This window comes from uncultured Winogradskyella sp. (assembly GCF_947498345.1).
Lineage (GTDB): Bacteria > Bacteroidota > Bacteroidia > Flavobacteriales > Flavobacteriaceae > Winogradskyella.
Genome location: NZ_CANMJY010000013.1, coordinates 1 through 57,671, shown reverse-complemented (window position 1 = coordinate 57,671; position 57,671 = coordinate 1). Strand labels below are relative to the sequence as shown.

The following is a 57,671-nucleotide window of genomic DNA, read 5'->3' as shown; positions in this document are numbered from 1 at the left end:
ATACTGATTGTACTCAATTTGGTAATTGGACTATATTGACTTTTACTTTTTAAAACTGAGTGAGACTTTATACCTCCCTTAACTGCCAAGTAGGTCCTAAACCCTTTAGTGACTTGCCCAAAACTCAATATATCATTAGAATTAACCTTAATAACAGTATTTTGCTTTATAGACTCTTCATTTAATTTTGGGCTCATAAACCCTCCCGAAATTGCAATTAGAGTAGGCTTTAAAAATTGAAATATGCCACCAATCATAGTCATTTCAATAACAGTACTATCTCCTTCATTGCCAAGAAGTGTATTAGCAAATTGACTAGAATACAAGTCCATAGCACCAGAAGAAGGAACACCATATTCGCGATACCCAAAGCGTCCATGGTCTTGAATCGTTGAATAAAATCCTGATTTTAAAACCTTAAGCATCCGTTCTAACTGGTTTTAATTGAAATGAAGATTTTGTGATACGTTCATCGATATCAAAATATTCAGATTTATCAATAGGTCTAAACTTTATCTTATCACCAGGCTTAATAAAACATGGCGGATCAGTACGAATATTAAATAATTTAATAGGTGTTTTTCCAATGACATACCATCCACCAGGGGAATCTTGAGGATAAATTCCGGCCTGTTGTCCGCCTATAGCAACTGATCCTTTTTTTACATTAAAACTTGGCGTAGTTTTTCTATCAAAATATAACTTAGGATGTAATCCTCCCAAGTATAAAAACCCAGGCAAAAACCCAATAAAAAAAACGGTATATACTTGTTCAGAATGAAGTTGAATAAGTTCAGAAATTGTAAGCTTTTTTTCTTTAGAAAGTTGATGTAAATCTGTTCCAAAATCCATATCATAACAAACAGGTATTTCCCAAATAGAGGATTGTACATTTGACACAAACTTCTGTGCTCTATATAACGATCTTAGCTCTTTAAATCTATCATTGATATTGTCAATAGTTGATTTATAAATAATTAATATTGAGTTATATGAAGTAATTACTTCAACTTTTTGTTTAATACACTTTTTTTGAATGCAATTTTTAAAATTCAAAATAGATTTTAAGATATTTTCATCAATAATCGCTTGCCATTCTATTAAAATTGACCGCTCATTATATTGCGAATATTTAAGATTATACTTCATAAAAATTCATTGAATACTGATGCCATTTTGAGGTAATTTCTGATTCAAATATTTTAAAATTTGTAGTGCGTTTTTAGTATCCCCATGAACACAAAACGTAGACGCTTTTATACCTACCTCTACTCCATCTATAGACGTTACTTTTTCCTCCTTTATCATTCCTAATACATGCATCAAAACCTTGTCCTTGTCATTTAAAATTGCCTTACCATTTTTTCTTGAAACCAGTGATAAATCATTATTATAATTTCTATCAGCAAAAGCTTCATAAATAACATTAATGTGTTCTTTTAAAGCTAATTCAGCAACAACAGATTGATATGGAGCATAAAGAGTTATAGGCAAAGTTGTACTCTTTATAACTTCGATTATAACTTCTGCAGTCTTTTGGTTTTTAGCAGCTAAGTTATATAATGCACCATGTGGTTTTATATGATGTAATTGAACACGTTCTGCATAAAGCACATTTTGTAAAGCTCTAATTTGAGCTTTTAGGCTAGAATATAAATCCGCAGCGGTTATATCCATTACTATTCTTCCGAAATTTACCTTATCAGGAAATGATGGATGCGCACCAACTTTAATATTATATCTCTTCGCTAATCGTACGACATTTGTCATAGTGCTTATATTGCCAGCATGCCCACCACAAGCTATATTACAAGACGACAAAAATGGCATTAACTCCAATTCGTTATTGAGCCCCTCTCCAACATCTGCATTAATATCTATACAATAGTTTTTCATTAAATGAGATTAAAAACACTTAACACCCCTTTACCTCCAAGGAAGATAGTAATTAGTACAATTATTACTCCTATAATATTCTGAATCATAGAATTTTTATAGTCTCCTAATACCGATGATTTATTCATTACCCAAAGTAAAAAGTATGCAATAATTGGTAATAATAAACCATTAGCTACTTGAGCAAACTTTATAATTTCAATAGATTTTAAGCCAATTGTAGAGGATAAAACACCTAAACCAAGAATAAACATCCAAACCACTCTGAAGCGTGAAGATTTTAGATTAGAATCCCACCCTAAGCATCCACTTGCCACAAAAGCAGCTGCCAATGGTGCAGTTATTGCACTAGTGACACCTGCTGCAAATAAACCAATAGACAAAAAATACTTAGCGTTAACTCCAAACAAAGGTTCTAGTCCTTTTGCCAAATCTGAAGCGTTAGAAATATCTTGAAATGGAACTGCAGAGGCCGAAATAATAATACACATGGAAACTACACCACCTAAAATTACAGCAATAATAGTATCCTTTCTTGCAAAACCTAGATCTTCTTTACTTTTCCATTTAGTCTTAGCTAGTGACGCATGCAAAAAAAGATTATAAGGCACAACAGTAGTACCTATAAGACCAATGATAGTTAAAATACCCTTCTCTGGAAATTGAGGGATAAAGAGACCTTTAGCTATCCCTAAAAGGTTTGGTTTTGTGATAATTGCTGTTACTAAAAAAGCGAAACTCATTAAAATAACCAAGCTTACTAAAAAGCGCTCTAATACTTTGTAATTCCCTATATAAAGAAAAATAAAAGCCACAGTGCCAATAATTAAAGGCATCATTTTCAGGTTAAAGCCACCAATATTAAAAGATGAATTACCAAAAATGGTTTCCATTCCTATAGCTCCTCCGCTAATATTACCTGCTTCGTAAGCGGCATTACCAACAACAATAGCACTGATAATTAAAAACATAGCAAACCGTTTTAAGATAGGATTACCTATCTCTTCTCTTATGACCTCTGCCAATCCTTTTTGAGCAACAACCCCTAAACGCGCAGCCATTTCTTGTAAAACTATGGTCGCCACAACAGACAATAACATTGCCCAGAGCAAGGCATATCCAAAATTAACACCTGCTAATGTACAGACCGTTACAGTGCCTGGACCAATAAAGGCTGCTGCTACCAGAGGTCCTGGACCTATGTTTTTAAAAAAGCTTTTCATTATTTACCCATTGAATTTAAGGCATAAATTGCAAAACTACCTAGCCAATGGCCTCCTTCGTAACTATCTCCAACAATACTTGGTAAGGAATAATTAATATGCTGGTTAGCTATGTTTTTAAGATGATCATATTCTGGTAAACCTTTAGCGATATAGTTTAAACTCCAAGCCCTAGAAAAGTTTACACCATCAAGATGCACCAATTTTCCATCTGTTCTATCTGACACTCTTCCTGTTTCTATATTAAATGTTTTATTCTTTAGTTGGGGCAAAAATTTATCTACCCAAGCTCTAAATTCGGTTTTAGACAATACACGCTTCATCAAACTAGCCTCTTCTAAACAAGGAGATAAAAAATCAAAACCACTAGGCTCCCATCCTAGTGGGCAAGCTTCATCATTTATGTAAAAATCTCTAGCACGTTGCTCAATCAAAGATTGCAATTCTGTATGATTCAATGTCACGGCATAATCGTAAGCAAAACTTAACCCAAATGCCGTATTAGGGTGCTCTCCTACTCGTATTGGATAATTAAGTTTTGGTAAAAATTCTAAATAACGTTGAACTATTAAATTTGTTAATGGTTGTAAGTTGATTTCTACTTTTTTTCCTGTAGCATCATTCCATTTATGCAACTCTTCAGCAAGTTTCAATAACCAAGCCCAACCATAAGTACGTTCATAGGATTTATTATACTCTCCATTAAAATATTCAATCTCTTTTTCAATATTGACTTTAGAAATACTTTCTAACAGCCATTGATTAATTTCTACTCGTTTTTCTAAATCAGGAAACTGACGCATAAGACTCACTAAACTCCAATGCCCATGTACTGCAGAATGCCAATCGAAACAACCATAAAATGATGGATGAAGCACTTTTGGTGATTTTAAATCATCGTCACCTCCCAAAGTTTGTCCAAGTTTATTAGGATACTCAACACCTACACAATTTAATGGTAATTCTACTAAACGATTAGCTTGTTCTAAGTTTAATTTCGGAATTTTAGCTTGCTTAACATCTGTAGTATTAACTTGCTCATTGTTTTTTTCAGAATCCTGACAGCTAAACAATATAAGCAAGATTAAAAAAACATAGTAGTGTTTCATAAGAGTTAATTATTAGTCTAGTAAAAATACGTTAAAATGTAGTTTTATATAACTTTTAAACAGATACACTTGAAATACTCAGAATACTAATTATCTTTAAACTATAATTATCAATTATTTTTAGCTATTAAATTATTAAAATGCCAACTGAAACTAAAAAGAAATGGATTAAGACTTTAAAGTTTTTAGCTGCCTACCTAGTTGCTGCATGGACGTTTTTACAATTTGTGGACTGGGTTTTAAACCGTTACAACATTTCACCACATTGGGTAGATATTTTATTATGGTTCTTTATAGGTATAACACCATCGTTAATGGTTTACTTTTATCACCAAGAACGATTAACCAAACGCATCATAAAACTTAGAGAAAAGATATTTATACCACTTAATGTTATTCTTCTCATTATTGCATTATATTTTGGTTTTGGCAATACTGACCTCGGAGCAACCACTAAAGAGATTAAATATACTGATGAACAAGGGTTAGCACAAAGCGAAACAATTACTAAAGAAGAATTTAGAATTGGCATACCTATTTATGGTTTTAAAAATTTAAATGAAGACAAATCACTAAACTGGTTACGCTATGGTATCGGAAGGTTGTTAGAAGAAGATTTACTTCAAAATAAAAGCCTAAGTCCAGATTTTTCATTCTACACAAATACCTCTACTAAACTCAAAGAGTCCTCCCTTTTTAATGACTTTTACATAGATGGTAGTTATAAAACAGAAAACAATAACTACACTATTACTACTTATAAACGAAAAGCGACCAATGGAAAGGTACTCAAAGAAAAGACATTCTCAGGTGAAGATCTATTACCTCTAATCGACGAGATCACGATGTTTATTACTGAAAATTCCGGGTTTGTAGAAACAAAACAACTACGCTACTTAGATTACCCTATTAATGAATTTATGAGTAATTCACTGGACGCCATAAAAGAATATATTAATGGAAATTATAGTAGAGCTATTGCTATAGACGATAAGTTTGCTTTGGCTTATTTAAACTACGCAAAACAATCATTGCGCTACAGCAGAGGGAAATTAGAAGTGCAAGACTTAACAGACAAAGCATTTGAAAACAGAAACAAACTGCCTTTACAAAAGCAATTAGAAGTGCATATACAGCGTAATTTGGCCTATGAAAATTTTGAAGATGCTGCTGAGCAAGTTAAGCTACAACTTGAAGTTGATCCTCATAACGCTTTTTATAATCAGGTTTTATTTAGCATTTACGGTGAGACAAAACAAACAGACAAGTTTCTCAAATCTTCTGAGCGATTATTTGATATGGATCAAAACCCAGAAACAGGCACCAACTTAGCTATAGCCGCAATGGTTAATGGTAATGATGACATGCTGATTGATGAAATTAAAAAGTATGAAATTATAAGCCCAAACCTGAAGATATTTAGAATACAGCCCTTACTATTTAAAGGGAATATAAAAGAAGCTAAAACACTTTTAAAAGATATACAGACACTCTATCCTGAACATAAAAAAAGAGCGCAAATTTATGATTCTGCTGCTCAATATTTAAAAGATAACGGTTATGATATTTCAAAGTTCAAGAAATTTGAAGGCACTTATCGTTCGAGTTTTAATGAACAAGTCCATACCTATTGGATTGAAAATAACAGGCTCTTACAATACATAAAAAATCAAAGAATGCATGCCTTACTGCCTGGTGGACAGAATTGTGTTGTTTCTGGATTTATAAACAATGAAACCTATAGACACAATTTAGTACTGGATAATTCTAATAAGCCAATTGGAATTCACTTTCAGGAATTTAATTATAACAATAGTATTAATTCTTATTGGTATTGGAAAGAAGATGAAGCTATACTTAAGGCTCATGAAGCTTTTGACAATGGTGATTTTGAAGTGGCAAAAACGCTATATGAAACCGCCCTCGAAGACAACCCTAAACATGCCTATTTATCAAATACCTTAGCACATTTAACTTATTTAGAGCTTTCATCAAAAGAATCTATACAACAACAAAACAAAGGCTTTTCTGGTGATTATGGCCCACGAAAATTTTGGGTAGAAGATGGCAGATTTTTTTACAAACGTAAGGACAATAAAACGGAGTTAGCTAAGGTAGAGTTATTACCTATTTCTGAAAATCGTTATATGGATTTAACCCGTTTAGGTACTATCATGGCATTTGAAAAAGACCCATCTGGCAAAATGGCTTCAAAAAGCTACAGCTATATTGTGGGTAAAGAATTGGTTTTTGAATGGAGACACAACAATGGCAACGAAAACACAAAGAATTATTTCTTAAAGGACGACTAACTACCAACCAATGCTATTTAAAAACTATAACGTAATCCAAATAAGGCTCTAAATTGCGTGTTTGTAAAATTTTGATTGTTATTATCTATTGGTTTTTGAAAATAATTATAACTAGGTTCTAGAAAAAGATTAATAGCTTTAGTTAACTTATATGAAATATTGGAATTTATGGTTGCACCAAAAACCGTCTTGCTAACCTCTAAACTCTCCCCTATTTGTTGATCATTTAGATAAGCTATGTTATTAGTTAAAAAGTTAACATTCCCTCCCAGACCAAGAGATATATTATATTTTAACTCATTTAACAGGCTATATGAAACCTCTAATGGTAATTGAATATAATCGAGTTGTTGTTGTAATGCTCCCTTATTAATATCTAATTGAGAGGCTGAAGCATCATTAAAAAATTCTTGAGATCCCAAAAACAATATACTCTGATTATTTATAATGTTTTGACTATTTATAATACTCTGAGGAATATTATCCAATTCTGTTGTATTTAAATTTATGTACGAAACATCGTTTATTTTTTGACCCAATATATTCTTACCTATACCAGACTTTATAGTGAGTCTATCTGAAATCGCATAGCCGATTTTTAAAGTATACACAAAGTCATTCTGAGCTGTAGTATTGAAAGATGCGTCCTGGATAGACGATTCGGAAACTGTATTAGATAAACCACCCAAAACCTCAACAGACCATTTAGTATTATTAGTCTCCAGAAGTAAACTATCGCTAGAGTCTTCTTCTAAGGCTAAAAGTTCCTCGGTTAAGTCAAATATCGGAGTATTTTTAAACTGGTTTATTTCATTAATAATTGCTGTTGCTTTTTCGTTTTTAAAACTAATTATACCTTTATTTTTTAGCTGTAATACTTTTATATTTTCTTTATTGATTAGACTGCTATTTTCTTTATTAAAAGTTAGTTTATAACTATTATTTAGGTTTTTTTCTTCTTTTCTTTGGAGTGTATTTTGAGTTATAGAGTTATTTTTATCATTTTTCTTTAAAATTTCGTTTTCATCCGATAACTTATTTTTACTTACCACTTTTTGTAATGATCTTGTTGCATTATCATACAAATTACTTAAGGTATCTTCGACAATATTAACATCACTATCTGTATTGGTGATTTTCATCTCTGGCTTAACAATTGTGTCGTTATCTATACGACTTTCTTTATCGGAAATTTCATATTGGGGTTCATCATTTGACTCTAATGAACTGCCTATGATATAGCCAAAGAAAACTAATAAAACAGCTGCAACTGAGGTTAAAAAGAATAGGAACCCTCTTCGTTTTTTCTTTTTTGAGATAAGTTGTGACTCTATATTCTCCCACAATTCAGTAGGTGGCGCTTTCGCATAACCCTCTAACTCGCTATATATATCTTCAATTCTGTCCTTATTCATGACACTTTTTTGTTTAATTCTTCATTAATTCTTGATCTTAATACACCTTTAGCTCTACTTAATAAAGACTTTGACGTTCCAACAGCCACATTAAGTTTGCTCGCAATTGTTTTGTGGTCATAACCTTCAAAAACATATAGATTAAAAACCATCCGATAATTATCTGGTAATTGTTGTATATGCTTTAACAGTTTATCTTGCGGTATAACTAAACTATGCTCCTCGCTATTCTCCTCAATACTATCGATTATGTCAAACTCTTCAATTGCTATGTGCAGACGGCGCTGTTTGTTTCGTAAAACCACTAAAGCTTCGTTCACAAAAATGCGCTTTACCCATCCTTCAAAACTCCCCTTATATTTATATTGATTGATTTTTTGAAACAGTGTGATAAAAGCATCTTGAAATACATCATCAGCCTCGGTTTTATTTTTCATATACTTGAGACAAATACCATATAGTACAGGAGAAAGCAACGCATATAATTCACGTTGCCCTTCCCTATCCTTCTTTACACATTTTTGTATGAGTGCTCGTAGCTGTTTATCCAAACTTATACAGATCTGTATGTTTAAATTACTAAATAATCATATAACTAGGTTATGTTTGCCAAAATGAGATAAAGTGCATTATCCTAAAATTGAATTGTACTCATTAACTCTAATTCAAAATCATTAGCGTAATTATATTGGTAAATTACATTTTCTCCCACAGCAATTAAATGCGATGATAATGGGATAATATCTTTTGAGACCACATTATATGTGTTTTCTAATATGATGTCATTAGGATTTTCTGCATCAAACACATTAACACCTTCATCATTGCACACATATAGGACTTTATCTTTAATTCCCAAACCGTAAGGGCTGGATATAAAGTATGTAGAATGCTCCACAGGTAAACTAATGTCAGACACGTCTATTACATTAATTTGATCTTCTATCGCTCCACAAAAATTCCCGCCTCTTACAGTAATATATGCGGTATCATCTTCTACTACAACAGGATCACAACCTGTAGCATGAGAGAATGAAGATATGTATTGAGGAGTAAACCGATCTTCTAAATTAACAATATGCATACCATTTGTTGCACCAACAAATAAAACTTCCTTTAGAATAAATGTGGTCTCTAACACACCATTAAACCAACCTCCCATCCAAACTTCTGAAGTTAATGAAATGGAATTGTAATTTGTAATATTATAAGCATACAATTTGTAATTGTCTATTGTATATAAGGCGTTATCTAGAATTTGAAATTTAGCATAAGATCCACCTGTACCTACATTATTTACAGCAAAAGCCCCATCAAAGACTTCAAAAACATCAATAGAAGTCCAATTATAGATGTTAGGGTTATTGTCTGCTTCTGCTCTTTCCATCTGCACTGTTGTATACGTTGCGATAAATTCATCGTCATTGATTGGCATAATATCTGACTGAAAATACATAACATCTGAAGGAAAGGAAGCATAATACGACAACATATCTTCTTCAACATTTACAAGCTCAATATTTGCTATATTACTGATATTAAACACTACTAAATCCATAAAATTATCAGCATAAAGAATGTTATTCTTTACAGAAATATCATGTACACCTTCTAGTTGAATAAAGGCAATATTTTGAGGGTTATAAGGGTCTTGATTATCGAAAATGTGTATTCCAGAATTTTGAGCTATGTAAAAAAGAAGATTATCGTACACATATATCTTACCATCAGAATTGGTAGGTTTAGCACTTGTTACAGTAATTGAACTTCTAATTTCAGATTTAGACTTTATCACCGGAACTGTTACTGCTACAGCATCTTGTAATTCTAACGCATCGTCATCGCTATTACAATTTATAAGCTGTAGGCAGGTTAATATAACTAATACGAAGGGTAAAATTTTTGATTTCATCTATTCAAATTTTATGGTTTTATTAATAAGATGAAAAAAACAAAAAAGGTTGCAGTGATTTTTAAAAAAATGAGCTTATCCCAACCAGCCTTCTCTATCTAAACTTCGGTATTGAATAGCTTCGCTAATATGGTTTCCTAAAACCTGTTCAGAATTTTCTAAGTCAGCGATAGTTCTAGATACTTTTAAAATACGATCATAAGCTCTAGCTGATAGATTTAAACGCTCCATAGCCGACTTCAACAATTGCATAGATACATCATCTAGTTTACAATATTCACGAATCTGTTTTGTACTCATCTGTGCATTATAGTGTACATTCTCTAAAGCCCTAAAGCGCTTGGTTTGCTTTTGTCTGGCTTTGGTAACGCGCTTTCTTATTTCTACCGAAGATTCTCCCTTTCTATCGTCTGAGAGTTTTTCAAAAGGTACAGGTGTAACCTCGATATGAATATCAATTCTATCTAACAAAGGTCCTGATATCTTTCCCATATAACGTTGCATTTCTGCAGGTGATGATGTAATTGGTGCATCAGGATCGTTAAAGTAACCACCAGGACTTGGGTTCATACTTGCCACCAACATAAATGAGCTTGGATAAGTAACTGTAAATTTAGCTCTGGATATAGTAACTTCTCTGTCTTCTAATGGTTGCCGCATTACCTCTAATACTTCGCGCTTAAATTCGGGTAACTCATCTAAGAACAACACTCCGTTATGCGATAAAGAGATTTCACCTGGCTGAGGATAACTGCCTCCTCCTACCAGAGCTACATTACTTATGGTATGGTGCGGACTACGAAAAGGGCGTTGTGCCATAAGTCCGGCATGGGCTTTTACACGACCGACCACCGAATGTATTTTTGTGGTTTCTAAAGCCTCATGCAAAGTCATTGGAGGTAATATACTTGGTAAGCGCTTAGCCAGCATAGTTTTACCAGAACCTGGAGGGCCAATTAAAATAATATTATGCCCACCTGCTGCTGCAATTTCCATACAGCGTTTTATACTTTCCTGACCTTTAACATCTGCAAAATCAAATTCAGGAAAATCAAGATTTTTATAAAATTCTTCTCTGGTATTTATAATGGTTTGATCTAAAGTTTCTCCTTTATCAAAATGGTTAATAACCTGAGTAATATTATCTACACCATATACTTTTAGATCATCTACAATAGCAGCTTCTTTTGCATTCTGACTTGGTAGAATAAAACCTTTGAACCCTTCTTCTCTGGCTTTTACAGCAATTGGCAATGCACCTTTTATGGGTTGAAGTGAACCGTCTAACGAAAGCTCTCCCATGATTAAATAGTCTTCTATATTTTCTACTTTAATTTGTCCTGAAGCCGCGAGAATCCCTATAGCTAAAGTTAGGTCATAAGCTGAACCTTCCTTACGCAAATCAGCTGGCGCCATGTTAATTGTAATCTTCTTTCCTGGAATTCTATAAGCATTGTTTTGAAGTGCTGCTGCAATACGATAATTACTTTCTTTAATCGCATTATCAGGTAATCCTACTAAGTGGTATCCAATACCTTTATCTACATTAACCTCAACAGTTATAGTAGAAGCTTCTACACCAAAAACGGCACTAGCAAATACTTTTTTAAGCATATCATTATATTTGAAATAAATGTAGGAAAATACTTTATAATAAAAAACCTTTCAAAATATAATCTTGAAAGGTTTTCTTTTTTAAAAATAAAAGGTTGTACTATTTTTTAATAGTGAATCAATTTTTTATGAATTTTTTGGTGGACTTTAATTTACCAGACCGAATCTCTAAAAAGTAAATGCCTTTTGATAAATTAGAAACGTCTAAATTATAGTCAGTAACAGAAAGCTGTACTGAATTTAGTTGTCTACCATTAATATCAGTTATTGTTAATCTATCAATAATTCGATTAGAGGAAACCTCTAATTTATTTTTTGCTGGATTAGGGTATATTCTCACTTCTTCTTTATCAAACTCATTTACATCTAATGTTTCAATGATTTCAGTATTAACAGTATTGGTAATAATTGGTGGGTTAAAATCAAAATATATATCCGCTACACCACTAAAAATATCTCCTATAACCACATTACTTTTTGGTTTTATCTTGTAAGCAATATAACCATGAGAGTCTGGCTCGTTAGATGTACTATCGGGTAAATGTATATCATCAAATATAAAATTAATCATAGACCCATTGATTATTTCAGCACGTCCATTATGACTTAGACTTTGCAACCTCATCGTCTGCCAGTCTAGTTTATCGTCTAATTGATGCTCTACATTAATGTTTATAGCACTTGCTGTACCAGTATTTTGAAAACGAATTAGGTAATGCAAATATTCGTCAGCATCATCTATGAATATTTCTTCTCCTTCTAAAACCGTAATATCGTTAGGGTCATAAGAATTTACTAAAAACTGTTTAAACCCATGAGAATTATTTGAAGGTGTTGCATCATTTTCGCTAACACCAGCTATAAATGAAAATATAGTTAGTTCATCTCCACCAACTGCAATAGGAGGAGGTTCCACAATCATATTTATATCTATAAATCTAGTTTCAAAAGGATCTAAGTTAAAATATTGAAATTGAATTTCGCCAAAAGTAGTATTAAAAACTGGCTCTGAAGCACTAACAAAATTTAAAAGCGCATCTGTAAACTCAAATCTTATTATACCACTTTCTATTTGAGCTCCAGAATTTGTATATATAATCCTATAACTGGTTTCAAAACCTGGTCTGGCCTCTTCTGAGGTAGGAAAAACAGCTACTTCGAGATCATTAATGATTCCATTAGCTTCTACACAAAAGTCTTGTGTTATACTAGTGTTTAAATCATTTAAGTCTAAACTTACAGAAGTTGGGCCGACTGTTAATAAGTCTTGGAATTGGTGAGTTACAGTTGTATCAAAAATTCCTGGTTCTTCGATAAAAAGCTGATAAATACCATTAAACCCCGTAAAGGTTCCATATTGATTTACGCCATTATCAGCAATAACTAAATGATTAGAAAAAGGAGCATCACCTTCATTACAACCATCATTATCTAGATCTAAAAGTAAAGTTCCATTAATTTCATTACTGCTTAAACCAAGATTTTCTAGCCACATCAATTGAAAGTCTCCTGTTGCCATTATTAGGTCTAATGACCCATTGTCATCAATATCTAATGCATCAACATGTTTTAATACTCCTATATTACTAGCTATTTCTATTGCTGGTCCGAAATTAAGATTACCAAAATTTTCGAACCATACAACTTGATTGTCATTTGACCCAAAATATGTTGAAGATACAATATCTAAATCACGATCGTTGTCCATATCTATAGCATATAAACCTCTTATAAAATTAGCACTAGAGGAAACAGCCACTACTTTAGAACCAAATGTACCCTGATTATCTATAGCAAGCATATATGCGATCTCAGAATTATTATCTCTATATAATATATCTTTTAAACCATCATTATTAATATCTACAATGTATAGCAAATATGGGTTCGAAGCTTCACCTGAAATGACTTGCCCTAGCGTATAAGTGCCTTGTCCATCTGAATTAGTATAAATAGAAAAATCACCATTAGAATGGCTTATAAATATATCTTTATCCCCATCATTATCAATATCTTCAAGTTTCACATCTAAAGGATTAGATGCCATATTATTAACTATAACTTCAGTATCACCAAAAGTGCCATCTCCGTTATTTATTTTTCTGTACAAGTTATTATCGTCAATAATTCCTATTAAATCAGCATCGTAATCACCATCAATATCTTCAACAATTAAATGATCTAAGCGACCATCATCATCTAAAATTATTTGCTCACTAAAATTAGCATTACCGTCATTAAGGTATACCGTAATTCTACTTGGCTCATAAAAAATATGCAAATGACCAAGCGCAATAATATCCATGTCTCCATCTAAATCTATATCTTTACTAAATACTTCTCTAACCACATTAAGAGTGTTATTAATGATAATTTGCTTGTCTGTAAACTCTCCTAAACCATTAACATTTTTATACCATGCAATTTTACCGTCAAATTCTGAGCTAGAAATTAAATCGAAGTCACCATCATGATCTAAATCCGCTTTCACAAAATTATTTATACCATAAACAAAAGACGATACGCTATTCTGACCACCAAAATCACCTAAGCCAGCTAAATTTTTATGCCAGCTAATTTGAGATTCATCTGAGGATGAAGTAACAACATCAATATTATTATCATTATTTATATCAGCCGCATAAAGATATTTATCAGAATAGTATACAGATTCTACAATAACTTGCTCTGTACCAAAAATAGCAGATCCCAAATTCTTATACCAAGATACTTTTTTGTTTAGCGAATTATTAAATAATATATCTAATCTATCATCATCATCAATATCTGTGAGTATAATATCATTATAGGCATATGCATTTACAGCTTCAATGTCTTCGAGATTTATCAAGATTTCTTTAGAAGCAAAATTGCCTGAAGAATTTGTGTTTTCGAACCATTCAATTCTAATATCAGTATTGTTCAAATAAACGCTTAGGAGATCATTATCATTATCACCATCAATATCTCCAGAAATTATTTGTCTTCCGTAAGCAGTAGCATCTAAATTTTGCACTAAAGAGACACTCCCATCTATATTATGTTCGTAATAATCAATATTACTACTAGCATCAACGATTACATCTTTAAGATTATCCCCATTGAAATCTTTAATTCAATATCTCTAGGACCGTCACTATTATTATGATTTATACTAATAAGTAAATGATTTACAAAGGTGCCTTCCCCATCTGTATTTTCGTACCAACCAATACCATCTATATCTGAATAAACAATATCAATATCTCCATCACTTTCCATATCAACAAGTTTCACTTGAAGATTTAGATATGAATTAGTAGAAGATATAGATTTAATAACTTGTGGTAAACTAAAGGCACCCATACCATCCAAATTCTCTACCCAAACTAATGGTGTATTATCTACCCCATTAAAAAAAACGATATCAACATCATTATCCCCATCGATATCAGCAATATCCATATCGAACCAGGCTCCATTAAAACTAAAATCTACAATACTAATTGCATCCCCATAATTACCCAAACCATCAATGTTTTTATACCAAAGAATATTATTACCCAATGACACTACATCCTTATAATTATCCCCATCTATATCTGCTACCATAACTTTCCTGGGGTTCTGTTGAGCAAAAGTTTCGTCTATGATAATATTTTGAGTAAAATCGAATTGGGCATATATATTGCTTAAAAAGAGTATAAAGCAATAAAAAAGCATATAACTTTTTCGCATAACTGATGATATATAATTCTTAAATTATAATGGAATATCAAAACTATGTAATTATAAATTGGCAACAAACTCCAAAGCACGCCGTTCGTTATAATAAATATTTCGTTTATCGATAAAACCAACGTGTCCTCCGTACTTGGGCATTTCTAAATACAAATATGGATTTTGCTTGGCTTCTTTTACAGGATAGCAGCTAGCTGATAAAAAGGAATCATTAAGGGCGTTGATGATTAAGCTAGGCACTTTTATATTCGGCAAAAACTGTAAGCTACTAGCTTGCTCATAATAATCAAACGCATCCTTAAAACCATGTGCTTTAGAAGTGTACATATGGTCAAAATCAATTAAACTTTTAATAGAGTTAAAATCCGTAATAGATATGTTATCAGGAAATTGTATTAATTTAGGTTTTAACTTATCTTTTAGATGTTGCAAAAACCGAATGGCGTAATGCTTGTTCTTAATACTGAGTAATTCATCACATGAGGTTTTTAAATCGCATGGTGAAGAAACAGCAATGACTGCTTTTATTTCCTTTGGTACATCGTTTCGTTCTCCAACATACTTCAGAGCCATATTAGCACCCAAACTAATACCTTTGATATAAATGTCATTATATTCAAACTTATTTAAAATATGGTTTACAACAGCCTCTAAGTCTTCCGTAGCACCAGAATGATAGCTGCGATACAAAAGGTTTGGTTCACCACTACAGCCTCTAAAGTTAACAGCACAGGCATCAATACCATTGTCGTTAAACAGCTTTGCTGTGCCTGTAATATAAGGACGTTGTGCATGGCCTTCTAAACCATGTAACAGAATGATGACTTTATTAGACTTTTTTTCAGCATAGCTCCAATCTAAATCCAAAAAATCATTGTCTGGTAATGTAATGCGCGCTCTGGTCTGCTTTAATCCATTAACTTTTCTTGCTAATCCGGAAAAAACCGTAGACACAAAACTTTTTTTAGCCCAAAATGGTGGTTTATAGGAAGGCTCTATTATTGGCATAATTGATTAAACTTCTACTGATGTAAACTGAAACTTTTGACCATTAAACAAGCCTTTATCACTTAGCTTTAATGATGGAATTACCAATAAGGCCATAAATGACAAACTCATATATGGAGCATGTAGTTTACTACCCAATTCTTTTGCCATTTGATCCAATTCAGAATATTGCTTACCTATTGTTTCAGCATCTTTATCACTCATTATTCCTGCAACTGGTAATGCCACTACATTTTCTTTTGTTTTACTCACAGCACATATACCACCTTCATTTTCAATTAAAAGATTAACCGCCTTGCAGATTGCTTCATCCGAAACTCCGACAGCAATAATATTATGAGAATCATGACCAACAGAAGAGGCTATTGCGCCTTCTTTTAATCCAAAATTCTTTATAAAAGCTATGGATGACTTTGCATTTTTATACCGATTAACAACAACCATTTTTAGCACATCTGTTACTGTATTAGAAATTAGGTTACCGTCCTTAATTGTAGCATTTTCAATAATTTCATTCGTAACCAATTCTCCATCTAAACATTCAATAACTCTAATCTGTTTTGTATTAGATTCTAATCTAAAATCCGAAACCTCTTTTTTAGTTGTGTTGAAGTTATTTAAGTTTTTAAACTCTACGTCCTTAATTTTAGAAATTCCATTATCGTAGACCAACTCTCCATCAATGTAGGTTTGAAGCGTTTTAAAATCTTTTAAATCCTCTACCACGATGCAATCTGCAGTATCCCCTACTTTTAGTAAACCAACATCCAAATTATAATGCCTAACGGGATTAACACAAGCTGCTTGTAAAACTTTAAACACATCTATCCCTTTAGCTACAGCTCTAGTACAAAGTTGGTTAATATGTCCTAATAATAAATCATCAGGATGTTTATCATCTGAGCAAAACATCATATGTTCATAATGTGTATTCAATAAGTCTATTAACGCTTCAAAGTTCTTTGCTGCACTACCTTCTCGTATAATAACTTTCATGCCTTTTTGAAGTTTTTCTAAACCTTCTTCGTATGTGAAGCATTCGTGATCCGTAGAAATCCCAGCAGAAATATATTTGGTTAAATCATCACCTCTTAATCCTGGTGCATGACCATCAACAGGTTTATTATAATGTTTTGCCCATTCAATTTTTTTAAGTACCTCAGCATCGTTATAAATGACTCCTGGATAATTCATCATTTCTGCCAAATACTTAATATCTGGATTTGCCATTAAGGTTTTTATAGCATCAGCATCAATAACAGCACCTGCAGATTCAAAGCTTGTCGCTGGCACACATGAAGGTGCTCCAAAGTTGAACTTAAAAGGTGTATTTTTGCCATTTTCTATCATAAATTTCACACCTTCTACACCAAGGACATTGGCAATTTCGTGAGGATCTGAAACCGTAGCTACAGTACCATGCTTTACTGCTATTTTAGCAAATTCACTTGGCACTAACATCGAGCTTTCAATATGAATATGCGCGTCAACAAAACCCGGAAGGATATAATGATTTTCCTTACAGTCTTTTTTGTTGACACTTTTTATTTTACCATCTTCAATAGTAATTTCTCCTTTGAAGATTTTACGGTTTGGTATATCTATTATGTTTCCTCTTAATTTCAAATCTCTATACTATTAAAATTCTATGTATTAATGTAATACGTTTAGTATACTATTTCAATTCTATCTTTAAAACTTGTTTAGTAGCATCGGTTACTTTAAATCGGTTATCAGCTCTCATACCAACAATCCAAACCACTTCATTATTTGACATTAAAACCCAAGTATCTTCCTTTTCTACCAAGGATAATTTTTCGTCTTTTAGGTATTTACTAATCTTCTTTTTTCCTTTCAATCCTAATGGGTAAAACATATCCCCTTGTTTCCATAGTCTAAGTTCTAAAGGAAAGTTTAGCTTTTCAGAATCAACATAAATAGTTGTTGTTAAATTTTGTTTTGCTGCATCAACTTCGTCAAAAAGCAAAATTCCTATAGGTGTTTTAATTTCGCTATTTACGTTATCTACTAAATAAGACACTTCGTTTTGTTCTGAATGAGAGTCTGTCAATATCAAAAACTCACGATGCTTTATTAAGCGATGTGCATTAGATTTAACATATTTACCTGTTTCCGCATCTAATAAATCAGTTACATCATTCCATTCAGTAAAGCCATAACTCTTAAACATTTCAAAGAGGTAAGCTTTTGGATTATTAACCTTTTTAAATTCTGAAATTTTATACATTTCTGTCTTATTGTTGCCCTTTACTATAGCTCTTTCAGTAAATACATTAAGACTTTCTTCTACAATATCTGCGGTATCATTTAGGTTATCTAAAGTGTTCTGAAAACTATTTAGTAACTCTGGATTTATGTCTTTGAGAATTGGCACAACCTCATGGCGTAGTTTGTTTCTAAGATATTTTCGGGACGCATTACTACTATCTTCTCTCCACACAATACAGTTTTCTTTAGCATAATCTTCAATCTGTTCTCTGGAAAATTTCAGTAACGGCCTCACAATGTTACCATTAATTTCAGGAATTCCTGTTAAACCATTTAAACCTGTTCCCCTTGTAAAGTTGATTAAAAAGGTTTCTAGATTGTCATCGGCATGATGCGCAGTAAGAATGTAGTCAAATTGTAATTGCTTAGCTAATTCATTAAACCAATTATAGCGCAACTCTCTTGCTGCCATTTGAATAGAACGCTTATTTTGGTCTGCATAAGCTTTAGTATCAAAATTCTGAATAAAAACTTCTACATCTAACCGCTCTCCTAAGTCTAAGACAAAATCCTCATCAGCATTACTTTCATCTCCTCGCAAATTAAAATTACAATGTGCTAGTGAGAAATTAAGCTTTAACGCTTTACATAGATATGCCAGAACCACACTATCTACACCACCAGAAATGGCAATAACAAGCTTAGCGTGTTCCAAGTACGCAAAATGTGATTTTAATTGTTCTTTAAAAGCGTATAACATCTGGTAAATATACAATATTGATAAAGGCATACCAGCTGAATTTGAGGCAAAATGATAATTATCATAAAATTTCACTATCAATATTTATAGCTTTAAAAAATATTAAAATTATAGGTTATGAGCACGTTCAAAGAATTATCGTCAAAATCTGCACAAACTACCTTTGACAAGAAGGTACTTTCTGTAGTTCCTCATTTACATCCATATGTAAAACATCGTATTTATATAGCTGAGACGACTGGTATTCTACCAAAAAACATGTACTCTTCTAATGGTATTATAGACGAATGTATAATTAAGCTCTATACTAATGGTTTTAATATTGAAGCTGAAACTATGGCTGTAAAACTTGAACTTTTTAAGTTGATTGACGACTATATGAATGCACTTTTTAAAAAGGAAGCATACCATAAAAATACTATAAGCACAGATACTATTTTAAAAGATGAATTATCGAAATTAGGCGAAGACTATACCATTGATGCTGATTTGGATCTAATCTTAAATACAGAATTGAGTGACATCTCTTATCAACAAGACCGTACCAATCATTTGTATTTATATGAAGATAAAGAAACTTCAATATTAAAAGCTTTTGAATTAGAGAATTTGTCTCCAACAGCATCCCCAAAAGTATTTGGCAGATTCTATAATTGGCTACCTATCAACATTTCTAATATCGTTGATTTATATATTTTTGGAAATCTGGATTTTGATGAAATTGCCAAAATAAAACAGATAACTACAGAGCGAGTAATACTGATTTTTGATAAGGTGAAGAAAAGTTTTAGAAGTCATTTAGAATAGACCTATAGCAAACCCGTAAACTGTGATTATTATTTAGTACTAATTTTCAAGTACTTCTCGCATCGCTTTTGCTTTAATTAAACATTCTTCATACTCTTTTAAAGGATTACTCTTAGCTGTAATTGCACTACCTACAGAATACGAAATATATTGCTTTGAAGCATTATACAAAATACTACGTATAATAACATTAAAATCAAAGTCTCCATTTGGGGCAAAATATCCTACAGAACCCGAATATAAACCACGCTTTGTTTCTTCTATATCTTCAATAATTTTCATTGCTGAAATTTTAGGTGCACCTGTCATACTTCCCATTGGAAACGTAGTCTTTAAAATATCTATAGGATTAATAGCTTCGCTAACCTTTGAAGAAATCGTAGAGATCATCTGATGCACTTGTAAAAATGAATAGACTTTGCACAGTTCCTCTACCTTAACGCTACCTTTTTCTGCTGTATGTGACAAATCGTTACGTACCAAATCTACAATCATTATGTTTTCGCTTCGTTCTTTTTCATCATTCGACAAATCTTTAGCCAGCTGCGCGTCTTCCGTTTTGCTTTGAGAACGCTTTGCTGTACCTTTTATGGGTTGCGAAATTACTGTATTACCTTCTTTTTTTATGTAGCGCTCTGGCGATGCAGATAGTAAGTAATTGTCGTTTACCTTTAAAAACGTTGCATATGGTGGTTTTGATATGGCATTAAGTTTTTTGAAGGTTTCCAGTGGATTAATTTCACTGTCTTCGGCATAGAATTCCTGACAAAAGTTGGCTTCATAAATATCTCCACGTTGTATATGAGTTAGCATTTTATTGGCCTTTTTAAAATACTCGTCTTTGTGAATTCTAAGCTTAATCTTAATAGGCTTTTCTTTATAAGGCATCTCGTTTTGCTTCTGAATGGCAACAGAACTAATTATAGAAATATCGTCTTCTAGTTCATTATCTAACATTTTCAGGTATTGCATTTCTAACGTATTCCCCTTTATTAAAAACAATTTTTTAGGTTGAAAAAAATACATATCCGGAAACCCTAAGCCATCAAAGTTTTGAGATTTTAATTCTTCAGTTGTGTTCTTTAAATCGTAAGTAAGGTAACCAAAAACCCAGTCTTTAGTTAATATTTGATACTCTTGTAGACGCCCAAAAGCATCATGATAATCTGATTTTAAACTTGTAAAAGCATCTACTGCTAAAATAGCATCATAACTACTATACTTATCATTATGATTGTTAGAATCTAACCAAACTACATCATCAAATTGCTGACTCCAAGATAAGAGTTGCTCTTTAAACTTTTCAGGATGTTTTAGTGAATACCGATGCGTTGTTCTCAATAGAAAAATAATTAGCGCAATTTACCGAATTTTAGTCTCCAAATAAAATATGCTCAATTTTATAATGCTAAAATTATACCAAAAAGTAAAGTGTATCTTTGCCTCATAAAATTATATTGTGACGTTTCAAGATTTAAATTTAAATACTCCTTTATACAATGCCATTGACGATTTGGGGTTTGAAAGCCCTACTCCAATTCAGGCAGAAGCTTTTAGTGTAGTAGCATCGGGTAAAGATGTGGTCGGTATTGCACAAACTGGCACTGGTAAAACCTTTGCTTACATGTTGCCTGTTTTGCGCAATCTTAAATACTCAAAACAGGACAATCCAAGAGTTTTAATTTTAGTACCAACAAGAGAGCTTGTTGTACAAGTTGTAAATGAAATTGAAAAGCTTTCAAAGTATATTAACAATCGTATACTAGGAGTTTATGGAGGTACTAATATCAATACCCAAAAACAGGCTGTAGCTCAAGGTCAAGATATTATCGTTGCGACTCCAGGTCGACTTTATGATTTAGCAGTGAGTAGAGTTTTGCAATTAAAATCTATTCAGAGATTGGTGATTGATGAAGTAGATGTAATGTTAGATCTAGGTTTTAGACATCAACTAATGAATATTTTTGATATTCTTCCAGAACGTCGTCAAAATATTATGTTCTCAGCGACAATGACTAAAGATGTTGATGACCTAATTTCTGATTTCTTTATTAATCCTACTAAAATATCTATTGCCGTTTCAGGAACTCCTTTAGAGAATATTAAGCAATTGCGTTACGATGTTCCGAATTTCTACACCAAAGTTAATTTGCTAGAACATTTGCTTCAAGATGAAGATGAATTTTCCAGAGTTTTAATTTTTGTAGCTTATAAGAAAATGGCAGATCGCTTGTTTGATAAATTAGAAATGCTTTTTCCAAATCAGACCTGTGTTATTCATTCAAACAAAACGCAAAATTATAGATTACGCAGTATAGAACAGTTCAGAGAAGGCGAACATAGACTTTTAGTAGCCACAGATATCATGGCTAGAGGTTTGGATATTGATGATGTAACGCATGTTATCAATTTTGACACACCCGATTATCCTGAAAATTATATGCATAGAATAGGTAGAACTGGTCGTGCGGAAAAAGAAGGTATAGCTATTTTGTTTTCAACCGAAAAAGAACAAGAGGCACGTCAACGTGTTGAAGATTTAATGGATATAAGCATTGAAACTCTAAAAATACCTGATGATGTATCTATTTCCACTGAGCTTATTGAAGAAGAGCGTCCACAGATTAAAGAACACTACAACCCAATAAAGCGTCGTGATGAAGATGCACCAGGACCAGCTTTTCATGAAAAAAAGGATAAGAACAAAAAGGAAAATTTAGGTGGATCTTACCGTCGTGAAATTGCTAAAAAATACAAAAAGCCAAAAACAAGAGGAGATAAAAATTATAATAGAAGAAATAAAAACCGTCGTTAAATTTCAATCCTTTCTAAGATGTCGCCTTCAAAGATGCCACAGTACTTTAGTTTTATTATATATTAAAAGAATTGAGGAATAATATACTACAAAGTAAAAAACCTCTTCAATATGAAGAGGCTTTACACGTCAAGTACGTACAGGACCACATTTTATAACAAAATAAAATCTATAACCCTAACCTTATAGTTGGTCCTGCAATTGTACTTGATTTTCCGTAATATCATTAATTGGCACTATTAATCTACCATTTTCATTTTTTAACACTACAGAGATGCTTTTTACTTCATCTATTGTGTAGCGCTTGTCGTTGAAAATAATTTTTTGACCTACCTCGAATGTTTTACGTGCATAAAACGTGTGCATCAGTTTATTTACCACATGTTTCGCACCCAAACCAACAGCTATAGCAAAAGCTAGTAAGAATGCAGCAAGTATCATCGTTATATTACTCGTTATAATATCTGTATCTATACCTGCTTGGTTAAGCGCTGTAATAGAAATAAATGTTAGTATTAAAAAGAATACAACCTGACTTATCATTTTACCACCAGATAAATCCATAGATTCAAATAGAGATTTTAGTCCATTCTTTACAAAATTGGCAAATAATAACCCTAGTATAAATATGACTAAAGCAGTAAATAACTGAGGCAAGTAAGATAATAATTCACTTATTTGATTAGATATAATTTCTAACCCCATAACGTCAGACACCATAATCAGTAATACGATATACATTACCCATTTTACAAACTTTGAGACTATTTTAATTGTGTCAAAATTGAGTTTCTTTCCCTCAATGATTTCAATGTTATTAAGCTTATCATCAAGCTTGTTAGCCTTAGCCAGTTTTAAAACTTTTCTTATCGCTTTAACTATAAGTTTTGTTATAAGCCAACCTATAATTAGAATAAAGATTGCTCCCAGAGCTTTAAGAGCAAATGTTGAAACCTCAGGCCACATTGCTGATAGCGATTGCATAGCTGAGTCCTTAAAACTTGTTATTTTTTCCATACTGAATAATTTTAATGTTAGGGTTTATTAAGTATTACTTTTTTCTATTACTTGTTACACTATCAATGATATGACTGATATTATACGAAAACAATTCGGCTAGTTCCATAAACAACTTTGCCATTGCAATATCGTGCATGACTTTACCTTTGAGCTCTGCCGGAACCTCTTTTAAAGGCTGATTTATTTGCTTAAATGGATTTTCCATCTTTCGTATAGTTATCGTACTTAAGTACAAGTTTTTCTTTTGCTCTTTTTAAACGCATTTTAACTGCGCTTTCGCCAATATCTAGTGCTTGAGATAATTCTTTAATTGATAAATTATCTTGATATTTTAGTAATAAAATCATCTTCTCCTCTGGTGAAATCAACTCCATTACCTTCTTCAATTTTTCTACACGCATGCTTTCAAATTCGTGTGTAGAATCTACATCTTCTCTTATGTTTTCAATACTATCAGAACTTATCGATTTTTTTTCAATCTTTTTGGCTGTGTTTCTGGTCACATAATTTACACAATGATTATAAGTAAAAGCATATAACCATGTAGAAAATTTTGATTTCCCCTTAAAGCTTGCCAGTTTTACAAAGACTCTTAAAAAAACATCTTGTGTTAGATCTTTGGCTTCATCGACACCATTAGCAAATCCATAGCATTTATTATATACCATAGTAGCATATCTATCGTACAACACTTCAAACAACAAGGTGTCGTTGGTTTTTACGATTGCTTCTACTAGCGCTTCATCGGTTAGGCTATGAACAGCGTCTGTTGTCAATTTATTTGTTAGTTCGTTTTAACTTGGTTAGTTATTCTTTTAAGACACAACCATTTTAACTAAGTCACATATTTTTTAAAAAAATCTTACTTTTTTAAATCTGCCTCCATGTCACTTAAATGGTGTGCTAATGCTCTTGTTGAAATTTGAATTTCCCTTATTAAAAAAGCTAATGATAAGATAAGTAATATTAAGGCGACACCAAAAACCCAAACAGCTAACATATGTTGATCTATATAAATTAAAAACATGGTAAGTACACATAACAAAAGACTAGAAATTCCAAAAATTTGCATCCAGCGTGTTAAATTAAGTCTTAGCTTGAGGTTATCAATTTGCCGTATTAATGAGTCTTCCTTCTTCTCTAGATACTTATCACTTAAGTTTCTTATTACTGCTGCATAAGCCAGAAATCGATTGGTATAAGCTAACATTATTAGAGATATTGCCGAGAATAAAAGTGCAGGAGTCGTAAGCGTAAGTTCTTCCATAATAAAGCTTTTAGCAAAACTACTGAATAAAACGCTTCTGCATAAAAAAAGCGAACTTTATAAGTTCGCTTTTTTAAAATGGAATTTCTAGTTTTTAAGATTCCTTATCCTGTCTAAATATTTGGCATTACTGCTTATTTCATAGGCTTTTTTTAGATAGATCATGGCTTGTTCTTTATCCTTAATATTTAAATAAAAATCTGCCATAGAATTATATGCATTCGCATTTTTGACTTGATTGAAGTTTTACATCTTAAACTATAGATTAGAGACTAAAGCTAGAACGAGGTTATTTTCTATTTTCAGAATTTATAACCCATCTTAAAATGAGAATACCAAACCTTGCTATTACAAACGAGAACAAACCAAATGTTGCAGTTAATAAAGATACTTTTAATCCACCTGCGAATATAGCAGGATTTGGGTCTCCCATAGCTTCTACAGAATCAAAAGCAGTAATTAAACCAATTACTGATGCTAAAAACCCTATTACCAATCCTAGCAAACTGGCATCAACAACAAGTCTTAGCATTTTTTGAGATTTCTGTGGGCTCTTCTTTATATTTAGGAAACCTATTATCAATAATACTATTGATAATAATAAACATAATAGTATTAATGTCATAAAAAAGGGACCTCCCTCTGAAAAACGATCAGCAAATTGATTTGTAATAATTAGTGAATTCATAGTTTATAAATTTAGTTATAGTTTTTTAATCATGAGTTTTAATTGATGAGAAATAGGCTTTATATAAATACTATTATCTACTGTTGTTTTTTGATTACAGGATCAAATCTATTAACAACTTTGATACTAAATTAAGTTTTGCGACAGATGACCTTTTTAGTTCTTGATATAACCAAATGTTAAATCCATAGCTAATTCCGTCGTTCATCTACAAACTGACGATTCGATTTAAAAATATAGTATTATTGTATTGCTAAGTTTAATGAATGTTAACCAGGAAATTTATACTAAAAAAAACAGGGCAAGGAATGCTTCACATTCTGTTTTGGTGTGTTGTCCTCTTATTTTTCACTTATTTTTTTGGTGTAGGCAGCAGTAACTTTAACAATACCTTAATCTATTCACTCTTTTTAATGCCTATTACCATTGCCTTAACCTATGTCTCTATTTACAAGTTAATCCCTGATTATCTGATTACAAAACGTTATTATCATTTTGTGCTTTATAGTATATATACGCTCATCATTTCTGCTTACTTAGTAATGGTATCTATATTTTTTAGCCTCATTTATATATCAAATTTCGAATACAGCAATATGAACCCTATTACAAGAAACATTCTTTTTGTAATGACAGGAATATACCTTGTGACTTTCATTGTAAGTGGTTTTAAGCTCATGAAATTAAATATTATAGCGTCTAATAAAACTAAAACACTTAAAGCTAAAATCTTAGAGGCACAACTCAAATTAAAAGAACAAGAGCTAAAATATTTAAAGATGCAGATTCATCCACATTTTTTGTTTAATACACTAAACACTATGTATGGCTATGCTTTAAAAAAGGCCGAAGAAACACCAGAAATGATACTAAAGCTTTCTAACCTCTTAGACTACCTATTGTATCAGGTTGATAAACCCCTTGTAAGTTTACAACAAGAAATTAATCATATAGAAGATTATGTAAGTCTAGAGCAAATGCGTTTTAATGATACCCTAAAAGTCAACATAAAAAAAAGCTTAAATGTTGATGATCTAGAAATCGCGCCCATGCTCTTTATACCTTTTGTTGAAAATAGTTTTAAGCATGGCGTCATTATTGATGGAATACTAAATATTACTATTACTATAGAAGCACAATCAAACTTTGTAGTATTCAGTATAAAAAATAGTAGTACAGAAAGCTCTAGCTCTAATGAAGGCCTTGGCTTAGATAACATTAAAAAACGCTTAGAGTTACTTTACCCAGATCAATACAATTTACAAATCGCTAATCGTGAATCAGAATTTACAGCTGTATTACGGATCAATACTAAATCTAACATAGCTAATGACTAAACCAGTATCTTGCATAATTGTTGATGACGAAGCTATAGCCAGAGATATCATTGCCACACATATATCTAGAATAGATAATATAGACGTTATTTCTCAATGCAAAAATGCTATTGAAGCCTTTAATTTTATTAACAATAACAAAGTCGATTTAGTATTTTTAGATATTAACATGCCAGAGATATCTGGTATAGCGTTTGCGAAATCCATAAACAAAAACATAAAAATCATTTTTACGACTGCTTACAGAGATTATGCTGTTGAAGGTTTTGATTTACAAGCTATAGATTATCTATTAAAACCTATTGCTTTTGAACGTTTGTTGAAAGCGATAAATCGTTATTTTGAAGTAAATACTGCTTCAAAAAATACAGTAACCGAAATTAGAGATTCTAATGACTTTATATTTGTACGTTCTAATCGAAGAATGCTAAAGATAGATTTTAGCAGCATACTATATATTGAAAGCCATAGCGATTATATAAAAATTTACACCGACACATCAACCACGCTAAGTACAAGAAATACGATTGTAACTCGCGAAACTATAAGTGCTATTGGAGCAAAACTTCCTAATGATGAGTTTTTAAGAATTCACCGTTCTTATATTATCCGTTTATCGAAAATTCAATCCTTTACAAATGAGGATATTACAGTTAATCGAAAAGCTTTACCCATTAGTCGAAGTTATAAGAAAGAAGTTTTGAAACATCTCGAAAAATTTTAACTTTAGTAGATATTAAAAGCCCAAATCTAACGTTATCATAGTCTCTGACTATAATTATTTAACCGCTTAATGAACGATTATCTACACAACACCATTCCTAATTTAAAACCTTTTGATTATGAGCGTCATCATGATTCTCATTTTATCAATCAGCAATGGGTTTTAGTAAATGGCATTTCAAAAAAGAAAGCCGTTTATACGTTTCGGAAAGATAATATTCTGGAAATTGAACGAAAAGATGCCTCTATTAAAACATCTTGGACGCTGAATATTCAAAATATATTTACCATTGAAACCGAAGATGGTATTATAACAGTAAAAGCGTATTTTAAAGATGATGATATCTTAGTATTAAACCACCAAGACAAGCAAGAATTTGCGCTTTATATTAATACTACAAATTATGAGGATGAGCTTAACTCTGTTGAAGACATAAAGTCCTTCTTAAAAGAAAAATACAGGAAAAAAGTTAGTAATATTATATATGATCACGAATTCTATTACATCTCAGAATCTGAAGAATTTGGACCAAATACAGTTGAAGAGCTCTCAGAAAAAGTAAAGAACGAAGAGATTAGTGCTTATTGTTTTGTTAGAGACGTCAATGAAAATGACTATTCCCGTCGTTTGCGGATTGAGGATTTAATGCAAGAGCTTTAAACAATCTCTCGAAAATAATATCGATGTATTATTATTTAGTCTAGAAATGAACTAATTTACTTTCTTAATTATTTTTTTAGTAGTACTGATATTACCCGAGGATATTTTCAAAAAGTAAATCCCTTCTACTAAATTGGCAATCTTAAGATTATTAGTACCTGTGTATAATTGCCCTTTGTTTATGTATTTTCCTTGGATATCCATTAATATATAATTTGAATTATTTTTGATATTTATATATACTTTATCATTTGCTGGATTTGGAAATATTTTTGCGAAAGATTCCTTATATTCATTGATACTTAAATTATCGCAATCTTCACTAAAACTTGTTTGTGAATCAATATTAGTCCAGTTCGTAGAACTATATACGGCATCATCTACTTGAATACAGGTTAAATTGGGGTTGTTAAGAACTCTAAAGTTAGTAATATTTGTATTAGTCCCATTTCGAACATCTAAACTCTCAAGGGAACAATCATTTAGATAAACATCAGTTAAGTTGATGTTTTGAGTTAAATCTAATTCTGTTATATCATTTTCACTAAAATAGAGTTTTTCTAAAGCTAAGTTTTGTGAAAAATCAATCGCAGAAACTCCACATGAAAATCCGCCAAAAATTTCTAGAGATGTAACATTTGATAAATCAAGATCTTGAAGAGCATTATAACTTAATCGTAATTCTATTAAATTGGTATTTTGACTTAAATTAATAGATGTCAAACTTCCAAATGCAATACTTACGTATTCCAATAATATATTTGAGCTTAGGTCTATATTAGAAAAAGAGTTTAACCCTGCAGTTAAACTAGTAAGGTTAATAAAAGCTTCTATTCCAGTCATATTATCAATTCCATCACAATTACAGCTTCCTTCTAAATCTAATACGGTTACAGCCTGAGCGTCTGAGTTAAGAATATTTCCATTGAGTCCGTTAGAATCTATCCCTAAATCTATAAGAGCTTGTTCAAAATTAGAGTCAGGTATGGCTGTTGTTTGACATAATAAAATTGAATTAAAACATAAAAAAACTGTTAATAAAATACCTTTCATAGAATAAATATTAAAATTTAATTATTTCGGACTCCTAATAAATATAAATAAAAAAAGTAAACTTATGAAGTCCGCTTCTATATGAATAGTCTATTTTAAGTAATTACTATACATGCAAAGGTCTATTATCAGTAGCAGCTAAAGCAGCTTCCTTAACAGCTTCGGCAAATGTAGGATGTGCATGTGAGTATCTTGAAATATCTTCAGCAGAAGCTCTAAACTCCATTGCTGTTACTGCTTCTGCAATTAGATCAGCACAGCGCGCTCCAATCATATGAACTCCTAAAACTTCGTCTGTTGTTTTATCGGCTAATATTTTCACAAAACCATCAATATCTCCACTAGCTCTGGCTCTACCTAAAGCCCTAAATGGAAACTGACCTACTTTATACTCTATATTATCAGCTTTTAATTCTTCTTCAGTTTTACCTACAGCAGCTACTTCAGGCCAAGTGTAAACTACACCCGGAATTAAGTTATAATCAATATGTGGTTTTTGCCCTGCAAGCGTTTCTGCTACAAATACACCTTCTTCTTCAGCCTTATGTGCCAACATAGCACCTCTTATAACATCTCCTATAGCATAGATATTAGATGCAGATGTTTGCAAGTGTTCATTTACTTCAACCTGTCCTCTGTCATTAATTTTTACTCCAGCTGCTTCAGCATTTAAACCATCTGTGTATGGGCGACGACCAACAGAAACTAAACAATAATCACCTTTAAACTCTACAACTTCTCCTTTTTTGTTTTCAGCCTTTACAATTACCTCATCACCTTTACGCTTAACAGACTGCACTTTATGAGACATCATCATTTTGCATTTTGCTTTCTTAAAGACCTTGTTCAACTCTTTAGATAAACCTGCATCCATCGTTGGTAAGATTCTATCCATGTATTCAATTACGGTCACTTCAGCACCTAATCGACGATAAACCTGCCCAAGCTCTAAGCCTATAACTCCTCCTCCTATAATCATAAGATGTTTTGGTACCTCTTTGAGCTTTAAAGCTTCTGTAGAAGTTATTATACGTTCTTTATCTAATTCTATGAATGGTAAATTTGAGGGTTTAGAACCAGTAGCTATAATAATATTTTTCGCCTCAATTTCGCCTGCGTCTTTACCATCTATTTTAATATGCGTAGCATCCTTAAATGACCCCAAACCTTCATAAACATCAATTTTATTTTTTTTCATTAAAAAATCGATACCTCCTGTAGTTTGATCAACAACAGCTTGCTTGCGTGCAATCATTTTTTCGAGATTTACCTTTATTTCACCAGGAATCTCAATACCATGATCTTCAAAATGTTTTGTGGCCTCCTCGTAATGATGCGAAGAACTTAATAATGCTTTACTTGGTATACAGCCTACATTTAAACAAGTACCTCCAAGTGTAGAATATTTTTCTATAATTGCAGTAGTCATGCCCAATTGTGCACAGCGTATTGCTGCTACATATCCTCCAGGACCAGAACCTATTACTGCTACATCGTATGATTTCATATTGTATTTTAATTTATTTTATATTGAAACGCTATTTGAAATGATCTATTAAAATTTTTAGTTTTTACAACGGTAACATCTGTTAAACCTATATAATATCTAAATGAAGCTATTATTTTTTTAGAGATATGGTAGCTTATACCTGTATTAACACCAAAATCTCTATTGTAAAAATCAGACTCTACATTAGATATAACATCTTCTTTATCTTTAGCCGAAAGCAATATTCCAACTTGTGGACCAACATCTATACTAAAGTTTTTAAACAAAAACATTTTAGATAAGACCGTTAATGCCAAATAATTTAGCCCAATATTAGGGTCTTTGCCTTCAGCATCTAATGTATATCCGTAACTTGTATATACTAATTCTGGTTGAAAAGCTCCAAAATCATCTATTAAAATTTCCATATATAACCCAAAATGTGGCCTAACCGAAAAGGATACATCCTGAGTATTATCACCTACTATATTAGATAGATTGCTACCAACTTTAATGCCTATTGGATTACGCTGAGCATTAAGGCTAAAGCTGAATAATACAAAAAGAATAATGACTATTCTCATAGCAACTCTAAATGAATTGCAAAAATACGAATGTTTTATGGGAGCACAATGAAAAAGAAAAGCAGAATTTATCCATAAAAAAAGCCTAAACTTTCTTTGCTACCAAGGTTAAATCTGGTTCGTGTATGGTTAAAGATTTAACCACATCATCATTAACCTGAAATGAAATGTAAACTGAGCTAACTCCATTATACAAAAACTTATTATCACCTATATAGTGTAAGCCACCACCAAATTTACCCAATTTACCTAAAGATAGCATTTTTCGCATATTAATTTTTACGGAAAACCCATCATTCTCACCTTCACCATAACGATAATCTCCTACATATTTTGGCATTTTACTTTCATCAAATTTTTCATAAACTTCACCGTCGGCATCACCAAGTTCTTTGAGATAGTCTATAAGCCTCTCTGAATTTGAAATCTGTTGGTTTGTCATTTTATCTTTCATACGCAAACCAGCTTTGGCATGACTAAGCAAACTAATACCATGTGGACCTTGAAGTTTCTGAATCCCAGGAGTTAAATCAATCATAGCTTTTACGGTATTATATCCACCAAGCATCGCATAAGTAAACATAGTTGCTCTAGCACCTTTTTTCATAAGATATTCAACGATATCTCTTCTACCAACATGAGAAGCTGCACCTATCGCAGACTCCCAATCACCAAAGCCCCAATCCCAACTTGCTCTCGAAAGTTCTGGCCTTTTATCTACTAGTTCCTTTACCCTATCAAAATTAAAATGAGATTTACCTACCACTTCACTAACAATAGCATCATCGATTGATGGATATCTTAATGGCCATTTATTATCTTGAAATTTAAGATCCATAATATTCTTAGCATAAGAAATACTTGGAATAGAAACCGCTAAGGCACCAAAAATTGAACTTTTAATTACAGCTCTTCTTGATATTAAATTTGATGTTTCCATAATCTAATTATTTTTTAAGTTTCCATATTAATATCGATTCATTAATCCAGGTTTGTGACTTCGGATCGTAATCATAACTTATAGATTTCATAGTGTTTTCATCCAATAAAATATGGGTATCCTTATGTTTTAGGTATTCGCCGCCAGAGTAATAAAAAGCCATTTCACAATAGCGCTCTGTTTCTGTCATTGTAGGCTCACCATAAGCATAATACAAACCATCCATTGAGCGTTGATAAAATATATTTTTCTTTTTATCAGGAGCATAAAATTCTGAGAATTGCCAAAACGGAATTGTATCGTTCTTGGTATTAACTCCTAAGATATCGGCTTCAATCTTTAAGGGATCACTAAGCTTTATCTTCAATACAAACACCTTAAAATCATCAGGTTTTGAAGCATCATATTTTGGGTTTTCTCCAACCCAAGTACCTCCATGGGAGGTGATTTTTTTGAATAAGGTTTTATGTTTTAACTCTACAGAATCTTTTTCTTGGGCTATAATAGAATAAGATGCGAATAAAAAAATAAATGCAAAAATTGGAAGCTTCATAACGATTGATTGTTGTGTAGTATGCTTCAATTTATAAATATATAATTGTACTAATTAAAGAATTAGCATAGAATTAACATGATCTTAAAATTTTACTACGAAGGGAAGCCTAACATCTCACCCATTCCAACGGTAAATAACCAACAACCATAAACAGCGTGTTCAATAGAAACCAAAAGTGTGGATTTTGTCTTCTTGAAAGTGAGCGCAAACAAAATACCTCCAATAAAAGTTAACACCATTACCAAAGTATTTTTAAAGAATATATGAGCCAGAGAAAAAAGTGCTGCATTGGTAATCATAAAGAGCATATCGCTTCTAAATAAAGACTCATAGCGTTGAAAAAAAAATGTTCTATAAATGAGCTCTTGAGGGTATACTGAAAAAAGTGAATAAATAAATAAAATCATTACCCATAATATTGGCTTGTTTCTTAACACTATAAATAGATTGTCACTATCTACCATATACATATATGCACTGGTAAGTGTAGCGATAACAAGTAATTTTAACATTGTGTGTCCCCAAAATTGTTTCCAATTGAGCTGCTGACTGATTTTAAACTTATTGTTTTCTATTTTTAAGAGTATATAAACTACATAGGCAAATCCTATAAGTGCGATCAACATTTTAATCCAAATAGGAAACTCTAAAGCAAAACTTACGGGAATTAAAATAAAAATTATAAAAAACTCTACAAGCCTGTACCTAATACTTTTCATAAACTAAATAGTAATTGCTGTTGTATGTTGTACTTCATTAATTACAAACATACTATGTGTACTACCAATATGATCAATTCTGGTCAATTTTTTAACCATAAACTCTCTAAATTCTTCCATATCTTCAACCAAAACTTTAATGAGATAATCGTAATCACCACTAATATGATAACATTCTAGCACCTCATCTAATTTACGCACTTCTCTCTCAAACTTAATGACATAATCTTGAGAATGCTGAACTAATTTTACATGGCAAAATGCTATAAATGCTTTATCAACTTTTTTCTTATCAATTAATGCAACATACTGTTTAATAATGCCATTATTTTCCAGCTTTTTTATGCGTTCGTATACAGCTGTAACAGATAAGCCTAAAGCATAAGACAAAGCTTTGTTAGTCTGTTTGCTATCATTTTGAAGTAATTTCAGTAAATGTTTATCTATTTCATCGAGCATCTTGGTTAACTTTTTTCAGATTAAACGTAATCACGAATAAAAATACAGATTATATATCTAAAGTTATACATTATAAAAGTTTATTTTTCTAAATTATTACACTTATATTGAATTTTAATCTAAAATAATGCAATTTTGTAATGACTAATTAATTATATATATCATGAAATTTAAACCTGCAAATCACATTCAAGATTTACAATATTTCGGAGAATTTGGTGGAGTCAATCCTTCAATTTCAGATTCATCAACCTATACATTCCTTTCGGCAAAAACGATGTTTGATACCTTTGAAGGCAATGCAGATGGATGCTATTTATATTCTCGTCATTCTTCACCTTCAAACCTATATCTAGGTGAAGCTCTAGCAGCCATGGAGGGTACAGAAACAGCAACAGTTACTGCATCAGGTATGGGAGCTATAACACCTGTACTATTACAATTATGTGATACTGGCGAACATATTGTGAGTAGTAGAACAATTTATGGTGGCACCTATGCTTTTCTAAAGAATTTTGCTCCACGTCTAGGAATCAATACTACATTTGTTGACATTACTAAACTAAAAGTAGTAGAAGCAGCTATTACACCAAAAACAAAAGTACTTTACTGCGAATCGGTCAGTAATCCATTACTCGAAGTTGCTGATATAAAAGGTTTAGCTCAACTAGCAAAAAAGCATAATTTAAAACTCGTTGTTGATAATACATTTTCGCCGTTATCAATTTCTCCAGTAAAACTGGGCGCTGATGTTGTTATTCATAGCCTTACTAAGTTTATAAATGGTTCTTCAGATACGGTTGGTGGTGTTATTTGTGGCACTCAAGAATTAATTGACCAACTTAGAAATGTTAATGATGGTGCAGCTATGTTACTAGGTTCTACTATGGACAGTCTACGTTCAGCTTCAGTACTGAAGAACCTAAGAACGCTTCATATTAGGATGCAACAACATAGTTATAATGCTACATATTTAGCTCAGAAATTTGAAAATGATGGCTTAAAAACTGTTTACCCTGGCTTGGCCTCACACCCTTCTCATCAATTATTTAAATCCATGATGAATGAAAAATATGGTTTTGGAGGCATGCTTACTATAGATGTGGGTTCTTTAGATAAAGCCAATGCTCTTATGGAATTAATGCAAGAACGTAACCTAGGTTATCTCGCAGTAAGTTTAGGCTTTTACAAAACTTTATTTAGTGCACCAGGAAGTTCTACGTCTTCCGAAATTCCTGAAGACGAGCAAGAAGCCATGGGTCTTAGTGATGGTTTAATACGTTTTTCTATAGGCCTAGATGCAGATATTGAACGTACGTACAAAATGATGAAAGCTTGTATGTTAGAAATTGGAGTTCTTAAACCAGAACTCGTTTAATCGTAAAAAATAGTTATAATAGCCTGATGTATCATCAGGCTATTTTATTTTCCTTTTAGTCTTTTCCATAGCGCAGACATAGCAAATTTAAAATCGCCCGTCTCTGGTTCAAAGGGAAGTATATTTAAACGCTCCTTGTCCTTAAACAACATTAAGTTAAATATAGCTTTAAAGCCCTTTCTTGTCTCTATCAATGGGTAACGCAAATCCTTATAAAGGTAATTTCCATTCTCTAAAGATTCGACATTATAATAATCATCGCTAAACCAGGCTAAATCTTTTATATCATTATAATCTGTAGCTTTTAATACCCGTTCCTTCGGAATAGTTTGCCAATCCGAAAAACGGTTAGACGTATCAAATAAGGAATAAAAGCCAACGTAGTAATTGCTCTTTGTCTCAGCAATACCATACCAAAGTATATTATTTAAAATTGCTGGTTGCGCACTATATCTATCATAAGTTATCGCATTGTCTTTAAGTGAGGATTTAAATACGTTATCTATATACAACTTATTGAAAATTGTAAATAGCATGTAGAATGAACTTATACCAACACCAAACTTTAACCACAAACGTCTCTTATTATTTTGTCTTTTAAAGAACATTAAAACGATAATACAAATCAAAAACGGAACCGTGTACAAAGGATCGGCAACGGCAATATTATTAAAAGCAACTCTATAATTAGAAAACGGAGAAAAGAGTTGCGTACCGTAAGGTGTAAAACAATCTAAAATGGGGTGCGTAAATAGCGCCCAAAAGAAAAGCTGTATCCAATCACCTTGGGTTGTGGTATGCAATCGCTTACCAGAATCATAGAGTTTATGTACCAACCAACCCAATAAAAAAGCTCCTAAAACCGAAAACAAAATTGAATGCATAAAGCCTCTGTGAAACAGCATTGCATCAATCTCATTACCATACAAAAGAGAACCTATAAAAACATCTAAATCTGGTATAGTTCCTCCAATAGCTCCAAAAAGAAGTGCCTTATTACCTATTTTTCTGCCAAGTACAGCTTCTCCACAAGCTGCGCCTAAAACGATTTGAGTTATTGAATCCATATAATTAAATGTAAAAGTACACATTTAATCCATTTGCAAATGGCTTAACAAAATCGTAACATTACGGAACTAAACTAAACTAAAATGCAAGACGACGACTTATCTGAAATCAAAGTAGATGATCAAAAAATTATCGACAATAAAGAGCTTAATATTTTTGAAGCGCTTGTACCTGTCGTCATACTAATGGGTTTATTAGCTTACAACATCTTTTTTGCAAATGGGGAGATGTTTGGAGGCTATTCTAATCAATATATATTATTAATTGGTGGCTTTGTAGCCTTTATTGGAGGTATGCTAAACAAAGTATCTCCGCTTATTATGATACAAGAAGTTTGGGAAAACTTAAGAAGTGTATTTATCCCAATTATGATTTTGTTTTTAGTAGGTGCCTTAGCAGGCACATGGTTGATAAGTGGTGTTATTCCAGCAATGGTATATTATGGGCTACAAGTATTAAGTCCAGAAATATTCTTACCAGCTTCGGTTATTATTGCTGCCGTAATATCTATTGCCACTGGAAGTTCTTGGACTACCTCAGCTACGGTAGGTATAGCCTTAGTTGGTATCGGTACTGCTTTAGGTATAAATCCCGGAATGATTGCTGGTGCTGTAATTTCTGGCGCCTATTTTGGAGATAAAATGTCTCCCCTGAGTGATACAACGAACTTAGCACCAGCTATGGCAGGTACAGATTTGTTTACACATATAAAATACATGGCTTTTACTACAGTACCTACTATAATAGTTACTTTAATTGTATTTGGAATCATTAGTGTTTCTATTGATCCATCAGGAAGTTCAGATACAGAATTTATATTAACAACTATTGACAAATACTTTAATATTACACCTTGGTTATTTTTAGTTCCAATTGCAGTAGTTGGCTTAATCCTTTTAAAAACTAAACCCTTAGTTGCATTGGGCTCAGGTGTAGTTTTGGCTATTGTTTTTGCTTTTGTTTTTCAGCCAAATCTTATTAACAAAATAACCGATTCCACTTCTACAACTGTTGTGAATTCTATTTTTACAGACACAAGCATTGAGATTCAGGATGCAGAATATTTAGCTGTTTTTTCTGAAGAAGATATTGCAAAAATTAATGACGATAATAAGCTAAAAAACTTATTTTCTGATGACGATTTAAAAGGTGTTTTCACAACTCAATCTTTAAAGGAATATTTTTCAGCAGATTATAAAAACTCAACTATTATTGAAAATAAAGCTGAAAACCTAGAAAAACTTATTACTATCAAAAGGCTCAAAAAACTATTTAGTGCTGGAGGAATGAAAGGCATGCTTTGGACTATATTCCTAATTGTTTGTGCTATGGTATTTGGTGGTATTATGGATGGTATTGGTGCTTTAGCCAGAATAACTAAAGCGCTATTATCTATAGCTTCTTCAGTATTTGGATTATTTGCCAGTACAGTTGTAAGTTGTTTAGGTTTAAACGTTATTGCTTCAGATCAATATTTAGCACTAGTTATACCTGGAAAAATGTTTAAGCAAGCGTATGAAGATAAAGGTCTTGCTCCAGAAAATTTAAGCCGTACTCTTGAAGATTCAGGAACAGTAACTTCTGTACTTATTCCATGGAATACATGTGGTGCCTATCAAAGTGGTGTATTAGGTGTTGGCGTTGGTGAATATTTTTTCTATGCGATATTTAACTGGCTTAGTCCATTTACAACCCTGCTTTTTGCAGCATTCAGAATTAAAATCAGACATCTTTCTGGAAAGCTAGCTTAATCAAAACTTAATACTTTTTAAAAACATTTATCATTGTTAAATGTTAAGTGTATACGTATCTTTGCAGCCGATTTTAAATTTTAACTAAAAAAACAATATAAAAATGGCTGTATTAGTAGGAAAAAAAGCACCTCAATTTAATGCACAAGCAGTAGTAAATGGATACGAATTTGTTGAGAATTTCTCGTTAGATCAATTTATTGGCAAAAAACATGTTGTCTTATTCTTTTATCCAAAAGATTTTACATTTGTTTGCCCAACCGAGCTGCACGCATTTCAAGAAAAATTAGAAGCATTTAAATCTAGAAACACTGAAGTTATTGCTGTATCAACAGATACTGAACAATCACATTTTGGTTGGCTACAATTGGAAAAGAACAAAGGTGGTATTAAAGGTATTACATACCCTCTTGTTGCAGATACCAATAAGACTATTTCTAAAAACTACGATGTTTTAGCTGGTGATTATTTCTATGATGAAAATGATATGCTACAAGCTGATGGAGAACTTATTGCTTACAGAGGTTTATTCTTAATTGATAAAGAAGGAATTGTTAGACACCAAATCGTCAATGATTTACCATTAGGTAGAAATGTAGATGAGGCCTTACGAATGGTAGATGCTTTACAATTTGTAGAAGAAAATGGAGAAGTATGCCCAGCAAACTGGAATAAAGGTAAAATAGGAATGCAAGCCACACATGAAGGTGTTGCTGAGTTCTTAGAGAAACATGTAAATTAACCTAATTGATTTATAAATAAAAAAGTCACTTCGACTGAAGTGGCTTTTTTATTCATTACTTTTATTTTAGAATCTTTTCAAGATTCTTGAAGTTTTTCTCATTGGCATAATCTAATGCGGTCTTACCATCATTATCTTTTATGGTCTTATCTGCATTATGTTTTAATAATAGCTCTACCACGGTTTCCTGATTATACTGTGAAGCAAATATTAGCGCTGTAGTGCCTTTACTATTTTGAGCATTGATATCAGCACCATTTTTAATCAAAAGATGTGCTAATCTAATATTTCCTTTAAAAGAGACACCTATCAAAGCTGTGTTACCCGAAGCATCTCGAGCATCAATATTTGCTTTATGTACTATTAAAAGTTGAGCAATCACTTCTTTATCAAAATACGTTGCAAAAATTAAAGGTGTAAACCCTCTGGCATCCTCACTATTTACCAAATGCGGATTATGCTGTAATTGCAATTCTAGGTTTTCAATGTTTCCAGATTGAATGGTTCTAAAAAATAATTCTTGTGCGTTCATTGTCCCTTTGTATTAAAAAAGGAATGTACAAACATTAGTACATTCCTTATTGTGCTGGTTTGCTATTAACCAATTATTATTTTCTTAAATCAAAACGATCTAAGTTCATTACTTTAGCCCATGCAACAACGAAATCATTTATAAATCTCGCTTCCCCATCATTGGCTCCATAAACTTCACAAACAGCTCTTAACTCTGTATTAGAACCAAAGATTAAATCTGCACGAGTTCCTGTGAATTTAACTTCGCCTGTTTTTCTCTCACGACCTTCAAAAATAGTATCGTCATCTGAAGTTGCACTCCAAGTATATGTGAAATCTAAAATATTAGTAAAGAAATCATTTGTTAGATTACCTACATTATCTGTAAACACACCATAATTAGAGTTATCATAGTTAGCTCCTAACACACGTAAACCTCCTACTAAAGCAGTCATTTCTGGAATAGATAGCGTTAATAAATTTGCTTTATCCACTAATAAGTCTTCAGCAGCAACATTTAATTTAGAGTTCATATAGTTTCTGAATCCGTCAGCTAATGGCTCTAAGTAACCAAATGATTCTAAATCCGTTTGTTCTTGTGATGCATCACCTCTACCTTGTGTGTATGGTACGTTTATATTATGTCCTGCATTTCTAGCAGCTTCTTCGACACCAGCATTACCTGCTAATACTATTAAGTCTGCTATAGAAATTGTGCCGCTAAATTCATTTTGAATGCCTTCAAGAACATTCAGGACTTTGTTTAATTCTTCAGGATTGTTAGATTCCCAGCTACGCTGTGGCTCTAATCTTAAACGACCACCATTAGCACCACCTCGCATATCAGAACCTCTAAATGTTGAAGCCGAAGCCCAAGCTGTCTTAACTAATTCTGAAACTGATAAACCAGAAGCTAAAACCATTTTCTTTAAAGACTCTATATCTGAATCACTCAATGTGTAATCTACCTTCGGGATTGGGTCTTGCCAAATCAATTCTTCACTTGGTACTTCAGGCCCTAGGTAACGATCAATTGGCCCCATATCTCTATGTGTTAATTTGTACCATGCACGCGCAAATGCATCTTCAAATGCTTTGTGATCTTTATGAAAACGTTCAGAAATCTCTCTATAAGTCGGATCCATTTTTAGAGCCATATCTGCCGTAGTCATCATTAAAGCTTGCTTACCGCTACCATCAGCTGTTGGTGCCATACGTGCATTAGAAGCTGCTGTTGGTGTCCATTGATGCGCACCAGCAGGACTTTTAGTCAATTCCCAATCATAATTTAATAAGACATCAAAATAGTCGGCATCCCATTGAATAGGATTTGGTGTCCAAGGACCTTCGATTCCACTAGTAATAGCATCCTGTAAAACACCAGACTTATAAGTATTCTTCCAACCTGTACTCATTTCTTCAATAGAAGCTCCATGTGGTTCAACACCAACATATTTATCTGGGTCAGCAGCACCATGTGCTTTACCGAATGTATGTCCGCCAGCAACTAAAGCCACAGTTTCTTCATCGTTCATTGCCATACGTCCAAATGTAGTCTTAATATCGTGTGCAGACTTTAATGGATCAGGCTCTCCGTTTGGTCCTTCTGGATTTACATAAATTAATCCCATATGAACGGCACCTAAATGCCCTTCCAGATCTCCATCAGAGGTGTCATAACGCTCATCATTATCTAACCAACCTGTTTCGCTTCCCCAGTAAATATCTTGCTCTGGTTCCCAGACATCTTCACGTCCGCCAGCAAAACCAAAGGTTTTAAAGCCCATAGATTCTAAAGCACAGTTACCTGCAAGTATCATTAAATCTGCCCAAGAAATTTTATTCCCATACTTCTTTTTTACTGGCCACAACAAAAGTCTTGCTTTATCTAAATTACCATTATCTGGCCAACTGTTTAACGGAGCAAAACGATGTGTCCCAGTACCAGCTCCTCCGCGTCCGTCACCAACTCTGTATGTACCAGCACTATGCCATGCCATACGAATCATAAATCCCCCATAATGACCATAATCTGCAGGCCACCAATCTTGAGAATCAGTCATTAAATTAATCACATCCTTTTTTAACGCTTCATAGTTAATACTATTAAAAGCTTCTGCATAATTAAAAGCCTCACCCATAGGGTTATTTTTTGTAGCATGTTGTCTTAAAATATTTAATTTTAATTCGTTAGGCCACCAATCTCTATTGCTGGTACCTCGACCAGCTGTTTTCTTTTGATCTGCACTTAGAAATGGGCATTGACTTGCATCGCCTCCATTGTTATGATTCATTATAATTAGTTTTTTAGATTTAATATTTTTCTTTGCATAAAATTATAAAATAAAGTGCTTTGATTAAAGACACTATATCTTTTTAAATTATATTTTAATAGTTAAAACTTATACTATTAGTCATTTAAATAGGGTTTCTTAATAATGTATTTAGTTTTACACTAGGAAATCTGAGCAAAATTTTGTAACTTATAGTTATAATTTAATACCTATAAATATGAGCACTTCAGAATATACAAAAATTTATAACGGCAATTTTATTTTAGTAACACGAGTAAAAGAAGAACTCGAACGTATTGGTATCATTCCCATTATTAAAGATGAAGGAGAGTCGCAACGCCTGGCTGGTTATGGCAGCATGAATCAAGGCTTTCAGGAAGTGTTTGTACACAATGACGAATTAGATAAAGCAATTACTATTGTTGAACAAGTTAAAGCTGAGATGGAGGCTTAATATATGTAAATAATATGCTAGATGTAAAACACTTCCTTAATATATATTTAGGGAGTAAAAGCATGTACGAAGAAGGTATAACGAATCCTTTCCAGAAATAAGAAATTTCATTTCTGAATTGGTTGATAAACTCTCTTTAAGAAACCCTAATTAGGAAGTATTTCTAATGAGAAATGAGAATGATATCTATATAATTGAAAAACAAAAATGGAGACCTATTAATTACTTTCCCAGATTTTGAATGCTTAGCAGCCAAAGAACAACAATTTATCTAAACCGTCACAACATACATCTTCTCACGCTGCTCCTTAATCTTTTTATCACTCATATATTCATCAAACGTCATGTAACGATCGATAACACCATTTGGTGTTAACTCAATAATTCTGGTACCAACCGTTTGAGCAAACTCATGATCATGTGTTGTTAAAAGTACTGTGCCTTTAAAGTTTTTTAGTGCATTATTAAATGCTGTAATACTTTCTAAATCTAAGTGGTTTGTTGGTTCATCTACCATTAAGACATTAGCTCTGATCATCATCATTCGACTAAGCATGCAACGTACTTTCTCTCCACCAGATAAGACATCGGCTGTTTTTAAAGCTTCCTCTCCACTAAAAATCATTTTACCAAGAAACCCTCTAATATAGACCTCTTCACGCTCTTCTTCTGTAGTTGCCCATTGACGCAACCAATCTACAAGCGTTAGTTTGTTATTAAAGTATTCACTATTATCTAATGGCAAATAAGATTGATTTGTTGTTACTCCCCAGGCATATTTACCAGAATCTGCTTTTTCTTTACCATTAATAATCTGATAAAATGCTGTAGTTGCTCTAGAATCCTTAGAATACACAACAACCTTATCTCCTTTCGTCAAATTGATATCAATATTTTTAAAAAGGGTTTCGCCATCTAAATTCGCTGATAAACCTTCGATATTTAAAATTTGGTCTCCGGCTTCGCGCTCACGTTCAAATATAATAGCTGGATAACGACGACTACTTGGCTTTATATCCGAGATATTCAGTTTGTCAATCATCTTTTTCCTACTCGTTGCCTGTTTAGATTTAGCTACGTTAGCAGAAAAACGACGAATAAATTCCTCTAGTTCTTTTTTCTTTTCTTCAGCCTTCTTGTTTTGTTGTGCACGTTGCTTAGCCGCTAATTGCGAAGACTCATACCAAAAGGTGTAGTTACCAGAATAGTGATTTATCTTTCCAAAGTCAATATCAGAAATATGGGTACAAACCGCATCTAAGAAGTGTCTATCGTGAGACACCACTATAACACAGTTATCATAATTTGCCAAGAAATTCTCTAACCATGAGATGGTTTCGTAATCTAAATCGTTGGTAGGCTCATCCATGATTAACACATCAGGATTTCCAAATAAGGCTTGTGCTAATAATACTCGCACTTTTTGCTTACCATCTAAATCTGCCATTAATGAATAATGAAAATCTTCTTTAATACCTAAATTTGATAGCATAGCTGCTGCATCAGAATCGGCATTCCAGCCGTTCATTTCTTCAAACTCAACTTGTAGCTCACCAATCTTCTCGGCATTTTCATCAGTGTAATCTGCATATAAAGCATCAATTTCAGATTTCAACTTATATAAAGGTTTGTTACCTTTTAAAACGGTTTCTAAAACCGTATCCTCATCATGCTTGTTGTGATTTTGCTCTAAAACAGACATGCGCTTTCCTGATTCTAAATGTACATGTCCAGATGTTGGATCCATCTTACCTGCAAGAATCTTTAAAAATGTAGATTTACCTGCACCATTAGCGCCAATAATTCCATAGCAATTACCTGTATTAAAGCTCGTATTGACTTCATCGAAAAGGATGCGTTTTCCAAATTGAACAGAAAGGTTTGAAACTGATAACATATGTTTATTTTTTGAGAGTGCAAAAGTAGAAAATTATAGCCATTAGACGAAATAAATAGACCGTATAACAAGATTTAACTTGGCATTAACAAGACTTGAAGTCTTCAAGCTATATTTTTGTTTTGTAAACTATGATGAAATTGCCCATGTTGACTCGATACATAGCTATGACTTCTGTTTTGCTATCCTTAACCCTTGGATGCAAAACTAGTGATAATGGTGACTATGCTTATATTGGTGGTGAGATTATAAACCCCAAGAATAGGAGCATTATACTTCATAACACCAAGGGTAAGGTTTTTGATACACTTAGTCTTGATGCTAATAATAGATTCATTCATAAAATTGAAAATCTAGAGTCTGGTTTGTATTTAATAAGGCATGGTGGCGAATACCAAACGGTATTATTAGAACCTTCAGACAGTATTATGTTTAGGCTCAATACTTATGATTTTGACGAATCGTTAGTATTTACTGGTAATGGTGCAAAAAAGAATAATTACCTTATTAAGACCTACCTTACTAACGAAAAGGAAGCAAAGAAGTTGGTAAAGTATGCTAAGATGGAACCTGAGAAATTTAATGCGTTTATTGAAAAAAGACGTCAACGCCAACTCGAAGAATTTCATAGATTTTTGAGCCAGAGTGAAGAATCAGAGTTCTTTAAATCTGTTATTGAAGCTAATATTAACTATAATAGTTATGCTGATAAAGAGATCTACCCTTTTGCCTATTTTGGTAACAATAAGCTTATTCATATTAAAGATCTACCTGAAGGTTTTTATGATCACCGTAATAACATAGATTATAATGCTAGTCATCTAAGCCATTTTTTCTCATACAATAGATTTCTTTTTTCTCACATAGATAATTTGGCTATCAAATCGTACTATAAAAATAATCCTTATCATAGTAAATTTGATAGACATTCTATGGATTACAATATCTCTAAAATGGATTTGATTGATAGTATTATTGCAGATGAAACCATTAAGAACAATTTATTAAAATATAAAGCCAGAGATTTTATTAGTCATAACCATACTGAGTCTGAGGCTAACGAAATACTAGGTTATTACTTAGCAAAAAGTACAAATGAAGAAGATAAGGCCTATATGAAAGATTTAGTGACATCGTTGAAATCTTTACGACAAGGTAACCCATTACCAAATTTAGCTGTTGTAAATTATGATGACACAGTACATTACTTAAATTCTATTATTACAAAACCAACTATTATCTACTTTTGGTCTTCGAACTCTAAAAGTCAGTACAGAAATAGCCATTATATGGTCACTGAATTGAAAGCTCAGTTTCCACAGATGGATTTTATATCGATAAATGTAAATGACAATGATGATAAGTTCTGGAAAAACATTATTAATAATTATGATTTTTCTACGATAAACGAATTTAAGTTTAAAAACTCAAAAACAGCTCGTAAGATACTAGCTGTAAATTATTTGAATAAAGCCATTATTGTAGATCAAAATTCAACAATTCTGCATCCTAATGCCAATATTTTTGGTTCAGAATTTAAAGAAACTCTTGAAGGATTATTACAAAAAAAGCACCTTATCGCTAAACAATAAGATGCTTCTGCTTTTAGAATAAGTAAGCTTTAATACTTGCTTTAATTTCCTTTCTTATAATCTGCTAAGAATTTTTCTAAACCTATATCTGTAAGTGGATGATTTAGTAAACCTACGATAGATTTTAAAGGACCTGTCATAACATCTGCACCCAATTTAGCACAATCTATAACATGCATGGTATGCCGTACAGATGCTGCTAAAATTTGTGTTTCAAACGCATAGTTATCATAGATGTGACGGATCTCAGCAATTAAGTTTAAGCCGTCTGTAGAAATATCATCTAAACGTCCAATAAATGGTGACACATAAGTAGCACCTGCCTTTGCTGCTAACAAGGCCTGACCTGGAGAAAACACTAATGTTACGTTAGTTTTTATGCCTCTATCCGAAAAATATTTACAAGCTTTTACTCCGTCTTTAATCATTGGTAATTTAATAACAATTTGATCGTGAAGTTCAGCTAAAGCTTCACCTTCCCTTACCATGCCATCAAAATCCGTTGAAATAACCTCTGCAGACACATCACCATCTACAATATTGCAAATATCAACGTAATGTTTCATAATATTATCTGTGCCAGTAATACCTTCCTTAGCCATTAAAGAGGGATTGGTAGTAACACCATCTAAAATACCCATATCCTGAGCTTCTTTAATCTGGTCGAGATTAGCAGTATCAATAAAAAATTTCATGTAATTTAAATTTGATTTGTTGTGTTTTAAGTTGTCGCGAATTTACAACTTTAGGCAGCCTTTGAAAGCAATTTTTTTCAGAATATATTAACAACAGTATTTTACAGGTCATAATGCTTCATCAATAAGCTTTCATAGACCTTATCTGGTAATATGCGTTTTAATACAATAGAGAATTTTTGCATAAAAACACCAACTTTATAGTGTATCTTAGGGTTTTTAGTTTCAATGATTTTATAAATAGCCTCTGCCATTTGCTTTGGATCACTACCTTCATCTACATGATCGTTCATAGTTTTTAAAGAATTACCATACTTTTCTTTATATGGAGAATCCTCTAAAACTGGAGCATGATAACGACCCGCAGCAATGTTAGTTGCAAAATCACCTGGTGCTACATTAGTCATTTCAATATTAAAATCTTTAAGCTCCATTCTAAAAGCTTCGGTAACTAACTCTAATGCACCTTTACTTGCACTATAAATACCTCGGTAAGGCAAACCCATATAACCAGCAATAGATGTTACATTTATGATTAAGCCCGAATTTTGATTTCGCATCGTTGGTAAAACTGCTTTAATAACATTGATTGGCCCAAAAAAATTTGTCTCAAAATTACGTTTTATCTCTGCTTCAGGTATTTCTTCAATTGGCCCTGTAATACCAGCACCTGCATTATTAATTAAAACATCTATACGAGGTTCTTTAACTAATAATTCTGTTATACATCCAGAAATAGTGTCTGGTTGTGTTACATCTAAAGCTATAATAGGAAACTTACTCTTTGGATATTTTTCAGGGTTTCTACTTGTTCCGTAAACTTTATAATTCTTAGTTTGAAGAAACTCACCAATAGATTTTCCAATCCCCGAGGATCCTCCCGTTATTAAAACAACTTTAGACATTCTTTTAAGTTAAAAAATTTGAAGTTAAAAGTACAAAGTTTCAAAATAATGAAACCTTAAACTTCACTCCATAAGTTTAATATAATATCTTGACATCTATTTAAACTAAAAAATCTTGATTCGCCAGGGCTTTCAAGATTTAAATTTAGTGTACAAAAAAAGGCAAGCTACCTACATCACACCGCTACGACCGCATACCTTTGCTACGTTCCCGTCCTGGAGGATTAAGCAGGAGCTGGTTGTGTAGGACTTGCCCAGCGGCAAAGATACAACCTTTTAAAACTTTTACAACCATTTAATCAATGATTTTTATACTGATTTTTTTTAATAACTTGCTAAAAAATTAGATACTACTTATGCAATTTTATAAATATTTCATTCTCCTGTACTTAGGTGCAATTTTAATGAGTTGTGGCGACACTAATTCGTCCAAACAAACGGGTCTAAGTATAAATACCAAAGTAAAATATTTAATGCTTGGTGATACTCTAAACTTATCTATTGACAATCCTAAAAAATTAAATATCACTAAGGTAAACTACGAGCTTAATGGGAAGCCTATTGACAAGAATATAATTTTAGATAATATAACTCTAGGTGAAAAAACTATAACAGCAATTGTAAGCTATGATGATAATATGCAAACACTGTCTAAATCCATTATAATATTTAACAACATTATACCTTCAATATACAGCTATGAAGTTGTAAATACCTATCCGCACGATATTACATCTTATACACAAGGCTTAGAGTTTTATAATGGAGAATTGTATGAAAGCACTGGTCAATACAAAGAATCTAAACTAAGAAAAGTAAATTTTGAAACCGGAGAGGTTTTACAAAATATAGATCTAGAAGACAGCTATTTTGGAGAAGGATTAACCATTCTAAACGATAAGGTTTACCAACTCACTTGGAAAGAAAATAGAGGTTTTATATACGATGTTAATACTTTTGAAAAATTAAATACTTTTAATTATGGTACAAGTAAAGAAGGCTGGGGAATTTGCAACGATGGAAAGACACTTTATAAATCTGACGGTACAGATAAAATATGGTTGTTAAATGCAGATAATCTAACCGAACAAAGCCATATCGAAGTCTATACCGAAAAAGGTAAAATACCAGCCTTAAATGAACTCGAGTGGATTGATGGAAAGATTTTTGCCAATATCTATCATCGCAATGGTGTTGTTATTATTAACCCAAAAACAGGTGGTGTAGAAGGTGTTATAGACTTTAAACCTCTAAAACAACTTGTAAAGCAGCATAACGAACTGGATGTTTTAAATGGAATAGCTTATCATCCCGAACGTAAAACCATTTTTGTTACTGGTAAAAATTGGGATAAACTTTTTGAAGTAAAAATAAAAAAACCTTAAGTTTCATCCCTCAGTTTTTAGAGTACTGCATCCTTCTTTTTAACCCTTAAAGTGTTTTGATTAACATTTCTTTAGGTTAAAGTTTATGTAATGGATTTATGTATTTAACATTAAACACTTTTCTTTAACGCATCAAACAACTTCTAATGCGTTTTGTATTAACTATATTAATCGTTTTATGTTTCCAATCCATTATGCTTGGGCAGACCTTAAAAGGAAAAGTATACGATTCAAAATCTACAGTAAAAAACATCAAAGTTCTAAACAAAACTCAAAACAGATTAACAGTCACTGATGATGAAGGCAGCTTTAGTATCGAGGCCAAAGTAAATGACACCATTGCTTTCAACTCAGTATTCTATCATCCAAAAGAAGTCATATTAACTCAAGCTCATTTTGATGAGCTTAACATTTTTGAAATCAAAAAAATCATCAACGCTTTAGAGGAAGTAGAAATTAAGGTCGAACCTGAGCAACCTGTCTTTGAAGCTGAAACATATAACAAAGAACTTCATAACTTAATTAAAGAAGATATAAAGCGTAACCCTGGGTTATACCAACCAGCTGGTGCTACCTATGGAGTAGATTTTATATACCTCATTGGCCAGGTAGCAAAACTTTTTAAACGAAAAAAAAGTAAAACACCAGAATACAAACTATTGACCTATACTCAAGTAGATTCTTTATTTAGCAATAGCTCTTTTTTCAATAAACGCTTGGTTACCGAAAATTTTAAAATCCCAGAGACCAATACTAAATTATTTTATGATTTCTGTGCTGCGAAAGGCATAAGTTCTGAATTATTAAAGGATGAAAAAAAAATGGAGCTCTTAGAGCAATTGGTTATTAACAGTCAATTGTTTTTAATTCTACTTGAAGAGTATGGCGAACGACAAACAGTAAAAGACTAAGTACTTTATAAGAAATAATATAACTTCATAATAATTTCTAACTTCAAAAGTTATATTTTTAAGCCATAATTATATTTATCTCTTATGCAGCGATTGCTATCATTCTTAATTTGTTTAGTTATATTACTATTTTGGAGTTCTTGCCGAAAGGATTTTGACTTTTCTCCAAGTAAAGGAAATCTCAGGTTTGAGAAGGACACAGTGTATTTAGACACCGTTTTTACCAATATAGGTTCTAGTACATACAATCTTAAAGTCTATAACCGTAGTGATGATGATATTGTAATCCCAACGATACAACTCGAAAACGGAGTTAATTCTTTCTACAGGATGAATGTAGATGGCACCACAGGACTAGAAGGTGCACAAGAAGGGAAATTCTTTGAAAATGTTGAGTTACTGGCAAAAGATAGTATGTTTATTTTTATAGAAACCACAATAGATATAGAAACACTATCTAACTCAGATACTCAGTTTTTATATACAGACCGAATTTTATTTGACTCTGGAAACAATCAGCAAGACGTTGACTTAGTAACCTTGGTTAAAGATGCCGTATTTATATACCCAAACAGAGATGTTGATACAGGTATTATTGAAACCTTAATCTTTGATGTTGATGGAGACGGTACACCTGATGAAACTACATTACAAGGTCGTTTTCTTGAAGATGACGAGCTCACTTTTACCAACGAAAAACCTTATGTTGTTTACGGATATGCAGGTGTAAACAATGGACAAATACTGACTATGGAAGCTGGTACACGTGTACATTTCCATGCCGACTCAGGCATCATTGTCACTGATGGAGGAACACTTAATATTAATGGAGCATTAAGTACAGACCAAGACGAATTAGAAAACGAAGTTATTTTAGAAGGTGATCGTCTAGAACCACTCTTTGAGGATGTGCCAGGACAATGGGGAACTATCTGGTTATTTAATGGTAGTGAAAATAATACTATTAATTATGCAACTATAAAAAATGCAACCATTGGTGTATTATCTGAAGGTAATCAAACTGCAACAAACGATAAACTTACCATAACCAATAGTCAAATTTATAATTCTAGTGGATTTGGGATTCTAGGAAGAGCCTCTTCGATTTCAGCAGAAAATGTTGTGATTAATAATTCTGGGCAATCTTCTTTTGCCGGTACGGTTGGTGGTAAATATAATTTTGTACACTGTACCATTGCTAATTATTGGGATAGCAGTTTTAGACAGTTTCCTGCCCTATTCCTAAATGATTTTGTATTAGACGAAAATGGAGTTCCAATTACTAACGATTTAACCGAGGCCAACTTCACTAATTGTATCATCTATGGTAATGACAATCCTGAAATCGTGCTAGAGGATGAAGGGAGTGTATTTAATTATAAGTTTACAAACTGCCTTATAAGATTAAATCCAAATTTATTTAACACAGGTAATTATCAAATTAGTGACCCAATGTTTTATGAAGGCAATTTATTTAATGAAAATCCTAATTTTGAAGCTCCTTTTGATAATTTAATGCGCATTAGTGAAGATTCTGGAGCTAATGGACTTGCCAACACAGATTTTAATTTCTTAGAAGACATCCTGGGCGTATCGAGAAATATTCCAGAACCAGATGCTGGTGCTTATGAAAGTACAGTTTTTGATGAAGATTAATCAATTTTCACTTTTATGATTTGGTATAATATTTGAAGGTAAATAAAACAATATACTGTTTTATAAAATTTTAAAATTATGATATCAAAAATTTTTCAGAAAAGTAGTGTTCTCCTATGCTTTATTCTAGCCTTTACAACCTTAAATGCTCAGGAATTAGACCTAAACCTAGTTAACTTAACGATTATACAAAATAGTAATGATTATAGTTTTTATAACGGTGAAGTACATTTAAAAACTAATGAAACCTTAAAAGGTCGGATAAGTCTTAACCACATTAATGATAATCAATATGCCGTCTTACTAAAAACAGATCAAGGCCATACCTACATTTCTAATGAAGATGTAAATTCTGTAATATTATTTAATAATGGTAAGCACCAAATTTCAGAAACTAAATTCGTTGCTTTTGATGGATACGGTAAATTGTTTAGAGAGCTCTACAAAAAAGATGATGAAACCGCTATTTATGATTCTATGGAGAAACCATTTGATAATAGAATTATGAGTGGTGTATATGTTTTAGAAGATAACAACCTTATGAGTATTTATAATTTTTGGTCTTCAGGTCCAAAAAAAGACATCATTAATTATATTAACGACAGAGATAGTTCAAATTATAAACGCAAAGATTTTGAATCACTAAATGATTTGTTCTCTATGCTATAATAAAAAAGCCTTTCAATTTAGTTTGAAAGGCTTTTTTATTATTGGTCATACTGAACTCGTTTCAGCACCTCATAATATTATTATTAAGCGTTAAATAAAGGTTTACCTCCCATCAAATCATTCACTTTTTCAGCTACACCTTCAAGCACAGTTTCATTGTTGTGATTTGTCAATACTTCGTCAATTAAATCTACTACATAGCTCATATCATTTTCTTTTAAACCTCTAGTTGTAATAGCAGGAGTTCCTACTCTAATACCAGAAGTAACAAATGGAGATTCTGTATCAAACGGTACCATATTTTTGTTTACAGTAATATCTGCTTTTACTAAAGTATTTTCAGCATCTTTACCAGTTATGTTTTTATTTCTCAGGTCAATCAACATCATATGATTATCTGTACCGCCAGAAATTAAGTTATAATCTTTAGCAACGAATGCTTTAGCCATTGCATCAGCATTGTGTTTTACCTGCAACATATAGTGCATAAACTCATCCGTTAACGCTTCACCAAACGCAATCGCTTTGGCAGCAATTATATGTTCTAAAGGACCACCTTGATTACCTGGAAATACCCCAGAATCAAGTAAGCCAGACATTTTACGCAATTTTCCGCTCTTTAAGGTTATTCCAAACGGATTATCAATATTTTCACCCATCATTATCATACCACCTCTAGGACCTCTTAATGTTTTGTGTGTGGTTGTGGTAACTACATGGCAATGTGGCATGGGATCGTTTAGAATACCCTTAGCTATTAAACCTGCAGGATGCGATATATCTGCCAACAATAAGGCTCCTACGTTATCAGCTACTTCTCTAAACTTTGCAAAATCCATATCGCGTGAATAAGCTGATGCACCAGCAATAATCAACTTTGGTTGTTCTTTTTCAGCAACATCAGATAACATATCGTAGTCAATATAACCCGTATCTTTTTTCACCCCATAAAACGTTGGACGGTATAACTTCCCAGAAAAGTTAACAGGAGAACCATGGGTTAAATGCCCTCCATGAGATAAATCAAATCCTAATATTGTATCACCCGGTTTTAAACATGCATGGTACACCGCTGTATTAGCTTGACTACCAGAATGTGGCTGCACATTAGCATAAGCAGCACCAAATAAGGTTTTGGCTCTATCGATTGCAATCTGTTCTACTTCATCTACAACTTCACATCCTCCATAATAACGTTTCCCAGGATAACCTTCTGCATATTTATTGGTTAATACAGAGCCAGCCGCTTCCATCACTTGGTCGCTAACAAAATTCTCTGAAGCAATCAATTCTATACCATCCGTTTGGCGTTCTCTTTCAGCTTCTATAAGTTCAAAAATCTGTTCGTCGCGTTGCATATATTATGTCTAATGTTAAATGAGCATCAAAAATACGAATTACATTAGTTTTAATATTAAAAATTATGTAGGTTTGAATAGAAATTAATGAACATTTAATCAACAACAGCAATATGCCATTATCAGCTAATAATCCAAATAGAACCTCTTGGTTATACGTCAATAAATACTCAGACTTTCCCATTCAAAATATTCCATTCGGTGTTTTTTTAACCAGAGAAGATATTATTACCATTGGAACGCGAATTGGAGATACGGCTATAGACTTAGGAGCGCTTCATCAATTAGGTTATTTTGATGGTATTCCATTAACTGACGATATCTTTCTTCAGGATTCGTTAAATGATTTTATTGCAGATGGTAGAAAAACCTGGAGGGCAGTAAGAAATCGTGTTGCAGAAATTTTTGATGCAAATAATGACGAATTAAAAAATAACACCAAGCACAAAGAGATTATTTGTTTTAGATTAGATGAAATAGAAATGCAAATGCCTGTGCATGTTGGCGACTATACTGATTTTTACGCAAGTAAAGAGCATGCTACCAACGTTGGTACAATGTTTCGTGGTAAAGACAATGCCTTAATGCCTAATTGGTTACATCTACCTGTTGGGTATCATGGTCGTAGTTCTTCAATAATAACTACACATATCCCTATCCATAGACCACAAGGACAAACGATACCAGAAGGTGCTGATAAGCCTGTTTTTGGACCAAGTAAACTGGTAGATTTTGAATTAGAAATGGCATTTATTACTACAGATGCTAATGACTTAGGAGAATCAATTCCTGTTGAAGAAGCTGAAGAATACATCTTTGGATTGGTTGTCTTTAATGATTGGTCTGCCAGAGATATTCAGAAATGGGAATATGTGCCTTTAGGTCCATTTTTAGGAAAGAATTTTGCATCATCAATGTCACCTTGGATTGTTACTCTTGATGCTTTAGAGCCTTTTAGAGTTGCTAGTCCAAAACAAAACCCTAAACCTTTAGACTATTTACAAACTAAAGGAAAACACAGTTTCGATATTCACTTAGAAGCTGGTATTATACCAAAAGGAGGAAAAGAAACTACGGTTTGTAAATCTAACTTTAAATATATGTACTGGAATATGGCACAACAGCTGGCACATCATACAGTTAATGGATGTCCTGTTAATTCTGGAGACATGATGGGCAGTGGTACCATTTCTGGTCCAACAGAAGACTCTTATGGATCCATGCTTGAGCTAACCTGGAAAGGTACTAACCCCATTAAAATGAAAGACGGTACAGAGCGTAAATTTATTAATGACTACGATACTGTAGTAATGCGAGGCTATTGTGAAAACGATGATGTCCGTATTGGGTTTGGACAAGTAAAAACTCAATTACTACCTGTATTTAATCCTAAGAAGAAAAAGTAACAATACAACTTCATATAATTAAACTTTAAAGCGCTAATAACTAGCGCTTTATTTTTTTGGCACAATCCTTGGTTTTATACTTCGTATAAACCTTAAAATACAAGATTATGAAACGATTATTACTAGTATTAGTCCTTGTTTCGGTACTCGTGTCTTGTAGTGCCAAAAAACAAATTGAACAAGCTATCAGTCATGGTAATTATGATCAAGCTATCTCTGAAGCTTTAAGAAAATTAGAAAACAATAAAGACAAAAAACGTAAGCAAGCTTATGTGGTAATGCTTAAAGATGCATACGAGAAAGTCTTAGCAGAAGATTTGGCACGTATTGCGCATTTAAAACAAGATGGTAATCCTGAATTATATAAAACGATATACGAAAGTTATGCAGATTTAGAAGCAAGGCAAAATGCTATAAAGCGTATTATGCCTTTAAAAATAAATGGTAAAACTATAAGTTTTAAATTTAGAAATTATAGTGAAGCTTTGGTTGAATACAGATATAAAACATCTGATTTTCTGATGGATAAGGGTTTAGATTTATTGGATACAGAAGATAAATTCAATGCTCGCAAAGCTTATAGATTGTTTGATTATGTAGATAATATCAATCCAAATTTTGAAGACGTAAAAAGCTTAATGCAAGAAGCTCATAATACTGGTATGGACTATGTTTATGTGTCTGTAAAAAATGAAACACATCAAATTATACCTAAACGCTTAGAGACAGATTTGCTAGATTTTAACACCTATGGGTTAAATCATTTTTGGACAACATACCATGCCTTTGTAGATGATAGTATCGATTACGACTTCGCAATGGAGTTACAACTAAAGCGAATCAATATATCACCTGAGCGTATCAATGAACGTCAGTTACTAAGAGAAAAACAAATTGTTGATGGATGGGAATACCTCTTAGATGGCAATGGTAATGTAGCTAAAGACAGCCTTGGTAATGACATTAAGATAAATAAAATCATAAATGTAAGAGCACGTTTTTTTGAAGTATTACAAACTAAATCATCTCAGGTTATTGCTGATGTAGTTTATATAGATCTAAAACAAAACCAGATTATCGACGCTTTTACAATTGACAGTGGATTTACTTTCGAAAACGTATTTGGACGTTTTAGAGGAGACAGAAGAGCATTGAACAGAAATGACAGAAATTTATTAAAACAAGTTCAAGTCCATTTCCCAACAGACGAACAAATGGTATACGACTCTGGCGAAGATCTAAAACTGAAATTAAAAGATATCATAAGTTCTTATCATATAAATAGCTAAATAAAAAGCCTCTCCAAATCGAGAGGCTTTTATTTATATTAATTTTCAACAAAACTTTAAAGAAAGTAAGTCAATAATACAGTATTCGTCCTTGTAGGAAATGTAATAAATCATTAGACCTTTGAATTTAAAGTCATTATCTGCCCTTCAACGATTATTTTAAGCATTTTCTTATAGTCATACGTACTTTAGCCTCCCCTTTTGTAAAGCCCTATTAAGAACTCTAAGCTAATCGATAAGCTTAGACATATAATGTTCTACTTTAATAAACAAAAAATTAATGAAACATCCCTACATAAAGTTTCTACCCTCATTAATAATGCTATTTTTCACAATAGTCTTTTATGCTCAATCTGATATTTATGAGAGTTATGCCATTTTAGATATTAATGGTAATGGTAATACTTATTTTGATTTAAATGCTACCACTGCGAATACAGATTTTGATGGTGCAAACTTAGGAACATTTAATCCAGGCAATAGTCTTATTCTTAATGGTGCTCAAAACCAGACCTATAAATGTAGTACTCATAATATAATGAATGGTTATATAGACTACAGAGTATATTTGTCAGCTGCAACTCCAGGCGCTTTTATTCCTTCCGAAATTTTATTTAATTCAGATGATGGTACTTCTAATTATTGTGGTAATACAAGTACAGATCAAACCTGGGAATCTATGGGTGCCAATATTGATATCCTTAATGGTTTAACCTCAGGTGATTATATTCTAGAAGTATATGTTAGAGCAGATGTAGATTATAATAATGATAACATCTTAGATAATACACTATATAATAGCAACAGCGGTTTAAATTTTCGTGCAAACTTTAGAGTTGATAATCCACCTGTAGCAAATTGTAATACTACATTAACCGTTCAACTTGATGCTTTTGGTAATGCTACTATTACTGCTGCTGATATTGATAATAACTCAACTGACGACTTCGACACTCCAACGTTGACAATAGATGTTAATACTTTTGATTGCTCGGATATTGGCACTCCCATAACAGTTACTTTAACTGCAGAAGACACTTTAGGTCAAACAGATACTTGTACTACTCTTATTACAGTTGAAGATAATGTCAACCCTGTAACACCAACACTCGCTCCTGTAACTGTAGACTGTAACGGAACATTGACTGCACCTACAACTACTGATGCCTGTGCCGGAACCATTACTGGAACCACTTCTGATACACTTTCCTTTGTTGAAGGTGGTAGTACAACAATCACATGGACCTTCAATGATGGTAATGGTAATGCCATTACAGCCAATCAGGTTTATAACTATGATGATACAACCAACCCTGTAACACCAACACTCGCTCCTGTAACTGTAGACTGTAACGGAACATTGACTGCACCTACAACTACTGATGCCTGTGC

Annotated in this window: 52 protein-coding genes, 1 other RNA gene and 1 pseudogene (1 of these 54 running past the window's edge); 18 read left to right on the top strand and 36 right to left on the bottom strand. The window is 32.5% G+C overall.

Annotation, left to right across the window (positions count from 1 at the left end):
- The 5 genes in view from Q0912_RS15655 to Q0912_RS15635 are tightly spaced (at most 6 nt apart) and all read right to left on the bottom strand, a layout consistent with a single transcriptional unit that may run on beyond the window.
- Positions 1 to 425: the 5' portion of a biotin-dependent carboxyltransferase family protein gene (locus Q0912_RS15655; protein WP_299116832.1), read on the bottom strand. It extends 424 nt beyond the left edge of the window; 425 of the gene's 849 nt are visible here — the first part of the coding sequence; the start codon lies at positions 423 to 425; the stop codon falls past the left edge of the window.
- Positions 418 to 1,149 (bottom strand): 5-oxoprolinase subunit PxpB, encoded by a 732-nt coding sequence (pxpB, locus tag Q0912_RS15650; RefSeq protein WP_299116830.1) that lies wholly within the window; start codon positions 1,147 to 1,149, stop codon positions 418 to 420. Before pxpB ends, Q0912_RS15655 begins: the two co-directional genes overlap by 8 nt.
- 6 nt (positions 1,150 to 1,155) lie before the next feature.
- On the bottom strand, positions 1,156 to 1,896 hold the full coding sequence (gene pxpA / locus Q0912_RS15645; protein WP_299116828.1) for a 5-oxoprolinase subunit PxpA: 741 nt from the start codon (positions 1,894 to 1,896) through the stop codon (positions 1,156 to 1,158).
- Positions 1,896 to 3,122 (bottom strand): Nramp family divalent metal transporter, encoded by a 1,227-nt coding sequence (locus Q0912_RS15640; RefSeq protein WP_299116986.1) that lies wholly within the window; start codon positions 3,120 to 3,122, stop codon positions 1,896 to 1,898. Before Q0912_RS15640 ends, pxpA begins: the two co-directional genes overlap by 1 nt.
- Positions 3,119 to 4,228: a DUF2891 domain-containing protein gene (locus Q0912_RS15635; RefSeq protein WP_299116826.1), complete on the bottom strand. Its 1,110-nt coding sequence runs from the start codon at positions 4,226 to 4,228 to the stop codon at positions 3,119 to 3,121. Before Q0912_RS15635 ends, Q0912_RS15640 begins: the two co-directional genes overlap by 4 nt.
- Positions 4,229 to 4,368: 140 nt before the next feature.
- Here Q0912_RS15635 and Q0912_RS15630 point away from each other — a divergent pair, with 140 nt between their 5' ends.
- Entirely contained in the window at positions 4,369 to 6,540 is a 2,172-nt protein-coding gene (locus Q0912_RS15630) for a hypothetical protein (RefSeq protein ID WP_299116824.1), read from the top strand.
- Between the two features lie 17 nt (positions 6,541 to 6,557).
- On the opposite strand, the gene Q0912_RS15625 is transcribed toward Q0912_RS15630, so the two are convergent.
- From Q0912_RS15625 to tilS, 9 genes are all read right to left on the bottom strand, one after another.
- A complete protein-coding gene (locus tag Q0912_RS15625) occupies positions 6,558 to 7,955 on the bottom strand; it encodes a hypothetical protein (RefSeq protein WP_299116822.1) in 1,398 nt (465 codons plus the stop codon).
- Complete coding sequence (locus tag Q0912_RS15620; RefSeq protein WP_299116820.1) at positions 7,952 to 8,506, bottom strand: RNA polymerase sigma factor; 555 nt, start codon at positions 8,504 to 8,506, stop codon at positions 7,952 to 7,954. Before Q0912_RS15620 ends, Q0912_RS15625 begins: the two co-directional genes overlap by 4 nt.
- 83 nt (positions 8,507 to 8,589) lie before the next feature.
- Positions 8,590 to 9,867 carry a hypothetical protein gene (locus tag Q0912_RS15615; protein WP_299116818.1) on the bottom strand — a complete coding sequence of 426 codons (1,278 nt, stop codon included), beginning with the start codon at positions 9,865 to 9,867 and terminating at the stop codon, positions 8,590 to 8,592.
- A 75-nt stretch (positions 9,868 to 9,942) separates the two neighbouring features.
- Positions 9,943 to 11,481 carry a YifB family Mg chelatase-like AAA ATPase gene (locus Q0912_RS15610; RefSeq protein ID WP_299116816.1) on the bottom strand — a complete coding sequence of 513 codons (1,539 nt, stop codon included), beginning with the start codon at positions 11,479 to 11,481 and terminating at the stop codon, positions 9,943 to 9,945.
- A gap of 118 nt (positions 11,482 to 11,599) precedes the next feature.
- The gene (locus Q0912_RS15605) at positions 11,600 to 14,497 is read right to left on the bottom strand and encodes a T9SS type A sorting domain-containing protein (RefSeq protein WP_299116814.1); all 2,898 of its coding nucleotides are present in this window, start codon (positions 14,495 to 14,497) and stop codon (positions 11,600 to 11,602) included.
- A gap of 62 nt (positions 14,498 to 14,559) precedes the next feature.
- Positions 14,560 to 15,198 carry a VCBS repeat-containing protein gene (locus Q0912_RS15600; protein WP_299116812.1) on the bottom strand — a complete coding sequence of 213 codons (639 nt, stop codon included), beginning with the start codon at positions 15,196 to 15,198 and terminating at the stop codon, positions 14,560 to 14,562.
- Positions 15,199 to 15,249: 51 nt separating this feature from the next.
- Positions 15,250 to 16,209 (bottom strand): alpha/beta fold hydrolase, encoded by a 960-nt coding sequence (locus Q0912_RS15595; protein WP_299116809.1) that lies wholly within the window; start codon positions 16,207 to 16,209, stop codon positions 15,250 to 15,252.
- Between the two features lie 6 nt (positions 16,210 to 16,215).
- Positions 16,216 to 17,835, bottom strand: coding sequence for an adenine deaminase (gene ade / locus Q0912_RS15590; RefSeq protein WP_299116807.1), 1,620 nt, complete (start codon positions 17,833 to 17,835; stop codon positions 16,216 to 16,218).
- Between the two features lie 49 nt (positions 17,836 to 17,884).
- Positions 17,885 to 19,273 (bottom strand): tRNA lysidine(34) synthetase TilS, encoded by a 1,389-nt coding sequence (gene tilS, locus Q0912_RS15585; protein WP_366125139.1) that lies wholly within the window; start codon positions 19,271 to 19,273, stop codon positions 17,885 to 17,887.
- A 42-nt stretch (positions 19,274 to 19,315) separates the two neighbouring features.
- On the opposite strand from tilS, the gene Q0912_RS15580 reads away from it, so the two are divergent.
- Positions 19,316 to 20,005 carry a hypothetical protein gene (locus Q0912_RS15580; protein WP_299116805.1) on the top strand — a complete coding sequence of 230 codons (690 nt, stop codon included), beginning with the start codon at positions 19,316 to 19,318 and terminating at the stop codon, positions 20,003 to 20,005.
- A gap of 39 nt (positions 20,006 to 20,044) precedes the next feature.
- On the opposite strand, the gene Q0912_RS15575 is transcribed toward Q0912_RS15580, so the two are convergent.
- Entirely contained in the window at positions 20,045 to 21,346 is a 1,302-nt protein-coding gene (locus Q0912_RS15575) for an anthranilate synthase component I family protein (protein ID WP_299116803.1), read from the bottom strand.
- 118 nt (positions 21,347 to 21,464) lie between these two features.
- Between Q0912_RS15575 and Q0912_RS15570 the strand changes: the two genes are divergently transcribed.
- Positions 21,465 to 22,820, top strand: a complete 1,356-nt coding sequence (locus tag Q0912_RS15570) for a DEAD/DEAH box helicase (protein ID WP_299116801.1) — start codon at positions 21,465 to 21,467, stop codon at positions 22,818 to 22,820.
- A gap of 183 nt (positions 22,821 to 23,003) precedes the next feature.
- Here the strand turns inward: Q0912_RS15570 and Q0912_RS15565 are convergent, their stop codons facing one another.
- From Q0912_RS15565 to Q0912_RS15545, 6 genes and pseudogenes are all read right to left on the bottom strand, one after another.
- Positions 23,004 to 23,837, bottom strand: a complete 834-nt coding sequence (locus Q0912_RS15565) for a hypothetical protein (protein WP_299116799.1) — start codon at positions 23,835 to 23,837, stop codon at positions 23,004 to 23,006.
- 34 nt (positions 23,838 to 23,871) lie between these two features.
- A complete protein-coding gene (locus tag Q0912_RS15560) occupies positions 23,872 to 24,045 on the bottom strand; it encodes a hypothetical protein (protein WP_299116797.1) in 174 nt (57 codons plus the stop codon).
- Complete coding sequence (locus Q0912_RS15555; RefSeq protein WP_299116795.1) at positions 24,029 to 24,616, bottom strand: sigma-70 family RNA polymerase sigma factor; 588 nt, start codon at positions 24,614 to 24,616, stop codon at positions 24,029 to 24,031. Before Q0912_RS15555 ends, Q0912_RS15560 begins: the two co-directional genes overlap by 17 nt.
- 86 nt (positions 24,617 to 24,702) lie before the next feature.
- Positions 24,703 to 25,107, bottom strand: coding sequence for a DUF2721 domain-containing protein (locus Q0912_RS15550; RefSeq protein ID WP_299116793.1), 405 nt, complete (start codon positions 25,105 to 25,107; stop codon positions 24,703 to 24,705).
- A gap of 87 nt (positions 25,108 to 25,194) precedes the next feature.
- A pseudogene (locus Q0912_RS17505) lies at positions 25,195 to 25,320 on the bottom strand (hypothetical protein); the annotation flags it as partial.
- A 76-nt stretch (positions 25,321 to 25,396) separates the two neighbouring features.
- The gene (locus Q0912_RS15545; RefSeq protein ID WP_299116791.1) at positions 25,397 to 25,795 is read right to left on the bottom strand and encodes a MotA/TolQ/ExbB proton channel family protein; all 399 of its coding nucleotides are present in this window, start codon (positions 25,793 to 25,795) and stop codon (positions 25,397 to 25,399) included.
- A 308-nt stretch (positions 25,796 to 26,103) separates the two neighbouring features.
- On the opposite strand from Q0912_RS15545, the gene Q0912_RS15540 reads away from it, so the two are divergent.
- The 3 genes from Q0912_RS15540 to Q0912_RS15530 all read left to right on the top strand — a co-directional run bounded on the left by Q0912_RS15540 (position 26,104) and on the right by Q0912_RS15530 (position 28,516).
- Positions 26,104 to 27,132 carry a histidine kinase gene (locus Q0912_RS15540; RefSeq protein WP_299116789.1) on the top strand — a complete coding sequence of 343 codons (1,029 nt, stop codon included), beginning with the start codon at positions 26,104 to 26,106 and terminating at the stop codon, positions 27,130 to 27,132.
- Positions 27,125 to 27,856, top strand: a complete 732-nt coding sequence (locus tag Q0912_RS15535) for a LytTR family DNA-binding domain-containing protein (protein ID WP_299116787.1) — start codon at positions 27,125 to 27,127, stop codon at positions 27,854 to 27,856. The genes Q0912_RS15540 and Q0912_RS15535 overlap by 8 nt, the downstream gene beginning before the upstream one ends.
- Before the next feature lie 69 nt (positions 27,857 to 27,925).
- Positions 27,926 to 28,516, top strand: a complete 591-nt coding sequence (locus tag Q0912_RS15530) for a hypothetical protein (protein ID WP_299116785.1) — start codon at positions 27,926 to 27,928, stop codon at positions 28,514 to 28,516.
- A gap of 51 nt (positions 28,517 to 28,567) precedes the next feature.
- Here Q0912_RS15530 and Q0912_RS15525 read toward each other — a convergent pair whose 3' ends face one another.
- From Q0912_RS15525 to Q0912_RS15495, 7 genes are all read right to left on the bottom strand, one after another.
- Entirely contained in the window at positions 28,568 to 29,569 is a 1,002-nt protein-coding gene (locus tag Q0912_RS15525; protein ID WP_299116783.1) for a T9SS type A sorting domain-containing protein, read from the bottom strand.
- Between the two features lie 106 nt (positions 29,570 to 29,675).
- Positions 29,676 to 31,076: a dihydrolipoyl dehydrogenase gene (lpdA, locus tag Q0912_RS15520; protein WP_299116781.1), complete on the bottom strand. Its 1,401-nt coding sequence runs from the start codon at positions 31,074 to 31,076 to the stop codon at positions 29,676 to 29,678.
- 8 nt (positions 31,077 to 31,084) lie between these two features.
- Positions 31,085 to 31,642, bottom strand: a complete 558-nt coding sequence (locus Q0912_RS15515) for a porin family protein (RefSeq protein WP_299116779.1) — start codon at positions 31,640 to 31,642, stop codon at positions 31,085 to 31,087.
- An 85-nt stretch (positions 31,643 to 31,727) separates the two neighbouring features.
- Positions 31,728 to 32,582 carry a hypothetical protein gene (locus Q0912_RS15510; protein ID WP_299116777.1) on the bottom strand — a complete coding sequence of 285 codons (855 nt, stop codon included), beginning with the start codon at positions 32,580 to 32,582 and terminating at the stop codon, positions 31,728 to 31,730.
- A 7-nt stretch (positions 32,583 to 32,589) separates the two neighbouring features.
- Positions 32,590 to 33,135 (bottom strand): hypothetical protein, encoded by a 546-nt coding sequence (locus tag Q0912_RS15505; RefSeq protein WP_299116775.1) that lies wholly within the window; start codon positions 33,133 to 33,135, stop codon positions 32,590 to 32,592.
- A 95-nt stretch (positions 33,136 to 33,230) separates the two neighbouring features.
- Complete coding sequence (locus Q0912_RS15500) at positions 33,231 to 33,857, bottom strand: CPBP family intramembrane glutamic endopeptidase (RefSeq protein ID WP_299116773.1); 627 nt, start codon at positions 33,855 to 33,857, stop codon at positions 33,231 to 33,233.
- 3 nt (positions 33,858 to 33,860) lie between these two features.
- On the bottom strand, positions 33,861 to 34,316 hold the full coding sequence (locus Q0912_RS15495; RefSeq protein WP_299116771.1) for an Lrp/AsnC family transcriptional regulator: 456 nt from the start codon (positions 34,314 to 34,316) through the stop codon (positions 33,861 to 33,863).
- A gap of 163 nt (positions 34,317 to 34,479) precedes the next feature.
- Here Q0912_RS15495 and Q0912_RS15490 point away from each other — a divergent pair, with 163 nt between their 5' ends.
- Complete coding sequence (locus tag Q0912_RS15490) at positions 34,480 to 35,694, top strand: aminotransferase class I/II-fold pyridoxal phosphate-dependent enzyme (RefSeq protein WP_299116769.1); 1,215 nt, start codon at positions 34,480 to 34,482, stop codon at positions 35,692 to 35,694.
- Positions 35,695 to 35,738: 44 nt separating this feature from the next.
- Here the strand turns inward: Q0912_RS15490 and Q0912_RS15485 are convergent, their stop codons facing one another.
- Positions 35,739 to 36,761: a metal-dependent hydrolase gene (locus Q0912_RS15485; protein WP_299116767.1), complete on the bottom strand. Its 1,023-nt coding sequence runs from the start codon at positions 36,759 to 36,761 to the stop codon at positions 35,739 to 35,741.
- An 84-nt stretch (positions 36,762 to 36,845) separates the two neighbouring features.
- On the opposite strand from Q0912_RS15485, the gene Q0912_RS15480 reads away from it, so the two are divergent.
- Positions 36,846 to 38,513: a Na+/H+ antiporter NhaC family protein gene (locus Q0912_RS15480; RefSeq protein WP_299116765.1), complete on the top strand. Its 1,668-nt coding sequence runs from the start codon at positions 36,846 to 36,848 to the stop codon at positions 38,511 to 38,513.
- Positions 38,514 to 38,616: 103 nt separating this feature from the next.
- Complete coding sequence (locus tag Q0912_RS15475; protein WP_299116763.1) at positions 38,617 to 39,255, top strand: peroxiredoxin; 639 nt, start codon at positions 38,617 to 38,619, stop codon at positions 39,253 to 39,255.
- Between the two features lie 61 nt (positions 39,256 to 39,316).
- Here the strand turns inward: Q0912_RS15475 and Q0912_RS15470 are convergent, their stop codons facing one another.
- Both Q0912_RS15470 and katG read right to left on the bottom strand, forming a co-directional pair.
- Positions 39,317 to 39,787 (bottom strand): ankyrin repeat domain-containing protein, encoded by a 471-nt coding sequence (locus Q0912_RS15470; protein ID WP_299116761.1) that lies wholly within the window; start codon positions 39,785 to 39,787, stop codon positions 39,317 to 39,319.
- Positions 39,788 to 39,863: 76 nt separating this feature from the next.
- Complete coding sequence (gene katG / locus Q0912_RS15465) at positions 39,864 to 42,062, bottom strand: catalase/peroxidase HPI (RefSeq protein ID WP_299116759.1); 2,199 nt, start codon at positions 42,060 to 42,062, stop codon at positions 39,864 to 39,866.
- Between the two features lie 217 nt (positions 42,063 to 42,279).
- On the opposite strand from katG, the gene Q0912_RS15460 reads away from it, so the two are divergent.
- Positions 42,280 to 42,516 (top strand): DUF2007 domain-containing protein, encoded by a 237-nt coding sequence (locus tag Q0912_RS15460; RefSeq protein ID WP_299116757.1) that lies wholly within the window; start codon positions 42,280 to 42,282, stop codon positions 42,514 to 42,516.
- A 271-nt stretch (positions 42,517 to 42,787) separates the two neighbouring features.
- Here the strand turns inward: Q0912_RS15460 and Q0912_RS15455 are convergent, their stop codons facing one another.
- Positions 42,788 to 44,413: an ABC-F family ATP-binding cassette domain-containing protein gene (locus Q0912_RS15455; protein WP_299116755.1), complete on the bottom strand. Its 1,626-nt coding sequence runs from the start codon at positions 44,411 to 44,413 to the stop codon at positions 42,788 to 42,790.
- A gap of 131 nt (positions 44,414 to 44,544) precedes the next feature.
- Here Q0912_RS15455 and Q0912_RS15450 point away from each other — a divergent pair, with 131 nt between their 5' ends.
- Entirely contained in the window at positions 44,545 to 46,005 is a 1,461-nt protein-coding gene (locus Q0912_RS15450; RefSeq protein WP_299116753.1) for a hypothetical protein, read from the top strand.
- A gap of 41 nt (positions 46,006 to 46,046) precedes the next feature.
- Here the strand turns inward: Q0912_RS15450 and fsa are convergent, their stop codons facing one another.
- The 3 genes from fsa to ffs all read right to left on the bottom strand — a co-directional run bounded on the left by fsa (position 46,047) and on the right by ffs (position 47,861).
- On the bottom strand, positions 46,047 to 46,700 hold the full coding sequence (gene fsa, locus Q0912_RS15445; RefSeq protein WP_299116752.1) for a fructose-6-phosphate aldolase: 654 nt from the start codon (positions 46,698 to 46,700) through the stop codon (positions 46,047 to 46,049).
- 101 nt (positions 46,701 to 46,801) lie between these two features.
- Positions 46,802 to 47,605 carry an SDR family oxidoreductase gene (locus Q0912_RS15440; protein ID WP_299116750.1) on the bottom strand — a complete coding sequence of 268 codons (804 nt, stop codon included), beginning with the start codon at positions 47,603 to 47,605 and terminating at the stop codon, positions 46,802 to 46,804.
- A 157-nt stretch (positions 47,606 to 47,762) separates the two neighbouring features.
- An RNA gene (gene ffs, locus Q0912_RS15435) (signal recognition particle sRNA small type) lies at positions 47,763 to 47,861 on the bottom strand.
- A gap of 148 nt (positions 47,862 to 48,009) precedes the next feature.
- On the opposite strand from ffs, the gene Q0912_RS15430 reads away from it, so the two are divergent.
- The 4 genes from Q0912_RS15430 to Q0912_RS15415 all read left to right on the top strand — a co-directional run bounded on the left by Q0912_RS15430 (position 48,010) and on the right by Q0912_RS15415 (position 52,226).
- Positions 48,010 to 48,990 carry a glutaminyl-peptide cyclotransferase gene (locus Q0912_RS15430; RefSeq protein ID WP_299116748.1) on the top strand — a complete coding sequence of 327 codons (981 nt, stop codon included), beginning with the start codon at positions 48,010 to 48,012 and terminating at the stop codon, positions 48,988 to 48,990.
- Positions 48,991 to 49,136: 146 nt separating this feature from the next.
- The gene (locus tag Q0912_RS15425) at positions 49,137 to 49,901 is read left to right on the top strand and encodes a hypothetical protein (protein WP_299116746.1); all 765 of its coding nucleotides are present in this window, start codon (positions 49,137 to 49,139) and stop codon (positions 49,899 to 49,901) included.
- An 84-nt stretch (positions 49,902 to 49,985) separates the two neighbouring features.
- A complete protein-coding gene (locus Q0912_RS15420; protein WP_299116744.1) occupies positions 49,986 to 51,557 on the top strand; it encodes a right-handed parallel beta-helix repeat-containing protein in 1,572 nt (523 codons plus the stop codon).
- Between the two features lie 78 nt (positions 51,558 to 51,635).
- Positions 51,636 to 52,226, top strand: a complete 591-nt coding sequence (locus Q0912_RS15415; RefSeq protein WP_299116742.1) for a hypothetical protein — start codon at positions 51,636 to 51,638, stop codon at positions 52,224 to 52,226.
- A gap of 83 nt (positions 52,227 to 52,309) precedes the next feature.
- Here the strand turns inward: Q0912_RS15415 and glyA are convergent, their stop codons facing one another.
- Complete coding sequence (glyA, locus tag Q0912_RS15410) at positions 52,310 to 53,584, bottom strand: serine hydroxymethyltransferase (protein WP_299116740.1); 1,275 nt, start codon at positions 53,582 to 53,584, stop codon at positions 52,310 to 52,312.
- 113 nt (positions 53,585 to 53,697) lie between these two features.
- Between glyA and fahA the strand changes: the two genes are divergently transcribed.
- From fahA to Q0912_RS15395, 3 genes are all read left to right on the top strand, one after another.
- Positions 53,698 to 54,990, top strand: a complete 1,293-nt coding sequence (fahA, locus tag Q0912_RS15405) for a fumarylacetoacetase (protein WP_299116738.1) — start codon at positions 53,698 to 53,700, stop codon at positions 54,988 to 54,990.
- Between the two features lie 107 nt (positions 54,991 to 55,097).
- Complete coding sequence (locus Q0912_RS15400) at positions 55,098 to 56,279, top strand: hypothetical protein (protein WP_299116736.1); 1,182 nt, start codon at positions 55,098 to 55,100, stop codon at positions 56,277 to 56,279.
- A 280-nt stretch (positions 56,280 to 56,559) separates the two neighbouring features.
- On the top strand, positions 56,560 to 57,671 hold a 1,112-nt coding region (locus tag Q0912_RS15395; protein ID WP_299116734.1), incomplete at its 3' end, for a hypothetical protein.

What these genes read in the sequence shown, in the direction of transcription:
- pxpB (WP_299116830.1), bottom strand. Translation starts at nt 1,149, where the DNA reads ATGAAGTATAATCTTAAATATTCGCAATATAATGAGCGGTCAATTTTA.
- pxpA (WP_299116828.1), bottom strand. Translation starts at nt 1,896, where the DNA reads ATGAAAAACTATTGTATAGATATTAATGCAGATGTTGGAGAGGGGCTC.
- Q0912_RS15635 (WP_299116826.1), bottom strand. Translation starts at nt 4,228, where the DNA reads ATGAAACACTACTATGTTTTTTTAATCTTGCTTATATTGTTTAGCTGT.
- Q0912_RS15630 (WP_299116824.1), top strand. Translation starts at nt 4,369, where the DNA reads ATGCCAACTGAAACTAAAAAGAAATGGATTAAGACTTTAAAGTTTTTA.
- Q0912_RS15625 (WP_299116822.1), bottom strand. Translation starts at nt 7,955, where the DNA reads ATGAATAAGGACAGAATTGAAGATATATATAGCGAGTTAGAGGGTTAT.
- Q0912_RS15615 (WP_299116818.1), bottom strand. Translation starts at nt 9,867, where the DNA reads ATGAAATCAAAAATTTTACCCTTCGTATTAGTTATATTAACCTGCCTA.
- Q0912_RS15610 (WP_299116816.1), bottom strand. Translation starts at nt 11,481, where the DNA reads ATGCTTAAAAAAGTATTTGCTAGTGCCGTTTTTGGTGTAGAAGCTTCT.
- Q0912_RS15600 (WP_299116812.1), bottom strand. Translation starts at nt 15,198, where the DNA reads ATGCGAAAAAGTTATATGCTTTTTTATTGCTTTATACTCTTTTTAAGC.
- Q0912_RS15595 (WP_299116809.1), bottom strand. Translation starts at nt 16,209, where the DNA reads ATGCCAATAATAGAGCCTTCCTATAAACCACCATTTTGGGCTAAAAAA.
- Q0912_RS15580 (WP_299116805.1), top strand. Translation starts at nt 19,316, where the DNA reads ATGAGCACGTTCAAAGAATTATCGTCAAAATCTGCACAAACTACCTTT.
- Q0912_RS15565 (WP_299116799.1), bottom strand. Translation starts at nt 23,837, where the DNA reads ATGGAAAAAATAACAAGTTTTAAGGACTCAGCTATGCAATCGCTATCA.
- Q0912_RS15560 (WP_299116797.1), bottom strand. Translation starts at nt 24,045, where the DNA reads ATGGAAAATCCATTTAAGCAAATAAATCAGCCTTTAAAAGAGGTTCCG.
- Q0912_RS15550 (WP_299116793.1), bottom strand. Translation starts at nt 25,107, where the DNA reads ATGGAAGAACTTACGCTTACGACTCCTGCACTTTTATTCTCGGCAATA.
- Q0912_RS15545 (WP_299116791.1), bottom strand. Translation starts at nt 25,795, where the DNA reads ATGAATTCACTAATTATTACAAATCAATTTGCTGATCGTTTTTCAGAG.
- Q0912_RS15540 (WP_299116789.1), top strand. Translation starts at nt 26,104, where the DNA reads ATGCTTCACATTCTGTTTTGGTGTGTTGTCCTCTTATTTTTCACTTAT.
- Q0912_RS15535 (WP_299116787.1), top strand. Translation starts at nt 27,125, where the DNA reads ATGACTAAACCAGTATCTTGCATAATTGTTGATGACGAAGCTATAGCC.
- Q0912_RS15530 (WP_299116785.1), top strand. Translation starts at nt 27,926, where the DNA reads ATGAACGATTATCTACACAACACCATTCCTAATTTAAAACCTTTTGAT.
- Q0912_RS15525 (WP_299116783.1), bottom strand. Translation starts at nt 29,569, where the DNA reads ATGAAAGGTATTTTATTAACAGTTTTTTTATGTTTTAATTCAATTTTA.
- lpdA (WP_299116781.1), bottom strand. Translation starts at nt 31,076, where the DNA reads ATGAAATCATACGATGTAGCAGTAATAGGTTCTGGTCCTGGAGGATAT.
- Q0912_RS15515 (WP_299116779.1), bottom strand. Translation starts at nt 31,642, where the DNA reads ATGAGAATAGTCATTATTCTTTTTGTATTATTCAGCTTTAGCCTTAAT.
- Q0912_RS15510 (WP_299116777.1), bottom strand. Translation starts at nt 32,582, where the DNA reads ATGGAAACATCAAATTTAATATCAAGAAGAGCTGTAATTAAAAGTTCA.
- Q0912_RS15505 (WP_299116775.1), bottom strand. Translation starts at nt 33,135, where the DNA reads ATGAAGCTTCCAATTTTTGCATTTATTTTTTTATTCGCATCTTATTCT.
- Q0912_RS15500 (WP_299116773.1), bottom strand. Translation starts at nt 33,857, where the DNA reads ATGAAAAGTATTAGGTACAGGCTTGTAGAGTTTTTTATAATTTTTATT.
- Q0912_RS15495 (WP_299116771.1), bottom strand. Translation starts at nt 34,316, where the DNA reads ATGCTCGATGAAATAGATAAACATTTACTGAAATTACTTCAAAATGAT.
- Q0912_RS15490 (WP_299116769.1), top strand. Translation starts at nt 34,480, where the DNA reads ATGAAATTTAAACCTGCAAATCACATTCAAGATTTACAATATTTCGGA.
- Q0912_RS15485 (WP_299116767.1), bottom strand. Translation starts at nt 36,761, where the DNA reads ATGGATTCAATAACTCAAATCGTTTTAGGCGCAGCTTGTGGAGAAGCT.
- Q0912_RS15480 (WP_299116765.1), top strand. Translation starts at nt 36,846, where the DNA reads ATGCAAGACGACGACTTATCTGAAATCAAAGTAGATGATCAAAAAATT.
- Q0912_RS15475 (WP_299116763.1), top strand. Translation starts at nt 38,617, where the DNA reads ATGGCTGTATTAGTAGGAAAAAAAGCACCTCAATTTAATGCACAAGCA.
- Q0912_RS15470 (WP_299116761.1), bottom strand. Translation starts at nt 39,787, where the DNA reads ATGAACGCACAAGAATTATTTTTTAGAACCATTCAATCTGGAAACATT.
- katG (WP_299116759.1), bottom strand. Translation starts at nt 42,062, where the DNA reads ATGAATCATAACAATGGAGGCGATGCAAGTCAATGCCCATTTCTAAGT.
- Q0912_RS15460 (WP_299116757.1), top strand. Translation starts at nt 42,280, where the DNA reads ATGAGCACTTCAGAATATACAAAAATTTATAACGGCAATTTTATTTTA.
- Q0912_RS15455 (WP_299116755.1), bottom strand. Translation starts at nt 44,413, where the DNA reads ATGTTATCAGTTTCAAACCTTTCTGTTCAATTTGGAAAACGCATCCTT.
- Q0912_RS15450 (WP_299116753.1), top strand. Translation starts at nt 44,545, where the DNA reads ATGATGAAATTGCCCATGTTGACTCGATACATAGCTATGACTTCTGTT.
- fsa (WP_299116752.1), bottom strand. Translation starts at nt 46,700, where the DNA reads ATGAAATTTTTTATTGATACTGCTAATCTCGACCAGATTAAAGAAGCT.
- Q0912_RS15440 (WP_299116750.1), bottom strand. Translation starts at nt 47,605, where the DNA reads ATGTCTAAAGTTGTTTTAATAACGGGAGGATCCTCGGGGATTGGAAAA.
- Q0912_RS15430 (WP_299116748.1), top strand. Translation starts at nt 48,010, where the DNA reads ATGAGTTGTGGCGACACTAATTCGTCCAAACAAACGGGTCTAAGTATA.
- Q0912_RS15425 (WP_299116746.1), top strand. Translation starts at nt 49,137, where the DNA reads ATGCGTTTTGTATTAACTATATTAATCGTTTTATGTTTCCAATCCATT.
- Q0912_RS15420 (WP_299116744.1), top strand. Translation starts at nt 49,986, where the DNA reads ATGCAGCGATTGCTATCATTCTTAATTTGTTTAGTTATATTACTATTT.
- Q0912_RS15415 (WP_299116742.1), top strand. Translation starts at nt 51,636, where the DNA reads ATGATATCAAAAATTTTTCAGAAAAGTAGTGTTCTCCTATGCTTTATT.
- glyA (WP_299116740.1), bottom strand. Translation starts at nt 53,584, where the DNA reads ATGCAACGCGACGAACAGATTTTTGAACTTATAGAAGCTGAAAGAGAA.
- fahA (WP_299116738.1), top strand. Translation starts at nt 53,698, where the DNA reads ATGCCATTATCAGCTAATAATCCAAATAGAACCTCTTGGTTATACGTC.
- Q0912_RS15400 (WP_299116736.1), top strand. Translation starts at nt 55,098, where the DNA reads ATGAAACGATTATTACTAGTATTAGTCCTTGTTTCGGTACTCGTGTCT.